This window comes from Brevibacillus sp. HB2.2, assembly GCF_013284275.1.
Classification (GTDB): domain Bacteria; phylum Bacillota; class Bacilli; order Brevibacillales; family Brevibacillaceae; genus Brevibacillus; species Brevibacillus brevis_D.
Genome location: NZ_JABSUV010000045.1, coordinates 1 through 48,552, shown reverse-complemented (window position 1 = coordinate 48,552; position 48,552 = coordinate 1). Strand labels below are relative to the sequence as shown.

The window sequence follows — 48,552 nt, the reverse complement described above, 5'->3', positions numbered from 1 at the left end:
GTGACGGTGATTCACAAAGGAAGGGTTTTGCCTTTACTTGCAACACTAGATTTTCAAAATACCACCCATGCTCGCATTCGTTACCAGCTTGGAGTAACGAGCCAGATAGCCTGTTTTTACTTTCGGCTCGAATTCTTTCCAGCCTTCTTTGCGGCGCGCCAGCTCGGCTTCATCCACGAGCAGTTGCATCGTGCGCTCCTCGAGGTCAATCGAGATGATATCTCCGTCCTGTACGAAGGCAATTGGACCGCCTTCTGCGGCTTCTGGAGACACGTGACCGATACTGATTCCGCGAGAAGCACCGGAGAAACGTCCGTCTGTAACGAGCGCGACTTCTTTACCGAGACCCATACCCACGATTTGCGAGGTAGGAGCCAGCATTTCTGGCATACCTGGTCCGCCTTTAGGACCCTCATAGCGGATGACGACAACATGACCAGATTTGATTTTGCCAGCAGCGATTCCTGCCAGAGCTTCCTCTTGGGAGTCGAAGCAGATGGCTGGACCTTCGTGTTTTTTAATAGAAGGATCGACACCGCCTGTTTTGATGATCGAGCCTTGTTCCGCCAGGTTACCGAACAGAACAGCGAGACCGCCAGAAGCGCTGTACGGGTTGTCGAGGCGACGAATGACTTGATCGTTTTTGATTTCAGCGTCAGCGATGTTTTCGCCAAGGGTTTTGCCCGTGACTGTGATACGGTCCGGATGGATCGCGCCTGCTTTTTTCGCGATTTCTTTTAGAACCGCAGATACGCCACCTGCCTCGTGGCAATCCTCGATATGATAGTCGGAGGAAGGAGCCAGCTTGCAAATATGTGGAATGCGCTTCGCTACTTCGTTGATGCGCTCGATTGGGTATTCGATACCTGCTTCTTGTGCGATAGCCAGTGTATGGAGAACGGTATTGGTTGACCCGCCCATCGCCATGTCGAGAGCGAATGCATCGTCGATTGCCTCGAGTGTCACGATGTCGCGTGGCTTAATGTCGCGCTCAATCAGATTTTTCAGTTTTTCAGCAGATGATTGTACCAGCTCGCGACGCTCTGGAGAGACAGCGAGTACGGTACCGTTGCCTGGCAGAGCCAATCCGATGGCTTCGAGCAGACAGTTCATCGAGTTCGCTGTAAACATACCGGAACAGGAACCGCAAGTCGGGCATCCATATTGCTCCAGCTCTTCGAGTTGCTGGTCGTTGATCAAGCCTGCTTGGTGAGCGCCGACACCCTCGAATACGGAGGAAAGCGAGATGGAGCGACCATCACTCGTTTTTCCGGCTTTCATAGGACCACCGGTTACAAATACGGTTGGAATGTTGACGCGAAGCGCACCCATGATCATCCCAGGCGTGATCTTGTCACAGTTTGGAATACAGATCATGCCATCAAACCAGTGAGCAGCGACAACGGTTTCCAAGCTGTCAGCGATGATCTCGCGGCTCGGGAGGGAGTAGCGCATCCCGATATGTCCCATAGCGATTCCGTCGTCAACACCAATCGTATTGAATTCGAATGGTACCATGCCAGCAGCGCGAACGGCTTCCTTGACCAGCTTTCCAAACTCCTGCAAGTGCACGTGACCTGGAATAATGTCGATGTACGAGTTGCAAATAGCGATAAACGGTTTATCGAAATCCTCATCCTTTACACCTGCTGCACGAAGCAAGCTGCGGTGTGGTGCGCGGTCGAATCCTTTTTTGATCATATCACTTCGTTGTCTGGCCAATTTGAAAAACTCCCTTCCAATACGGATCATGCCTGTCTTATGTTTTGAACTATCTTATCAATTTTTAATTACAGAAACAACCGTAAAAGTCTGAACATTCGCTCAGCCTCGGGTGGTTCGGACAGCTGCTCTCGGTTGGCATACGTTTAGGAATCATAGCGAAATCAGCTTGTTTGGGATAAAATAGAAGAATCGACTCTATTTCGTTTGGAGTGAACAAAATGTTAGATGAGTTAAAAAACATCTGGTCGGACGGGAATGAAGAGGAGCGCCGCATTCTCGAGCTGGCTGTTGCTGCCATTCATCAAAAGCGGGAACGGAATAGCGCGTTTATCTCTGGGTTTCTCGGATTAAAGGGAGAGTTCATAGACGAAGAAAGACAGTCATATCGCTTTGAATTGCCTCTGACCCCTTTTATGCACAATTCAGGGGGAGTTGTTCATGGAGGAATTCTTGCGATCTTGATCGATTCGGCGATGGGCTCCTTGATCAATCGGTCCTTGCCACCCGATCAGTATGCAGTGACAACAGAGCTAAAGCTTAATTATTTGCTTCCGGGAAAAGGGGAGCGGCTGCGCGCTGAAGCGAGCTTTTTGCATCGCGGACACACATTGGTCGTCATGGAGGGCAGTGTTTACGATGATCGGGATAGGCGGGTCGCCCACGGTACAGGAACGTTTATTGTTCTCACGAGAAATGGACGGAAATAAAAAGAACCTCGCTTCCCATCAAAAAGGTGGGAGCGAGGGGTGACGGCGTTATTTAATGACAACGAGACCGCTGTATTCCGAGATATAGGTGAGCATTTTGGTGGAAAGCGGCACGATAAACTCCATGTCTTCTTTTTCTGCGATACCGGATCGTGAAACTATCCGCGCCCACTTGGCGGTCAGCTTGTAGTAATCGGAACCAAACGAGGCGTGTACCGTCTCACTCCGATGCCGAAACGTGACTGGGCTTGTGTCCAGCTTCATCGGGACCATGCTGATGATATCCTGCAAAAACAAATGGTAGGTCGTGTGTGGCTTGAAAAAAACGAGCTCCTTTGTGGTGACAGAGAAGCCGTAGCTATTGTTCATTTGGGTGAATTTGAGTTCACCTTCCATATTTTTCAGCCGAATGAAGTCGGTGTTCATGTTTATCCCCCTCCTTCGGGTATCTCTCTATGATAGTAATCTTTCCTATACAAGTGCAAGTGGAAGGTTGTTCAAAAAAGTTGTTCCCAATGTAATAAAGGAGCGAAATGTCATGATCGAAATTGCAAAAGAAGCAGCAAGTGTCGCGGGTGCGTTTTTAAAGGAACGTTTTCTCGAACAGCTCGTGCCCGATGAGGAATTGCATAACGACGTGAAGCTGCCAGAGGATAAAGGCAGTGAACAGCGCATCATCGAAGTACTGCATCGCCACTTCCCGACACATACTATTTTTTCTGAAGAGGTCGGAATGGTTTCCCGTGAGGAAGAGTATCTGTGGATTATCGATCCTTTAGATGGAACGAATAACTATTTTATCGGCTATCCGTATTTCTCGATCTCGATTGCGTTGCAGCACAAGGGCGAGCTGGTGCTTGGCGTCGTCTACAATCCGGTAGCAGGTCAAATGTTTTGGGCGGAAAAAGGAAAAGGAGCCTATTTGAACGGAAAACGATTGAACGTCAATAACCGCCAAGACCTCACACGTGCAGTGGGGACATACATCCGTGGGCGCAACACGGTAACGAAGGAAGAAGAGATGGCTTTTACGGAACCGTTTGTATTCCAGACCAAGCGTCTCATGCGAAATATTGCGCCTGCACTGGACTGGTGCTTGCTGGCAAACGGATGGCTCGATTATATCGTGATGCAACGCTCCAATATTATGGATGTGGCCGCCGGAATTGTGATCGCCCAGGAGGCGGGTGCAATGATTACGGACTGGTCTGGAAAGCCGTATCAGCATGAACCATTCCAACAAGATCACACTCCTTCATTCGTGGCGAGCAACGGACATTTGCATGAAACCATTCGCGGTATGATTCGACAGTAACGGGAACAAAAGAAGCAGGACTTATGTCGTGCAACCAAATGTTTCGGCTTACGTATAAAATTGTTGCGAATGATTTGTGATTCTGGCATAGGTAAAAGAGGTGAGAAAAATGGCACGACTGGAATATCGGCTGCTGGATGAGGCGAGGGGATACCCTGTTCAGTTTTACTATGACAACGTGGACAAAGATGAGGTCTCCTTGCGTTTCGCTTGCGATTATTTGGTGAAAGGGCATGTCGTTTATGAAAAGACGTCCTGTGCAATCGAAAACGGTACGTATGTCATTTACGTCAAGCGCTCAACAGAAGAGCAAGCTGTCGATTATGCGGAGGCTGTATCTGCACGCTGGGGCAGCATCCAGATCGAAATGCGTGAATATCAAGAAAATGCAAGCGTTTATCCGCTCGTACACACGTTTTATTTCAAGGACGATGACGATGCTCTCTTGCATTTGCAAAGTGACTACTTGTATGTGAATGGACGCGAATGGGAGAAGACATCGGCCGAGGTGGATGAAGATCGGCAGGTTTATGTTTACTACGCGAAGCTAGTGTAGGAGGAAGAAAATGGCACAAACGAAATCGAAGAAGGTAGTCGGTCTGTTCGTCGCAGCTGCACTTGCGGTCAGCGGTTGTTCTTCCGGGGACGACTATGATGATGATTGCTACGATAACGACAATGACGGCTATTGTGACGATAACAGCAGTGGGGGTTCAAGCTCTACTTACAGGTCTTACAAGAGCAAATCCGGAGTATCGAGTGGGATAAGCACGAGCAGCTCCAAGGGCGGTATCGGCAGCTCGGGCTATTCCAGCTCCGGGTGAGGTGAGGGAAATGGAAGCCCATAACCAACGAGAACGTGAGGCGCTGTACGGCCCGATGCGGGAAGAGGGCGTATTTACCTGGGATTGGATGTATGGCGAGGAGTATGCGCTATATGATATCCACCTGATCTCTCCCGCTTTTCGAGAAGAAATCGCGATGGCAACCGAGCGGCTTGGGCAAATCTTTACCAAGGTCGTTCCCGTATTGCAGCGTGCAGAGGACTCCCTGTTGTTAGAACTAGGAGTGCCAATGCAGGCATTACAGGCAGTCAGGGTCGTCGCTTCCCAAACGGTGCCGACTGTGATTGGACGCTTTGATTTTGCCAAGACGACAGAAGGATTGAAGATGCTCGAGTGCAACAGCGATACCCCTACCGGAATCGTGGAGGCTTTTTATGTGAATGGCCGTGCTTGTCGCCATTTCCTGCGCGAGGACCCGAATGAAGGGATGGAGCGGCAGTTGCGTTCGGCATTCAGTAAGGTGTTCGACGCCTATCGGGCGCAAGGCTATGATACAGATTCTATCTGGTTTAGCTCGCTCGACTGGCATGAGGAAGACAAGGGAACGACGTTGTACTTACTGGACCAATCAGGTCTGCCTGCCCGGTTTGCTGCTTTGGAGCATTTGCGTGTTTGGCAAGATCGTCTCTATGTAAAGGAGAATGAGGAGCTATTGCCAGTCGATGTGCTGTACCGCCTGCATGCTTTGGAAAAACTGGCGGTAGAACAGGATGAAGATGGCTATCCGACAGGTGAGCATGTGCTCTCGCTGATTGCCCGCAAAAAGCTGGCCATTATTAATCCTCCTTCTGCGTTTCTCATTCAGACGAAGGCTTTGCAGGCGCTCATCTGGAACTTGCATGAGGTGAATGAGTTTTTCACCGAAGAAGAGCACGCGATCATCGAAGCTTACATGCTGCCGACTTATTTTGAAAATCGGTTTGCAGGCAGGGAGGACTACGTCACGAAGCCGATTTTTGGGCGGGAAGGTGGAGGTGTCATGCTGTTTGCAGCAGATGGTACGCTGCAAGAGAAGGATCAGGAAGAGTTTTACTGGGAGCAGCCGATGATTTATCAGAAACGGGTAGAGCTTCCAGAGATAACGGTTCAGACGATGAAGGGAGCATATGCTGGACGGCTGCTCTGGGGGTCCTTTTGGATCGGTACAGAGGCATCGGCCATTGTAGCTCGTGTCGGAGGACCGATAACAAACAACCTATCCTATTATTTGCCGGTCGGCATAGACAAGTAGCGAAAGGAGAGGACAACGTACATGTTGGGACAATTGGATTACGTAGTAAACTTTTTAGCGTATTTGGCAGTGACCATTCCCATATTGGCTGTAGGGATTTTTGTGTTTACGATTACGACTCCTTACAAAGAGTTTGATCTGATCAAGCAGGGAGCACAGACTGATGATCCGAAGAAAATGGCAGCGGCAAAAGCAGCTTCGCACGATTTGGGAGGGAAAATCATCGGTTTGGCAATCGTCCTCGCTTCGGCTGTATACCACTCGGTTAACTTGTGGGATTTGGTCATCTGGGGTATTGTAGGAATGGTATTTCAAGTCATCGTTTTTTATTTGTTCGAATGGATCACACCATTTAAAGTCGTGTCTGAAATTCCGAACGGAAACGTATCCGTCGGTATTTTCGCTTCGCGGTTGAGTATTGCCGCGGGCTTGTTGATGGCTGCGCTGATCAGTTACTAAGCATGGAAAGAGGCGTTCACCTTCGAAGTCTGGTGCTCATGTAGGTTCTCTACATTTGGCTCCTCCCGCTTCAGGTTTCCGCCTCTTTTTCGATGCGGAACGTGATCATATTTTGAATAGGCACTTATGAGCACAGGGAGGAGTCTTTTTGTTCTGGCGCGTCATGTATGAGATTTTTATCATTATGCTTGTGATTACGTATGCGATCCTGTTGTTCGCAGACTTCTCTAACCATCCTCTCTTGACGGATGAACTGATGGACAAGGTAGACACTTGGCTGATCATCATGCTGATTGTCGAGTATTTGGTCCGGCTATGGAGGGCGAAAGACAAGCGGAAATTCGTCTTGGCCAACTGGTTCGATCTGATTGCAATGATTCCATTGGACTCTTATTTGTATTTAGCCAGAATCATGCGCGTGCTCCGGCTGGTACGCATCGTGCGCGCTTCACCGTTTTTGTTGGGAATCATTCGTTCAGGTCCGATGCGTCAAGTATTTGGTGTCGTCACGATTATCATGTTGTGGAGCTCGACTGCGATTTATTTGCTGGAATACGGTGTAAATGAGAATATCAAAAGCTTTCCTGATGCGTTGTGGTGGTCGATTGTGACAACCACGACAGTCGGCTACGGTGATATTTCGCCTGTGACCTCAGGTGGAAGAATCATGGCCGCGATCTTGATGATAACAGGGATCGGAATGCTGGGAGCCTTGACGGCGAATTTTGCTACGCATTGGACAGAGACACATGAAAGCAAAAGCCCAGATGAGAAAGATCGCTTGACCGAGGAGATCAAAAAGCAGACGATCACAAATATCCGACAGATCGAAAACTTGACCGAGCGAGAGTATGAGACGCTCAAAGAAAGTATGGATTTGTTGTACCGTCGAACGAGGAAAAAGAGTGAGGAATAAGCGGAGAGCTGTCATGCATTAGGCCTGACAGCTTTTTTCTTCTCCATTTTGAATCACTTTCATAATGTTTAAAAAGCTGCGTAGGAAGAAGTTCATTTCCAGTCCAAGCGCCTCTGGAGCCCGACTAAGCGTAGGAATAAATGGCGGGGGTTTTCAGCTTCGCTTATGAAATCCTTCTTCGAAACTTCGACGTTCGAAGCGCTCCCGCCATTTATGTTCGAGAAAAATAAAGTCTTAGACTGTACTTGTTGATTTGAGGCGGTTTTCATCATCATAATTCAATTGCATTCGAAAAATAAGTTGTAGACTGGAACACTTTTCCGGAGAGTCTAAAAACATTATTTTTACTTTTATGAAATTAGTATTTTCGGCATTCAATCTACAGCATTATTTTACCGAGTCTAATACAACGGTTTGTGGAGTAAGGATTTCCCCTGTCTCGTGGTCAACATTCTGCTCTACATCTCACCCACCTCCAAGAAAAAAAGCACCAGAGCGGTGCTTTTTTTCTTAGTTTGATGTGTCGATCTCTAGTATTTCGAAGGTACCTGAATTACTTCCAACGAACACTTTGTTATCGGCTACTCTAACCGATCTTTTACCAAAACCACTCGTAGTGAACTTTAAACCCATTTTAGAAACAACTTTAATGTTGTTATTGTTTTCTATTTTGATTAATGATGTACTGCTACCGCCCTCATCCAGAACTACAGCATAGTTATCAGCAACAGCCTCAACGGTTGTCCAAATTTTTGAATTTGTACTATCAATTAAACCTTCTTTAATAAATTTCCCTTCTTTATCAAAAAGCAAGTATCGCCCACCTGTACCAACTGCTAAAATTTTATCATTAGAAAGTCTGGTTACATCTTTAATATTGTATAATTTATCACCACCACCAGAGGAAATTAATTTTCCATTTTCATTTATTACTGCGTACTCACCTTTACTACCTGCCATGAATATATTCCCGTTTTCAAGTTCTTCTACATCAAAGATTGAATTCAAACCATTACCATGTACCCACGTACCAGACCGAATAATACTTAACGAAGAATTCATTATGGTATAGTAACCAGTTTGCTGAACCATAACAATGTTCCCATTTTTAAGTTGCGTAACTCCCGTTATATATTCGGCTCTAGTTAACTGACCTCTAGTAATTTCATCGCCAGATGATGTTGCAAGTATCCACTTACCGACATTCCCTACTAATAAAATATTTCCATCTTCCAAAGTTTTCATATCATTTATTGACATGGCCGGTTGTGTATACATTGCAGTTGTATATGCTTGTCCAGTATTTGCGTCTAATATTACATATCTTCCATCTGTTCCTGCTGCGATAATGTTTCCATTTGCGGTTATTTCAGCACAATTGATGCTCTTATTGACATGCTCCCATTTTCCACCTGCTACCGAGGTTATTGTAGCCGCACTAGCTTCCAACGGAAAAGTTAATAAAAAAGCACTAACGAGGAATTTTGCTACATTTTTTTTAAAGTTCATCTCATTCTCCCCTTTATATTTCTTTTTTGATAATACCATTTTATGGATTATACCACCTAATTACATTTTTTGAATTTATTGGTAATGAATTAAGGTTCCACTTAACTCATTTACATACAAACCATTGACACAGTAGTTTATTACAGAAAGGTGTAGCCCATGAACACTTATAACAGTCATGTTTTTTGTCCAGTTTCGGTACTGATTCCTCGATCTTCCTCATGGTCTTCTCTCCATAGAAAAAGCCACCCGTTTAACTGGATGGCTCCCATTTCACAATGTTTACTTCCTAACTTTCACTACATAATCCTCTACTAACCTTAATAAAATCTTGACCATCTTCAAAATGTAAACCTTCTCATACTAGGTTCAAATGAATTGTTCTATTTCGCTCCATCTTTCTTGATTGTAGCTTTCTAGTAGCGCTTGTAACGATCATAAATCCCTTTGAAGTTAATCATCAAAATTATTATTTAAAAATATTTACATAATTTACTAAAAGAGGTAATCTGTCAATTATAAAAGAAATTTACTAGGAGGTTATCTAATGAAAAATGTAAAAAAAACATTATTGTCTTTAATTGCATTAGGTACGTTAGCAATACCGTCCATGGCGTATGCAGATGGATATCATGCAAGAAGTGTAACCTATGGGAATTACCAAGCTATTAATGGATTTTTAAAGATTCCTTCCTCATATGCTGGCAACGAAAAACCATCGATAGAAGCTTACCCAGAGATGTTTTTTGGAATGTATAACAAAGAGAATAAGGGATTTGATATAGGTCTAGCTTATGGTCTAAATGGAAAGAGAGAATGGAGATTAGTTTTTTGGAGTTCTCCGGAAGCTTATGCAGATCAATGGGCATCAAGTGATCATGCGGTGCCCAAAGTAAAACCAAATGATGAATTACAAGTGCAGGCAACTGTCTTGAAGAAGAATAATGCATATTACGCACAAGCAGATGTATACAAAAATGGCTCTTGGATTGATGGCTTTGAAGTACCGATTAACGCTGATTGGGCAGCAGATTTCTTAGCTAACGGTGGAAATTTTAACCGCGAATTAAATATAGCTGCTAATTCCTCGTTTGACATTTATACCAAAAGTGGAGCATACTTCAATAATGCACAATGGGGGAAAACATGGCTTATTAAAGATATAAACAACTCAGATAGTTGGACTGGATGGACTACCGATATATCCCAAAATTACGAGCAAGGTCCTGATGAGGGAGGAAGCGACCTAAAAGGTTCCAAAGTATTCACAACACAAACTGTTAAAGACGGGTTTATTATTGATATTGTTTCAATGAACTTTAGAAAGTAAGTATTCAATCTTTAGGAGTTAAAAGATTTGGCTACTTTATTTTCATTGAACACCTATCTGATTGATAGAAGCCGCAAGGGGTTTACGACAAGAGCATAGCAAAACAAAAAGTGACCCCTCTAGGCCACTTTTTGTTTGTTTCATTTTATCTGTTATGCGTATCGTATCCTTGCCATTCATAAGCATTGCCCAAAATTTCAAGAGGGACTTTATAGTCATTCATGTTGTGACCACGCAACTTAGATTTATGATAGACCGGATACCCATTATCTACTTCAAGCTTTTAAACCTCGGAAGGAAGAGACTCTGTAATTTCCTCGTTGGAGCCTGGCCAAACACCTCCCATTTTAAGTGTATCCACACCATCTTCACGACACCCCAGTTTGTGTACCTCTATACTCGGTCCATGCCATTCCATTCCACCTTTCACAAGGTTTAACGAATTATGTGGATTCGTGTTTTTCCCACTCTGCTCCTTTATCCAAGATGTTGCAGACAGACTGGCAGGATATTGGCTTGAGAACGGATTGGCGAGGAAAAATTCAACGAAGAATGAAAGGGCTATCGGATAGCCCCTTCAGCTTATTCGGGGCTCACTTTGATCGGCTTCCTTCAAATGCGTTTGTTACAAGATCATGCATATAGGATTCATTTAACTCATCCCCGGTTACAAGGAGGCGATAAAAAATCGGTCCATAAACAAGATCGATACATAATTCAAAATCCAGATTCTCTTTCAAATCTCCTCGCTTTATTCCTGTCTCAAAAAGATCTTTTGCCTGCATACGTCTGGGCTGGAAAAACCGCTCTCGATATTCCAGTGCCAAATTGGAATCCAGCTGCCCTTCTCCTATTAACTCTTTGATTATGTTTCCCTCTCTACTATATAGATCATCACCATATCTCTATATGCTTGAAACAGATTGTGGAGCTATCCAATCAAGGACTCGAAAGAATCGAAGGGAAGTCTTCGACACTACAATAATTGTGGTGTCTTTTTACTTTTTCTAGGAAATTTTCTACTGTTTCCACCATAAAATCCGAATACCCCGATTTAACGGTTCGTCACAGATAGTTATTTTACAAGGATAGATCCATTTAACAGTTCGTAAGAGAAGCCATGTTCAGTCTAACACTTTATTTTCTAGTCTAAATCTATATTTTTACAGAACAATTTATTCTGAAGCGGACAGTCAATCCCCCCTAGGAGGGCGTAGGCCGAAGCGTAGACTGGAAATGAACTTCTTCCCTCCACAACAGCATCGTCCCAAACCACTATGTTCAAGTGAAATATGATTTTGTTATTGACGAGGCAATCCATCCCAATTATAATTCCGAGTAAACATATATGAATTACAAAAATAAGTTTGGATAAAGGGGTTATCCGATGGCGAAAACAGCGGTTTTGGTAATTGCTCACGGTTCACCCGATCCTGACTGGTTGGCGTTGGTGGAATCAGCCGTATGGCAGTGCCGCACTGATTTGCCAATTCGGGTAGCTTACTTGGGAGGAGTGGAAGGACGAAGCATCAGCGATGAAGTGAATCGTCTGGAAGCATCAGGAGCCACAACAATTGTCGTCGTTCCCCTATTCGCCACGGCAGGAAGCAATCACGTAGGGGAAATCCGCGCGATGCTTGGACTAGACCCATGGCCTACAGGAGAGACAGACCTGATTCGCGTTCCGGTTCAGGCAAGAATTCTCTGGTGTCCGCCATTGGAGGATCACGGAAACGTCGAGCAGATCGTGGCAGAGCGAATCGCAAGTCTATCGCGCGTGCCTAGTCGGGAGGCTTTGTTGCTCGTCGGGCACGGCAGTGACTTGCCTGGATGTCATGAGCGCTGGGAAAAGCTGCTCTTGCGTCTGACATTCCGCTTGCAAAACCGCTATGCATTTGCTGCTGCCGGATATGCGACACTGAGGCCCGATACGCTGTACGAACAAGCCTGTTCACTGGCACAAAAAGGGGATGTCCTCGTGCTTCCTTTGTTCGTCAGCCAGGGCTACTTCACGCGACAAGCAATCCCGAAACGGCTCGCGGGCTTGGCTTATCGCTATGAGGGTAGTGCGTACTTGCCCCATCCACTGATTGCGGACTGGATGAGCCAATCGATTCGAATGGCATTGGTAACGGACATCTTTACACAAAGGAGCATGTACGAGCATGGCAGAGAGAAAGCAGTGGAAGTGGGCTGCTGATTGGAAAAGAAGCCGCTCGGACGCCAAGGAGTCGGGTTCGTAGTGGAAACCTCTACGTTTGCTTAAAACGGCCAAGACTCTTCCTGTGAAGGAACAATGCAGCAAGGAGGACGGATTCGCAATGAACACAGGCAGAGTCGTTTTTGTCGGAGCAGGGCCTGGTGACCCAAAGCTACTGACGATTCGCGGCATGGAGTCGCTTCGTCTTGCGGATGTGATTGTGTACGATCGTCTAGCAAACCCGCAGCTTCTCTCGTACGCAAAAAAGGGAGCCACCCTCATCTATTGCGGGAAAGAGGCCGATCATCATACATTGCCACAAGAAGAGATCAACCTTCTGCTCATCCGGGAAGCCCAAAAAGGGAAATACGTCGTTCGTCTGAAAGGCGGCGATCCGAGCATGTTCGGGCGGGTAGGAGAGGAAGCGCAGATGTGCCGCGACTATTCTATTCCGTTTGAGATCGTCCCAGGGATTACTTCCGGGATGGCGGCTCCGCTCTACGCAGGTATTCCGCTGACGCATCGTGACTACAACTCTTCCGTCGCTTTTGTCACCGGTCACCTGTGTGAAAAAAATGCAGGAAAGGAGCCGGACTGGGCAGCCCTCGCTTCGATGGAAACGTTGGTCATCTACATGGGTGTGAAAAATCTGCCTCGCATAAGGGAGCGCCTTCTTGCGCATGGAAAAGACGCCAATACGCCCGTTGCTCTCGTGCGCTGGGGGACGGTGCGTGAGCAGGAGACGTTGATCGGCAAGCTTGGGACGATAGATAAGGAAGTCGAGCAGGCTCGTTTTGCCGCCCCCGCGATCATTATCATAGGTGAGGTTGTCCGTCTGCGGGAATCACTGAACTGGTACGAATCACGCCCCTTGTTCGGTCAACGGGTAGCCGTTGCAAGAAGAGTGAACGATGAAGGAAATAGCGAGCTCGTGATTGCCTTGGAGCAGTTGGGCGCCGAAGTCATGCCGATTCGTTTGGTCGAGCACTGCACGCTTGACACACCATTGACGGAGCTTGCCACTTATCGTTGGCTCGTCTTCGAGAATGAGCAGCAAGTATCCTTTTTTACTTCTGTTTTGCGACAACAGCGTTATGATGTACGGCGCTTGACGAGCAAGCTGGCTGTTTGTGGACAACGGACTTCTGAGGCTTTCGAGAAACAGGGGATTTATCCGGACTTGATGCTGGATGAAAATACATCTCTGCTGGCACTCCCTGACCTGCTTGCCTTGGAAAAAGAAGAGCAAGTGCTTTACGCAGGGGAGCGGAAGCCGCAAAAAATCACGCTGGACCACGGCAAGGCGATTCACGTGATCCAAGCCGGCACGCTCGTATGGGATGGGAAGGATCTTCGTGCGAAAAAGGATGGATGCTCATTTGACTCGCTAGCGACGGATGATGTCTATACGCTGTCAGCGCTGGCGCAATTCGCTGGCGATGCCTGGTCAAAGACACCGATTGTATGTGTCGGAAAGGAAACAGCAGTTGCAGCGAGAGAAATGGGCTGGCAATCCGTGAGCAGTCATGAAGATCACGCGATCCATATAAACGAGCTGAAGGAGATCGTACGCTGAATGATCAAGGAGGGGGCATATGAGCCAACTGAATTATGCGTCAGCGACAGAGGAACAACTCGCTTCTATCAATAATCATCTCACAAAGGGCGACACCATAGACGTCATCAAATGGGCATACAAGACGTTTTCAGATGATTTGATTTATTCGTGTAGCTTTGGGGCCGAAGCCATGGTGCTGCTCGATATGATCAGCGATGTGAAAAAGGATGCCAAGGTCACCTTTTTGGATACCAATCTCCACTTTTTCGAGACGTACAGCTTGATTGAGCGGGTTAGAGCGAGGTATCCCGCGCTGAGGATAACGGTCAAGCAGCCGGACATCACGCTGGCCCAGCAGGCACACCTCCATGGCGAAGAATTGTGGAGTAGGCAGCCGGATATGTGCTGCCATATCCGCAAGGTACAGCCGATGGAAGATGTGCTGACCGGAGCGGTTGCATGGATGTCAGGACTACGCAGAGAGCAGTCTGCCACGAGAGCGAATGTCGGGTTTATCAACCGCGATGAAAAATTCCAGTCACTAAAAATTTGCCCGCTCATCCATTGGAAGTCGGAAGAAGTGTGGCAATACATCCGAGCATTTGAATTGCCGTACAATCCGCTTCACGACCAGAGCTATCCGAGCATCGGCTGCGCTCCTTGTACACGTCCTGTAAAAGAGGGCGAGGATTCGAGGGCAGGACGCTGGGCGCAAGCAGGGAAAACGGAATGCGGCCTGCATCTCGCAAGGTAGCGAAAGAGAAGAACAAACCAAGGATAGGAGGGGCTTTTGTATGAGTGGGAAACCTCACGGGGGAGAGCTGGTAAACCGTTTTGATCCACAGGCAGACCTGTCGGTGACTACGCATGAGGTGGAGATAGATGCATTTGCACTCGCAGATCTGGAGTTAATCGGGATTGGGGGCTATAGTCCGCTTACCGGATTTTTGAATCGGGAGGATTATATATCCGTCGTTGAGCAGATGCGGCTGGCAGATGGTACCGTTTGGAGCATTCCAATTACACTTCCGGTCTCGACCACTGTCGCAGGAGCCTTGCAGATCAAAGACAAGGTGCGATTGAGCCATCGAGGCTTAGTCTACGGCATTCTTGAAATCACTGATATTTATTCACCTGACAAGGAGCGAGAAGCCCGCCTCGTCTATGGCACCGACGATACGAATCATCCTGGGGTGAAAAAGCTGCTGGAGCGTCCCTCTGTTTATTTGGCTGGCCCGATTACGCTGGTAAAGCGCACTGAAAAAGGGCGTTTTGCCAGCTATCACTTCGATCCGGCACAAACGAGAGAAAGATTTGCCGAGAAGGGCTGGAAAACGATTGTCGGCTTTCAGACACGCAACCCAGTCCACCGTGCGCATGAATACATCCAGAAGTCAGCTCTCGAAATCGTCGATGGTCTGTTTTTGAATCCTCTTGTGGGCGAAACGAAGGCAGATGACATCCCTGCTGATGTGCGGATGAACAGCTATCAGGTATTGCTGGAAAAATACTATCCGGCTACCCGGGTAGAGTTGGCTGTTTTCCCGGCTGCCATGCGTTATGCGGGACCACGGGAAGCGATTTTTCATGCTTTGGTGAGGAAAAATTACGGCTGCACACATTTTATTGTAGGTCGGGACCACGCTGGTGTTGGCAACTACTACGGGACGTACGATGCCCAGCATATTTTCCGCCAATTCCAGCCGGAGGAGCTAGGGATTACGCCGTTATTTTTCGAGAACAGCTTTTATTGCAAGAGCTGCGGAAACATGGCCTCTACCAAAACGTGTCCGCATGATAGCGAGCATCATGTCGCGCTGTCCGGGACGAAGGTGAGGGAAATGCTGTCGCGCGGAGAGGCTCCACCACCTGAATTTAGCCGTCCTGAGGTTGCGCGGGTATTGATCGAAGGGCTGCGACCTGTGTCCGTTTAATCGGCGAGAAGAAAGCGGTTGATAGAGAGGAGAGAGACGATGAGTAGAGAGGGCACCGCGAATATCGTATGGCATCCGACGACGATAACCAAACAAGACCGTCAGAAGCGTGCAGGCCACAAAAGCTGTGTCTTATGGTTTACGGGGCTGTCTGGTGCTGGCAAATCGTCGTTGGCCAATGCAGTCGATCACGAACTGCATCAAAGAGGGCTAGCCAGTTACGTGCTGGATGGTGACAATATACGTCACGGCTTAAACCGCGGATTGGGGTTTGGGGCAGAGGATAGACAAGAAAATATTCGCCGAATTGGCGAGGTCGCGAAGCTGTTCGTAGATGCAGGTGTGATTACGTTGACCGCGTTTATCTCTCCCTATAGGGAAGATCGGGAGCTTGCGCGTAATCTGGTAGAGGCGGGAGAATTCATCGAGGTATATGTAAAGTGTTCATTGGATGAGTGTGAGCGCCGGGATGTGAAGGGACTGTATCGAAAAGCGAGAAGTGGAGAGATTGGTCAGTTTACGGGGATTTCAGCACCGTATGAAGAGCCTCTTCGAGCGGAGTTGGTCATTGAGAGCGACAAGCAGACGATGGAAGAATCTGTCCAGATGGTCCTTACATACCTGGAAGATCTCAAGATTCTCTAGTTCTATGGATAGGTAAAAAAAGCACGACGCGAGAGGCGCCGTGCTTTTCTTCGTGAGGAAAAATATTACTTCGTAGTGGTCGCTGGTTCAACAGCTTCCAGATCCTCAGTCATTTCTAGCATCCATTTTTGTTGATCAACCATGCTTTCAGCGATTGGACGAACAAAGCCCTTGTCGCTAAAGCTGTTGATTGCTTTTTCGTCTTTCACCAGCTGTTCTACAGTCAGACCAGCATCTTTTGCTGGTGCATTGAACTTGGTTGCTTTTCCGAAGTTGTATGCATATTGATCAGCAGACAGACCAATTGTTACAGGTTGCTTCATTTCTGGCGCTTGGAAAGTTACGCTCAGATCGCTTGTTTGTTTTACAGGCATCTTGTTGCTGTCGATGTAGAAGTCGAGGTTCCAAGCGAGCTTGTGGAAGCCTTCTTTTTTCATTTCTTCTACGATTTTTTCAGGTGTGTATGCTTTACCTGTTTCTTCCAGCCATTTTTTCGCTTCAGCCATGCCTTCGTTTACCATTGCTTCTGCATTTGCACGCTTCTCAGCTCCTGTGGTTTTCTTGCCCATTTCCGGATACAGATCTTCTGTCATGGAAGTGGTCAGTACCATCATATCGATCGCAAAATCTTTAACTTCTTTGCTAGCTACTGCATCGTTAGCTGTGAAGAAGAACATTTTTACCAATTCTTTTGCGTCGATTTTTACAGTTACATGAGTTGCTTCTACCTTATCACCGTTTGGCAATGTAACGGATTGTTTGCCATGGTTTTTCGCGTCAGCCAATGTATAGCCATATTTACTTACATACTTTTTCACAAAGTTGAAAGTAAGATCGTTCATTTTGTCTTGGTATTCTTTCAGCTTCGCAGCGTTAGCAGCATCGGAGCCGCCAAGCTCAGCCATGAAAGGATTGGATGCGTTCGAATCGAGTACCAAGTACTTGCTGTCCAGTGGAGACTTCACGTAGACTTTATCTTCGTCAACGATTGTTTCTACGGATGCTTTTTTGTCACCTGTCCAGAGCTTGTTGTCGCGCAGGAGCTTGTCGTCTTTTACTTCTACTTCAAACTTCACAGTGTCCAGATCCAGCTGGGAGCCTTTTACTGTTACGCCTGCTTTCAAAGCTGACAACAACGCTTTCCCTTCTTTGTCAGCCGGTTCTCCGAATGCTTCAGGCAATTTCTCAACGTCGCCTGTTAGCTTCAAGGAGCCTTCAAAATCATAGTTTGGCTTGTCAATTGTCGCTACGATAGAATCACGCACCAGGGATGCCTCGCCTGCACAACCGGTGAGCAGTACCGTACCTGCTACCAGAAGAGCGCTACCTTTTTTCCACATGATGTGTTCCTCCCCTATGTATATTATTTTTTATTCCCCCTTTGTTCTACGCACAAATAGAGAAAAGGTTTCGCAAAAACGGAAAAAAATCACAATCCAGCTAATTCTGTCCCACTTTCATGGTAAAATGAAGGGGAAAAGATGGTTAGTGAAGAAAGGGCGTTGCAACATGTGGTCGTGGCTTCAAAAGCTGATGAACTTTTTTCAGGGAGAAAGAGAAGAAGAGATAGAGGAAGAAGGCCGTCCAGCAGGTAGCGGTAACCAAGCAGATAATCCTGTTCCCCGTCAGCCTCAGCCTCAAGCGAGAACAAAAAGCATATACCCAAAAGAACGGGTAGACACTCGAGATATAGAAGACAATGTGCGTCAAAGAAGAGAGCGTCAATTTCGTTTTCCAGTTGTCCCGGATGACTATTTGGAGAAGAAGCGCAATCGCAGCGAGAATCCTGCCGAATCGAATGATCGCAGTCGCCAGCAGGCACCTCGTGAGCGATTCGAACCCAAGCGTGAAACGATGCGACCAGTAAATGATCGCGGGTTGGAAGCAAAGACAGAGCCCGTTTTCGAGAAAAAGAAGCCTGAGCTTGTTAAAAACAACATCGAGATACCGCAGCGTCCAAACCGTGCGCCGCAAAAAGAAGCGGAAAAAGTAACGAGACCCGTTTTTTCTACAGAAGAAAAGCGTGCCTACCAGCCGTCTGAAATCGTTTCTCCTGTTTATGGGAAAATAACCCCGGCGACGCGTGAGGCAGAGCATCGGATTCATACGACTGCGGGAATCATTTATCCGCGTCAGGAGCAAGAAGAGCATTTGCAGCAGATGAAGCAGTGGGAACAAGAGATAAGCGAGCGATATTTTCCGGAGGAGCAAGAGTCTGCTTTTTTTGAGCAAAACGAACCGCAGCATGTTGTTGTTGCGAATGAATCTGTACATATCGAAGGAGAAAATACTGTTGCAAAGACTGTCGTGGCAGAAGCTCTTGATTCAGAACAAGAGGTTGCAGCCTCCGTACAAGTGGAAGAGACGGTAGTAGAAGAAATAGAAGAAATAGAAGAAATAGAAGAAACAACGCTGGTGGATACGGAGTTGCTAGCTACGGATCTGCAAGATTTTGATGCTGATTCTGATGCATTCGAGCCAAAAGCCGACGAGACGGTGGCTGAAGTGCATGAGAATGAAGAGCCACAAATAGAAGTGAGCGAACTCGCAGAACCAATGGCGAGCGTGGATGCGGAAGAAGAGGTATCGGAGTCTCAAACGATGGAAGAGCGACTAGCCGATGAGGAAGCCGAGCATGGAATGATTCCTACACCTAGTGAGGTTGTGCAGGTGGAGAGCGAGAATGATGGCGATGACGTCGAAGAGCCTGCCTATGCATCATCTATCAGCCGTTTGCTAGAGAGAGCAGAAATAGATTCACCACAGGAGCTCAGTTCAGCAGAAGTTGATTCAGGTTCCGAAGATACGCCACAGCACGCAGCACCAGCAGAACCAAGTGAGCCTGAATCGATTGCTCAACCAATTGTGGAATCCGTTGTGGAACCGATTGAAGAACCGATTGAAGAACCGATTGAAGAACCAGTTGTAGAAACCGAACCTGAAACCGAACCTGAAACCATACCTGAAACCATACCTGAAACCATACCTGAAACCATACCTGAAACCATACCAGTCCCTGCTTCATCCGCTACACAGTCCGTGAACCTGTCTCAGGCGTCCAAGTCGATGCAGCCTGCGTCAGCTCCGGTAAAAGACTCGTCCAATGAAGCGGACCAAGGAGCAGAGTCTGCACAGCCGCCATACGCCTTGCCGGATTTGGGACTGCTGAATCCAAGCCCACCCGTCAGTGATGACGACGATGAGCATACGCAAATTCAGAAGCTATTATTGGAAGAGACGCTCGTGAATTTCAATGTCAGCGCTCAAGTAGTAGGGATTGTCAAAGGCCCATCCGTGACACGCTTTGAGTTGCAACCGGCTCCGGGCGTAAAAGTGAACAAGATTACGGGATTAGTCGACGATATCAAGCTGAATTTGGCTGCCAAAGATATTCGTATCGAGGCACCGATTCCAGGACGCAATGCCATCGGAATCGAAGTCCCGAATATGTCCAGCCAACCTGTATTAATCGAGAAGATTATCAGTTCAGACAAGTTTCAGGAGCATTCCTCTCCGCTGGCAGTCGCACTTGGTATGGACATCGGTGGCGAGCCGATTATTGCGGATATTAAAAAGATGCCGCACGGTTTGATTGCCGGCTCGACAGGCTCGGGGAAAAGTGTCTGCATCAACTCGATCATCGTCAGTCTGCTGTACAAAGCGACTCCTGAGCAGGTGCGATTGCTCTTGATCGACCCGAAAATGGTAGAGCTCGCCCCTTATAATCATTTGCCGCATCTGGTTACGCCTGTCGTGACAGAGGCCAAGCAGGCAACGGCATCTCTCAAGTGGGCTGTGGAAGAAATGGAGAAGCGCTATGCGTTATTCGTAGATGCGGGTGTTCGCGATATTGACCGCTACAATCAGACGACAGATGATCAGCTTCCTTATATCGTGATCGTCATCGATGAGTTGGCTGACCTAATGATGGTTTCGCCGCAGGATGTGGAGGATTGCATTATCCGGATCGCTCAAAAGGCACGTGCTTGCGGCATTCATTTGCTTTTGGCGACACAGCGCCCATCCGTGGATGTCATTACTGGAAACATCAAGGCAAACGTACCGACTCGTCTTGCTTTCGCCGTGTTCTCCCAAGTTGATTCGCGTACGATTCTCGATCAATCTGGGGCAGAACGACTGTTGGGTAGAGGGGACATGCTGTTTCTTGAGAGCGGTACGACTCCGGTTCGTCTGCAAGGGAACTTCGTCTCGGATGACGAGATCGAGCGAATCACGCACATGATCAAAAAGCAAAGAAAGCCTGCGTACATTTTCAGCAAAGAAGATTTGGAGCAGCAGGTTGCATCATTTGACAGCGGAGATGATCCGTTGTATCTGGAAGCCCTTGTGTTCGTAGCCGACCAGGGTCAAGCTTCTGCATCTGGATTGCAACGCCGTTTCCGCGTCGGATATAACCGTGCTGCCCGTCTCATCGAAATGATGGAGGCAGATGGGTACGTCGCAGGACAAAGCGGCGGTAAGGCTCGCGCCGTCCTTATTTCCAAGGAGGACGCCCAAGCCGTAGTGGAGGGATCGACTCTCCTGTAAAATACGAGGGTCTTGCATGGAGCAAGGCCCTTTCTACAGGGACGAGTTGCCTAAATATTCAGTAAGGTAGTATGCTATAAAATAGATGTGAAATGGAAAGGAACGATGACGATGAATCCGCTGGCGAAAAAGTATCAGGAAATTGACGACAAAGTTGTCTTGTTCAATGAAGAGTATTATTTGAGCGTGGAGAAAATCGACATTACCGCATTGACGCTGGAAAAAAGGGAGTCGCTCTTTAACCAGCTGTACGATTTCGACAGTCCGGACATGGAACTGGAGATCGATGTCTCCGAGGAAGACAAGGGCGTTTGGTACCTGCAATTGCTCGTGCCGCATGTACTGACACTGCCTGAGGCTGCCAAAAGACGCATCGAAAATGGAACCAATCAACTCACCCAGCATTTGAGTGAGCAGGCAGATGGGCTAGTAAGGACGCAATTGCTTGGGGAAGAAATTTATACTTATGTGAAACGGTACAATCCAGATTTGGAAAGTATTGCCTAATAAAAAACATCCATCTATCCCACAACGAGGGGCCAGATGGATGTTTTTCATTCCCCTTAGCTTTTGGCCGTTTTGGTCACTAACCAGGTGCAGGCAGTCTTATTTGTCGTAGTCGCAATCCATTCACAGGGTTGATTGTTTACAGGAGTGATCAAGCGCAGAGTATCGCCTTTGATACCGCCATATTTGACGGAGGCGCTGGGGGCTGTTGCGACATACACAACACGTTCGTTGATGGAAACAATTGGGGTGAAGGAAGAGTTTTCGGATTTGTAGCCGCTTGTGAGGGAAACAGGAACAGGGAGGTTTTTCATGGAGAGGGTTATTTTATCCGAAGACTTGTGATAAAACATTTTTCCAGTAACCTGGCTGAAGTCGCCACCATCCACGGTGACTACTAATGGGTACGTTCCGGTGCCGTAGAGCATGATGGCGTGATCGGACCCGGAGTAACGGTTGTTTATGAGGGAGACATTTCCGCAGCGGTTCAACGAAATGTTTTGGGTCAGCCGAGGGTCAAACGAACAGTTTCTGACAGTAACTTGTCTCTCGGCGAGCACTTCCCATGGCTCCAAGCTCAAGGCGTAGCCGCCGATGGAAGTCGCTGTATCATTGGCCTCGAAGCTACAGCCATCAAATACAAGTCCTACATCTGAATAATCCACGGTGAGACCAGTACCAACTGTCTTGGTGCTTCCTTGTGCGGTCGTATGCAATACCCAGCGACAATTGCTGAACGTCATGTTTTTCATAAAGTTCACCCGATTTTTCTGTTCAGGTGCCGTATAAAATACCGAGGAGCTGATACAGCCTGTCATGCCAGTAAGACTGAAGCTAGCGAGCGAAACAAGATGACTACCTTGCACGACCATTGGGGAGGACAAATCTCCTTCCAAGTCGAGCTGTTGACGGCAAGAGATATTGGTCAGGTTTACGAACATGGGTGTGGCTCCATCGTACCCTTGATTGAGCTCGACCTCAAAACGATCACACGCTACATTCGCTGCATTCAGCCGTTCTAGGCCACCCGTCACGGTAATGTCTGAGCGTGTACGCTTGCGGTTGTCGCTGTAAAAATCGGTAATTTGCACAGTGCGGACATAGCAGTTTTTTTCTCCAGCAAAGTAAAAATGGTCGGCGACTCCATCCGTGCACCATACTTGTTGTAGTGCTACGTAATTGATATAGCTGCTAGGACCGCCACCACGAATGTAGAAATCGGTGCTATGCTCGTAATCGTAAGGGTCGGGTGGCAGCGGGTTTGCTCTCGCATTGGAATCGATCTTCAGGTTGGCGACCACAAAAGAATCAGCATCCCCACCCGCGGACGTAATCGAGAACAGCCAGCGCCAATCTGCGGCAGTTGAATTCGCTTTCCTTTTTATTACGGAAAAAGGACCGATTCCCTGCATCACTAGGCTTTTTCCTGCTCCTAGGATGACCTCCAATCTGTTTGGCTCAATGATATAGGTGCCAGCAGGGAAAAATAATGGAATTTGCAGGTTCAGAGCAGCAGTTAATGCAGTCTGGATTGCTTGGGTATCGTCGGTCACTCCATCCCCCTTTGCTCCGTACGTTTTTACATCAATCCACATAAAAGCATTCCCCTCCAAAAAATGGGTAGACAAGATTGTCTTCTTTTCATTTCATTCAACCATTTCTCAAATGTTGACAACCATTTAGTAAAAAGGGCATGGACTCCCTAAAAATGTGTTCCATAAACTTTGGGCAACGACTGGCATATTTGTCCTAGAACCTCCGTATGAATAAGCAAAGAGGTGGATAGTATGTCGATTTTGGTGACAGGTGCAGCTGGATTTATCGGTTTTCATGTAGCACGACGGCTTTTGGAACAAGGACAGACGGTGTGGGGGGTAGATAATTGCAATGAGTATTACGACCCGGTCTTGAAGAGTAACCGACTGGAAATCCTCCAAGCGTATCCATTATTTCGTTTTGTCAAAGCGGATATTGCAGATCAGAGCAAGATGGACGAGTTGTTCCGAGAAATGAATCCGGAGACTGTCATTCACTTGGCCGCTCAGGCGGGTGTCAGGTACAGTCTGGAAAATCCTCATGCCTATACGACTTCCAATATCACCGGGTTTCTAAACATTTTGGAAGGATGCCGACGGTCGAGGGTCAAGCATTTGCTCTACGCATCCTCAAGCTCCGTCTACGGAGGGAACACAAAGCTACCATTTGCGGAGTACGATCCCGTAGATGAGCCGGTCAGCTTGTACGCAGCAACGAAAAAAGCCAATGAACTGATGGCCTATACCTATAGTCATTTATACGGCTTGCCTGCGACGGGACTGCGCTTCTTTACGGTATATGGGCCGTGGGGCCGACCCGATATGGCGCTCTATACGTTTACCAAGGCGATTTTGTCGGGAGAGCCTGTCCGCATTTTCAACTACGGCAACATGACAAGGGACTTTACGTATGTGGACGATATCGTCGAAGGGATGCTGCGACTGATGAATCGAATCCCCCAAAGGGAAGGGGATAAGGTGCCGCATGAGGTCTTCAACATCGGGAATCACCAGCCGATCGATTTACTTACGTTTCTCTCGATCTTGGAAGAGAAGCTGGGGAAAAAGGCTGTTCGCGACTATTTGCCCATCCAGCCGGGGGATGTTCCTGCTACCTATGCATCAGTAGAAGCTCTGTATGAGGCGACAGGCTTTCGCCCAAAAACACCAGTCGATGTGGGGATATCCCGCTTTGTAGACTGGTACGTCAGCTATTATGGTGTCGCTCATGCGTAAAAAAGTGGGAGTAGTAGGTCTTGGATATGTAGGACTGCCTGTTGCGATTGCTTTTGGCCAAGTGCTTCCAGTAGTGGGTTTTGACATTGACGAAAGACGCATACGCAGTCTGGAGAGCGGAATGGATGAAACCGGAGAGATGTCTACAGATGAGCTGATGCGAGCCAACATCACGTATACAGATGACCCCGCAAGTCTCGCAACGTGTGATTTTATCATCATAACGGTACCCACACCTGTCGATTCTGCGAAACGGCCCGATATGCGCGCACTCACTCTCGCGTCTGAAAGCGTTGGGCAATATCTGACTTCAGGGACCATCGTTGTCTATGAATCGACCGTGTATCCAGGGGCAACAGAAGAAATTTGTATTCCTGTATTGGAAAAAGCGTCTGGAAAGCTGGCGGGAATTGATTTTTTCGTCGGCTACTCACCTGAACGAATTAATCCGGGGGATCGGGAACGGAGATTGTCTCAGATCGTCAAGGTCGTTTCAGGGCAAGATCGCCAGACGTGTGAAACGATTGCCGAGATGTACGGGTTGATTGTAGAGGCGGGTATTCACAAAGCGCCCTCGATTCAGGTGGCTGAGGCAGCCAAAGTGATTGAGAACACGCAACGCGACATCAACATCGCCTTGATCAATGAGCTCTCGATTATTTTTGACCGCTTGAGCATTTCTACGGCAGATGTACTCCAAGCCGCTCGGACCAAATGGAATTTCCTTCCGTTCTCTCCAGGACTCGTCGGTGGTCATTGTATTGGCGTTGATCCGTACTATTTGACATACAAAGCGGAGAGTGTTGGTTATCATCCACAGGTCATACTGGCTGGACGACGGATTAATGATGGAATGGGCAAGTTCGTCGCGACCTCACTCGTGAAACAAATGATCTGGCAAAATATTGCGATTCAAGGCTCGCGGATTACGATTATGGGCATCACCTTTAAAGAAAACGTGTCGGACATTCGCAATAGTCGGGTCATCGACATTATTCAGGAACTAAAGGAGTTCGGAGTAGAGGTCCAAGTGACAGATGAATTGGCTTGTCCAGAGCGGACGAGAGAGGAATACGGCATTCAATTGCGAGAGTGGGAAGACCTGCAGCCTGCCCACGGAATCGTATTGGCTGTACCTCATGAGCGATATCTGCACCTGGGATGGGAGGAGCTTGCAGGGCTCTTGTATCAGGGGCAAGGTGTTATCGCAGATGTGAAAAGCGTGCTCAATCGCGAAACATGCCCGGCAGAAATTAGCCTGTGGCGTTTATGATGACCATTTTTTGAATAACGATCACCTGGAGCGGATGAATATGAGCTACCGGAAGAGAAGATTCTGGTTAAGCTTATCGGACGCAGGAATTATCAGCTTGGCTGTCTGGTTGGCCTGCCTGGTTCGATTTGATTTTTCTTTCACGGAGATAAGCGACTATCAACCTATGTATTTGATGATTGGCCACGTACTTTTCGTTGTGACAGGCATGCACTTTGCTCAGCTCTATCGACCTGTTTTTCGCTATGTCAGTGTTCGCGAACTGGTCTCGATCATTTTTGCGACGAGCTTTTCTGTTTTGGCTCTCTATCTGGTACTAAAAATGACGTACCTGCTTGGTTGGTCCGTCCGATTTCCCACCTCACTCTTTCTCATGACACTAGCCTTTGTTTTGCTCGGGATCACAGGCTCTCGGTTTGTATGGAAGTGGTGGTATGAAGAGCGGGAGAAAAGAACGCAGGATCGCAGGCGCACATTAATTATCGGGGCAGGTAGCGCAGGGGTGCTCGTAGCCAGAGAGATGAAAACCTCGCCTTTGTCGGAGCTGCGTCCAGTGGCTTTTATCGATGATGAGCCCAGTAAACAAAATCTGCGTGTGTACGGCTTGCCCGTTGTAGGGAATCGGGCTGACGTTGCCCGTGTCGTTCAACGACTTTCCATCTCGGACATCGTGATTGCCATGCCATCTGCTTCCCGACAGACGATTAAGGAGATTTTCGATATTTGCAAAACGACGAGAGCCAGCGTCAAAATTTTGCCGCATGTAGCAGACATCATCAGCGGAAAAATCACGATGAACATGATACGGGATGTAGCGTTGGAAGATTTATTGGGAAGAGAGCCTGTTCAAGTCAATCTGGAAGAGATTACGGGGTACTTGCGGCAGCAAGTCGTACTTGTGACAGGAGCGGGCGGCTCGATTGGGTCTGAACTTTGCAGACAAATAGCTAGATTTGGCCCAAGGAAACTGCTTCTCTTGGGGAACGAAGAGAACGGTATTTTTGAAATGGGCCTGGAGCTCTCGCGTTTGTTTCCTGAGCAGGAGACCGTCAGCTTAATTGCAGATATTCGTGACAGACAAAGAATTGCTTCCATTATGCATGAATATCGTCCCGCCGTTGTTTTTCATGCGGCAGCCCACAAGCATGTGCCGTTAATGGAGAACAACCCATGTGAGGCATTAAAAAATAACATTCTGGGTACGAAAAACGTTGCGGAATGCGCGCTGGAAACCAGCGTCTCTCATTTCATCCTGATCTCGACGGATAAGGCAGTGAATCCAACCAGTGTGATGGGAGCCACGAAAAGGATCGCTGAGCTATTGATCCAGGGTTATAACCATTTCGGACTTACCCGGTTTGCGGCTGTTCGCTTTGGAAATGTCCTGGGGAGCAGGGGGAGTGTCGTTCCCGTTTTTCTCAATCAAATACGGGCAGGTGGACCGATTACCATTACGCATCCAGATATGGAGAGATTCTTTATGACCATTCCTGAGGCTGCCCAGCTTGTTATCCAGGCGGGAGCACTCGCTCAGGGAGGGGAAATATTCATTCTCGATATGGGGAAACCGGTCAAGATTGTCGATATGGCCCTCGACCTTATTCGCTTGGCAGGCTTGGAGCCCGGGAAGGATATTCCGATCGTATTCACGGGAATTCGTTCGGGTGAGAAGCTGTACGAAGAAATTTTGACGGCGGAAGAAGGCTTGTCATCTACTTGCCATAATCGCATCTTCATTGGGAAGCCGCTCGATTTTTCCTGGAATGAGCTCTTGGCAGGGATCGCCCGGTTGGAGCAAATTGCAGACAAGGGAGCGACGATGGAGGATAAACAATCTATCATCGAGATTTTGCAAGGGATTGTGCCAGGCTATCAATCCACTTCTTACGTGAAGGAAGAGTCTACGCCAGTCCCTTATCCAGTGGCGATCGGATGAGCGTCAGCAAATGGAAGGAAAAGATCGCCACGATCAAGTGGAAGCGGCTGCTAGCATGGGGAGGATTGATTTGTCTCATCAGCCTGAGTGGTTATGGTGTGTACGTCTATCTGTCGTTAAAAGAAACAGCCAGCAAAATGTACCTCCCTGTCCGCACGCAGAAATCTGTCGAGATACCTGTAGCGACTGAGCCAGCATCTGTAAGACAAACACCGACCATGAATTCCCCAGAAGGAGCTACACCGCCTGCGGCTGAAGTGGAGAACTCCGCTATCTTGCCCAAAGAACCGATCACTCTACTGCTTCTTGGCGTTGATGAACGAGAGAATGACAAGGGGCGCTCAGATGTCATCCTCGTACTCTCCGTCAACCCGAAAACGAAATCTGCGCTGCTCATCAGTATACCGCGTGATACACGAACCGTTATCGCTCACAAAGGTACCCAGGATAAGATCAATCACGCCTATGCATTCGGCGGCGTGCAGCAGGCAGTAGATACCGTCGAACAGTTTCTTCAATTACCCGTTGATTACGTGGTGACCGCGAATATGGAAGGGTTCGCAGGTGTGATCGATGCGCTGGGCGGAGTGGAAGTCAACAACAAGCTTGCCTTTACTTATGCCGATTACACCTTTCCGGTCGGTCCCATCCAGCTAGACGGGAAGCAAGCCTTGGTCTACGCTCGCATGCGCTACGAAGATCCGAGAGGCGACCTCGGGCGCAACGAAAGACAGCAGGAAATCATCAAGGCATTGCTGGACAAAGGCGTAACCCTTGCATCGCCTACTCGATTGAATGATGTCCTTACGACGATGGGGAAATACGTGAAAACGAACATGACCTTTGATGTGATGAAACAGCTTGCCCTAAGCTACAGTACGGTAGTTACCTCCGTCGAGACGATTCGTTTGGAAGGAAAGGGTCAAATGATCAATGGAATCTACTACTATGTTGTCAGCCCGCAAGAGCGCGAGAGGTTGACCGAGAGTCTTTCAACTTTTCAAAAACAAATCGAACCTCCCGTACAACTGCCAAAAGAAGGAAGTGACAGCATAGCGGGGCAAAGGGGGAAGCAGGATGAATGAGGAGCTTAATCTTCGTGAAATACTCCTGATGTTGTTGAAGCGATGGAAGCTGATCCTTATGATTACCTCTTTATGCACCATCGGAACAGCGCTCGTGAGCTTCTATTTGCTGACACCGATTTATCAGGCGAAGACGGAAATATTAGTGAATCGCTCGCTGGATTCAACCGTAGAGAGCATGCTATCCGTCGCAGAAATTGATTCCAATCTGAAATTGATTGAGACCTATCGCGTCATTATTGAAAGTCCGAGGGTGATGGAGCGAGTGCTCGAAGTGATCGGGGCGGGTTCTACGATGGAGGAGCTGCTGCTTCAAACAAAGGTAGAGCCAGTCAAGGACTCGCAGGTCATTTCCATTACGGTAGAAGACCCGGATCAGGGCAGAGCTGTGCTCATCGCCAATACAATCGCGAAGACCTTTCAGGAAGAAGTCGTCAAAATGCTCAGCATGAACAACGTGCATATTTTGGCGGAAGCCCGAAATAATCCGGCGGCCATTCCTGTGAGTCCAAAGCCGATCCTCAATTCGGTAATCGCTTTTGTCCTCGGGTTGGCAACATCTATGGTCGTCGTCTTCTTACTCGTGCAGATGGATACCCGACTTCAATCGGAAAAAGAAGTGGAGGAGTATTTAGGCTTACCTGTACTGGCAACCATTGCGGTGATTGATAAAAAAACGCGGAAGGCATTTCGCCAGCCCAAGGTGGAGGAAGTGAGGAATGAGTATGAGAAGGCAGAAGCCTGATGATCGTTACCAAAAGCTGATCGCCCATTGGGAGCCGCTGTCTCCGCTGGTAGAGGGCTACCGTACCCTTCGCTTAAACATTCAGTTTTCCATGGGCGACAAGCTGATGCAAACGATTTTAGTCACCAGTCCAGGGGCTTCTGAGGGAAAAACGATCACGGCTGCCAACCTGTCCTTGATGATGGCAAAGGATCACAAGAAAACGGTGCTGCTTGATTTTGACTTGCGCAATCCGCGGGTACATTTCACTTTTGATATGCCCAATCTGTACGGGATCAGTTCTTACTTTTCGGATATGTGCCAGATTCCCGATATCATCCAACCGTCTGGGGTGTCAGAGCTGTCGATCATTACGGCAGGGCCAATCCCGCATAATCCAGCGGAAATGCTCGGGACGCCACGGCTCTTGGAATTGATGGACTATCTGCGCCACAGCTATGATTTTGTCATTGTCGACAGCCCGCCATTAATCGTAAGCGACGCAATGGTGCTGGCGAGGGAAATGGACGGCTGTGTCATGGTGGTGGATGCTAGCAAGACGAAGCGGGATTCTGCTGTCAAGGCGGTAGAGCAGTTAAAAGCAGCAGGAGCCAATCTGCTCGGTGTTGTTCTCAACAACAAAAAGGTAGGGAAGAGAGAAGGCTACTACGGATATGGGTACAATGCATAGCAGAAAGCGGGGCGTTTGTAGGCATGCATGCCCTCAAATTAGCTTGGCAACGACAATGGGGCCGTCTCAATAAAGATCGCGATGTTCACGAAGTGATTCGCGGCTCGGCCTTCACGTTTTTGTTTCGGCTCCTTGGCTTCGTACTGCTCTATCTCTTGCAGTTCTACATTGCCAGAGAGTATGGAGCCGAGAGCTTGGGCATCTATTCGCTGACGCTCACCCTGATGAACATCGGAATGGTGCTGGCCGTTTTGGGGACGGATACAGCCATCATCCGCTTTCTCTCGGAGTTTCGTGCGAAAGGCTCGCTTTATCAGATTTCCGAAGTATTCAACAAAGTAGTGCTGTGGGCGACGTTGATTTCGATTGTGCTTGGGGTACTTTTGTATGTGTTCTCAGAGCAGATGTCTGCCTACGTGTTTGCAGGGGAGCTGCCAGCAGAGACACTGCGAGTCGTCGCGTGGATGCTTCCGTTTGTGTCGCTCGCAAGGCTGTATGCATCTGCATTTCGGGCGCTGCATCGGGTTGTCATCTCGATCACTGTCGATATCGTCGGTATGCGTTTTCTGCACTTGGCGTTTCTCTTTATCGCCATTCCTTTTTTCCAACCCAGTACAATGCTCTTGATTCAGCTGCTCGCAGCTGCTGTTTTCTTGAATGCTGTCTATGGGATGGGGCAGTGGTATGCGACAAGCCGAGGATTCCGTAACAGTGTACAGCCGACTGCGGGAGAGCCTGGTGTTGGGTTGAGGGAAATTATTGCAGTCGCACTCCCGATGTATCTGAGTGCGTCGATGGAATTGATCATGACGTGGACAGATATGATCATGCTGGGTATTTTTACGGATGCCAAAACTGTCGGAGTATACAGTGTGGTCATTCGTCTGGCAATGGTGACGGGCTTTGCGCTGATTTCCATCAATACGATCCTCTCACCCAAGTTTTCTGAGCTGTACGCACGTAATGATATGGACGGCTTGAAAAAGATGATTGCGTTTGCCAATCGGCTTATTTTCTTCACCTCTGCTCCTCTCAATCTGCTGGTGGCGATATTCGCCGTTCCGTTGCTCACTTTCTTTGGCGAAGAGTTTGCGAGCGAGAGTCTCGTCCTTGTGATTTTGTGCATGGGGCAGTTTGTCAATTTTTGCACAGGCAGTGTTATCCCTTTATTGACAATGACCGGGCATCAAAAAACGGCCCGCAATATTCTAGTTTGTTCAGCTGCACTAAACATAATCGGAAACGCTTGTCTCATTCCGCTGTATGGAATTATCGGGGCGGCCATTGCAACTTCAATCAGCCTGATCTGTCGAGATCTTTGTGCTTCGTATTGGGCATCCAAATATTTTGGCTTTCGCACATGGTACATCCCGTTTTTGTCCGAAAAATATTCCGTCTCGCTCCAGGAGACGAGGTCATGAAGAAGGTGGCTTACCGTGAAGGATGAGCTGTATCCGTCTATGTTTTGGGATAGTGAAGAGACACGTCATTGCCGTGTGCAGGTGCAGAAGCCGTGGAGCAGGGAAGAATTTTGGTCGTACTACTTCATTCGTCGCATCTCCATCTATGTGAGCTTATTGCTGACCCGAAAAACACGCATATCTCCCAACGCGATTACAATGGGAGGGATTGTCGCCGGACTCCTTAGCGCTGCGGCATTTATGTACGGAACGGCGGCATCCTTTCTGCTCGGCTGCTTCTTCTGTCAGTTGTGCTATTTGGCGGATTGCGTCGACGGGGAAGTAGCCCGCATGCGCAACCAGAAGAGCAAGGGAGGAGAATGGCTGGACATCGGGCTCAACTATGCACTCTACCTAGTGTCATTCGGTGTGATTTACGGAATCACGGATCATCACGCGATGTTGGATCCGTGGCTACTCTATTTGATTTTGCTCTCGATTTTTGCCGAGATTTTGGCGACCAATGGTTCCGATCTCGTCTTTAGCCAAGGGAAAATCTCTCACGAAACAGTCTCTATGAGAAAGCGCAGCAAATGGATCGATGCTTTTGTCTTCCTTTTTCTTACCCAAACAGGCTATCAGTTGGGCGTGTTCGTTACCGCGTTTCTGTGGGCAATCAGCGGTCAGATGCTATTTTTGCTCTTATGGACCTTCTACCACCTGTTCGTCGGACTGGCCAGATCGATGTACAAGCTGAAGCTGAACATCAAATACGTCATGCCATCTCTGAAAGAAGGAGGGGAGTCGGATGAAGGCACTGCTCATGGCGGCAGGTCTCGGGTCACGAATCAACGAGCAAATTGACGGTATTCCCAAGTGTACAGTGGATATCGGGAACCAAACGCTCATTGAAAATACGATAACGGAGCTAAGGCGCAACGGAATTGAAGAGATCGCGATGGTGGTGGGCTATCAAGCCAACGTGATTTTCAAACTGCTCAAAGATGAACCTATTCGTTTTTACCACAATCCTTTTTATGATCGGACGAATAGTATCGTGTCCCTCTGGTTCGCCCGCGATTTTTTGCAAGGGAGCGATTGCTTGCTGTTGAACGCCGACGTTTACTTTGAATCAAAGGTGCTGGAAGTCGTGTTGCAAGAGACCACATGTCCCGTCATGTTTGCTGATCCAGTCCGTCGCTATGAGGGAGATTATAAATTTGGTTATGAAAACGGACTGCTGCTTCGCCACGGAAAGGGACTCTCTCTGGAAGAGACAACTGGCGAATACGTTGGAATTGCCAAACTTCAAGAGAGCTTTCTGCCGATATTTTTGCGTCGATTACAAAGGTTGATTCAGGAGAAGCAGTATGATTTATGGTGGGAAAATGTCCTCTATTCTTTTTTGGGCGAAAAGAATGTGTATGTCGCTCAAATACCACCGGGATTGTTTTGGGCAGAGGTTGATACGTGGGAGGACTATCGGCGAATCCTGCAATTCACTAACCATCTGGCACACAGGTAAATGATGATCAAGGAAAAGCTCTCCCCGGACAAGATCCTTCTTTTGCTATATGTGGTGCTTAAGCCCTTCTACTTCTTCCCAAGTGGCAATCCGCAAATCGCCGATTTTCTTATGCTGATTTTGATCGCCTACAGCATCTTGTTTCGCCTGGGGCGGGTCAATCGCAGACTCGGATTGTTTCTCTTCCTTACCCTTCTGTTTTTGTACGACATCATGATGGTGAATGGCATATGGGCGATTGCATTAGGCGGGGAAATGGATGTATTCAGCTCGACCAAGTGGTACATGTACAACGGAGCCGTGATGCTTGCCCTGATTATTTTGTTCAGGCGCAACCCGCAAGAGTACGTCAAATGGATCTTCCTGGCTACATCCACTTCCTTGCTCGTTCAGGCATTCCTTCTCGTGTCAGGTTTGTCACCGGATAGCGGAGAGTTCAGGCAATCGTTGTTCTTTAACAATCCGAACCAGCTCGGCTATTTTGGGCTCTTGTGCATGGGAATATGCCTACTGTGTGCTCGCTTCGTGTCTGTAAAGACCATTCCTCTCTTTATTTCGATAGGCACGGCGTTTAGCATCATTGCAGCGTCCCTGTCGAAAGCAGCGATCATTAGTGCCGTAGGGATGTACCTCGTTTTTTTGCTCCTCTCCATCAAAGAACGAACGGGCTTGTTTTGGATAAATCTGCTTTGCGTGCTCGTCTCGTCCTTCACTGTCTTCTTCATCTATTTGTACACCAACGAAAACGTGCTGAGCGACGCATCTATTTACACACAAATCGAAGAACGAATGGTAACACTCGGCGAAGATTCGGATGACAATTTGGCAGCGAGGGGCTATGACCGGATTGCCAACCATCCGCAGTACATTTTGTTCGGAGCAGGGGAAGGGATGTACGAGCGATTTAACAGCAGCATTTCGTTGGAGCTGCATTCTACCTTAGCCAATCTGTTCTTTTCCTACGGCGTAATAGGTACGGTGTTGTTTATTCTCATGATTTATGGGGCGGTCCGTGGGCATCGATTGGTTGCTTGGTATCCGCTTGTCTTCCAAGTTTTGTATGGACTCACGCATAACGGAATTCGCGAAACGTTTTTCTGGATCATGCTCGCGCTGTATTTCGTGACAGCCGAAATCAATACGCGTCAGATCAAAAATGGCGGTGATCTGCTTGAAAAAAATCTTGCAAGTATGCGCAATTGACCGCTCTGTAGAAAGCTTGCTGTTTCCCCTGATTGAAAAGCTAATGGATGAAGGCTATGAGGTGCATACTGCGTGTTCGGATACAGGACGCTTTGATGTGCTAACAGCAAAGGGATTGACGCTTCGAAGTATCCCCATTAAGCGAAAGATCGACCCGATTTCCAATTTGGGCACAATTGGAGCCTTGTATCGGCTGATGAAACGGGAGAAATATGATGTCGTGCATGTCCATACGCCAATTGCCGCTGTTCTCGGGCGCGTGGCAGCAAGGCTGGCAGGAGTACCGCATGTCATTTACACAGCGCATGGCTACTTCTTTCATGAGGGAATGAGCAAAAGTACGTATCAGATGTACTACACGCTGGAAAAATGGTTTGCCAGGCATATGACCGACTATCTTTTGCTTCAGAGTCGAGAGGATTACGAGTTGAGCGTGCAGGATGGCTTCTCCTCCCAGACGGAGCGGATTCTGCACATTGGCAACGGTGTTGATCTCACAGATCGCTTTCACCCGCGCCTCGTTACGAGAGAAAAGGTCCAGTCTATCAAGTCCTCACTGGGGTTGCAGGATGATCATGTGGTGATTACCTATGTGGGACGTATGGTCTCGGAAAAAGGGATTTTTGAGCTGTTGGAAGCCTTTCGCAAGCTGGCGGGCGAGTTTCCGCGTCTGCGCCTCTTGTTGGTGGGGGACGTGTCTTCCAGTGAACGCGATCAGCGGGGGCAAAACTTCGTGGAGCTTTGCCGACAGCATCCGCAAATCATTTTGGCTGGGTTCAGCACAGACATCCCGGAGCTGATGGCCATAAGCGATATTTTTGTTCTTCCCTCTCATCGCGAAGGGCTGCCTCGATCCATCATTGAGGCGATGGCGATGGCGAAACCGATCGTCGCCACGAATATCCGTGGATGTCGGGAAGAAGTCAGGGACGGTGTGAACGGATTTTTAGTAGAACCAAAACAAGTAAGTCCCTTGTATGCAGCCTTAAAAAAGCTCGTAGTGGATTCGAGACTCAGAGAAGCATTCGGACAGAATAGCCGCAGCATCGCGCTTGAGCACTTCGATGAGCGGACAGTTCTTGCGAAGCAGGCGGCTTTATTTGCCCAACTGACTGGTCAGCTACGAGAAGAAAGAGAGCAGGAGAAAGGAGGCAGCGGAGAAGATTGGACAAGGCGGGAGCATTCGTCATTTCCCTAGACTTTGAACTTTACTGGGGCGTCCGAGACAAGAGAACCATTCCATCCTATGAGCAAAATTTGTTAGGCGTTCGTCGAGTGATCCCCGCACTTTTGGAGCTGTTTGCCAAGTATGAAATGCACGTCACCTGGGCTACTGTCGGTTTTTTGTTTTGCGAGTCGCGCAAGGAGTTGGTAAGTGTCGTCCCACGGCATCTCCCGGCGTATTCCGATGAAAAGCTGTCACCCTATCCCTATATAGAGACAGATGCGATAGGAGAGCATGAGCAAGTCGATCCGTATCATTTTGCTCCTTCCTTAATCAAGCTGATATCCACTTACCCGCATCAATTCATCGGAAGCCACACCCTTTCCCACTACTATTGTCTAGAGCCAGGACAGACTCCCGAAGCTTTTGCTGCTGACCTTGATTCTTTTCATAGATTAACTCGCAAAAAAGGATACGCCCCATCCAGCATTGTTTTTCCGCGAAATCAGGTGCAGTCCGCTTATTTATCTTTGTGCAAGAAAAAGGGATTCTGTTCCTATCGCGGCAACGAGCAGTCTTGGATGTACCACACAAGAGGGGCTGCCGAAGAGACATTGTTCAAAAGAGCCATGCGGCTGATGGATGCGTATGTGAATCTCTCCGGCCATAACAACTATGTTTCATTGCAACGTAGTCCAGATGGAATGATCGATGTTCCATCCAGCCGGTTTTTGCGTCCTTATCATCCTCGACTACAGAGGTTGGAAAAATGGCGCATGAAAAGAATCAAATGCGACCTGACTCATACGGCCGAGCACAATCGTTTGTACCATCTATGGTGGCATCCGGAGAACTTCGGGAACCACATGGAAGAGAATCTCTCCTTTTTGGAGGAAATACTCCAGCATTATTCCATGCTACGCGAGAGGTACGGCATGCAGAGCCTCAGTATGGAGGAAGCGGCAGCGAAATGGATTCATCAGGAGGTGCGACATGAAGTCCTTGTTTGATCGTTGCGTATCCTTCCTGATGCTCGTCATACTGTCCCCGCTGATCTTGCTGGTGAGTCTGCTCATCCGCTGGAAGCTGGGGTCTCCGGTTTTGTTTGTACAAGAGCGACCAGGTTTGCACGGAAAATCGTTTTTCATTTACAAATTTCGCACGATGACCAATGAGCGTGATGAGAGTGGAGTGCTTCTCTCTGATGAGCAGAGATTAGGTTCATTCGGAACGCTTTTGCGCAAGTATAGCTTGGATGAACTGCCGCAATTATGGAATGTGCTCCGTGGTGAAATGAGTCTCGTAGGGCCGAGACCGCTGCTGATGGAGTACCTGCCGCTGTACACGCCGCGGCAGTTGAAGCGACACGATGTAAAGCCGGGGATTACAGGCTGGGCGCAGGTCAATGGGAGAAATGCAATTGACTGGGAGCAAAAGTTCGAGCTGGACGTCTGGTATGTAGAAAATAGCAGCTTTTTTCTGGATATGCGGATTATCGGTCTGACGATCAAGCGTGTTTTTCAATCGACAGGCATAAATCAGCAGGGCAGCGTCACGGTAGAAGACTTCAGAGGGAGTGAAAACACAGAGCGCGCTGGGAGGGGAGCATGTGAGCCTGATCGTACTGTCGGAACAGGATGATTGGACCGAATATTTGCGACGATTTTTAAAGTTAGACGTGTCCTACACGAAAGAATTTGTGCAGCTATACGCCAAAATGGAGCAGGGCACGCCAGAAGCTGTTTTTTTCAAGAGTGGGGAGAACGAGGTTTTCTATCCATATTTGGTCAGACGTCTGGATGGGTGGATTCCCGGCTATGCTGATTTGGTTTCGATTGGATACGGAGGGCCATTTGTCGTGGGAGGACAGACGGCTGCCCGATTGTTCCAGGAGCAATTCCACGTCTACTGTCGGTACAAAAACTATCTGACAGAAACGGTTCGCTTTCATCCGTTGCTGGGGAATGCGGAGCTGTTCGCGGATCAAATGCAACTGGATCTGGTGAGGATGGTAACGGCGGTCGATTTACGCCCCACCCTTGCCTTCATCCGCGCCCACTATACACAAAACGTAGGAAGAAATATGAGGAAGGCCGCGGCAAACGACGTCCGGGTTACATTGGGCGGAATCGATCGGTTGCATTCTTTTATCCAGCTGCATCGGGAGACGATGGACCGTAACCATGCCGCGGCGCACTATTACTATGCTCCTGAGTTTTTTGGGGGACTCATGAAAAAAACGGCGCTGTGCAAGCCGCGGCTTCTGCTCGCCATGCATGAGGATCGCCCGGTGGCGGGAGTGCTTTTGCTCAGTGGAAAACAATTCGCCCATTATCAGCTAGGGGCATCCCATACGGAAGACATGGCGCTTGGGGTCAACCACCTCCTCTTCGACGCCATGATCCAGCAGGCAAAGCAGGATGGAGCACAGCTACTTCTCCTTGGAGGAGGAAATCTGGATGGAGATGGCTTGTTCCGTTTCAAGTCCTCGTTTGCAAACGGCAATCATTTTCCTTACTGGATGGGCAAGAAAGTTCACGATGAGGAAGTGTATCTGGCTTTGTGCCAAAAACTACAGGTCGATCAGGCTGGCGAGCAAGATTTTTTTCCTGCCTATCGCAATGGGGGGACGTCGTAATGATTGCGAAGCAGCGGATTTTTTTATCACCGCCACATATGGGGGAGGATGAGCGGGAGTTGGTGGCAGACGCCTTTGCCTCCAATTGGATTGCACCATTGGGGGAACACGTTGATGCCTTTGAGCGAGAAATTGCCCAGTATGTGGGCGTAAAAGCTGCGCTGGCTGTGTCCTCTGGTACGGCTGCTATCCATCTGGGGCTTCGGCTAGCGGATGTGGTTCCGGGTGACACGGTGTTTTGCTCCAGTCTCACCTTCGTCGCCAGTGCCAATCCGATTTTGTACCAGGGAGCGACTCCTGTATTCATTGATTCCGAGGCAGGGTCTTGGAATATGTCTCCGCTGGCATTAGAGCGTGCCCTGCGGGAAGCGGCAGCAGCGGACAAGTTGCCCAAGGCGGTCGTCATCGTCAATTTATATGGACAGAGCGCCGATATGGGACCGTTGATGGCGCTTTGTGAGCAGTATGGGGTTCGCGTGGTGGAAGATGCAGCCGAATCGTTAGGGGCTGTATACAAAGGGAGAATGAGCGGCGCCTTTGGTCATGTTGGGACCTTTTCATTTAATGGCAATAAAATCATGACGACTTCAGGTGGGGGAATGCTCGTCTCCGATGATGTTGAGGCAATCGAAAAGGCGCGCTTCTGGTCGACGCAGGCGAAGGAGCCAGCCAAGCATTACCAGCATGAAGAGATGGGCTACAACTATCGGTTGAGCAACGTGCTGGCTGCAATTGGCCGGGGGCAACTGCGTGTTTTGGAGGAGCGAATCGAGGAAAGGCGAGGGATTTTCAAGCGCTATGAACAAGCTCTCGGACAATTGCCTGGTATTTCGTTCATGCCCGAGCCGGCGACAGGGCGAGCCACACGATGGCTGACGGTGATGACACTGAATCCAGCGGACACAACCCTCTCAGCTGCACGACTGATCGATGAACTGGGCAAAGAAAATATCGAAGCCCGTCCCGTGTGGAAGCCGATGCATCTTCAACCGTTGTTCGCACAGTGCCAATACTATCCACACCAACCAGATGAGAGTATTTCAGATCGGCTATTTGCCCAAGGTGTTTGCTTGCCGTCTGGTTCCAGCTTAACCGCCGAACAGCAGGAGCGAGTCATCGGTGTGATCACGAGCTGCCTCCTGAATCAGGAACAGGGGGTGCGCCATGTATAGTTATGAGCAGCTGGAAAAATGGCGTAGTCTTTGCTCGTCTTCTTTTTACGTATTGGACACAGAGAAGCTCTCTGACAACTATCGTCGTTTCCAACGAGCGTTTACTCGGCGCTATGAGCATGTAGTCGTCGCGTATTCGTATAAGACCAATTACTTGCCGTTTTTATGCCAAAAGCTGCATCAGTTAGGGGCGCATGCGGAAGTCGTCTCTCGATTGGAGTACGAATTGGCACGGAAGCTCGGCGTCGATCCTGCCTCCATCATATTTAACGGCCCGCTCAAAACGGAAGACGACATTCACTTTGCCTTAGAGCAGGGGAGTCTGATCAATCTGGATTCTTTTTCGGAAATCCCGTGGGTGGTGGCCTACGCCATGCAGTATCCCGAGCAGACGTTTCGGATTGGGCTACGGATCAATGTGGATTTGGCCAGGGGTGGAGTGAGTCCTCTGCAAAATGGGTACGAGGTCAGCCGATTTGGTTTTTGCGTCGAAAACGGCAATTTGGAAAAAGCCCTGAGTCAGTTGGCTGTCGCCCCGAATGTGCATGTAGTCGGATTGCATGGACACTTTTCCACCAATCGCAGTGTCGGTGTTTATCGCCAAATTACGCGCCATCTATGCCGTTTGGGGAAGCAGCATTTGGGAGAGCGGCTTGCTTTTATCGATATAGGAGGCGGATTTTTTGGTGAGCTCCCGACCTCATTTGGGATGACGGCTGCTCCAACCTTTGAGGAGTACGCCGAAGCGATTACGTCAGTAGTGAAGGAGGAGCTGGCAGAGCTGGATCATGCGCCATTGCTGATTCTCGAGCCGGGTATTTCCCTTGTGGCAGATGCCGTTGATTTTGTTTGCCGAGTCATCGATGTAAAAGAAAACAGAGGCGAGCGATTTGTTCTCGTGGATGGAAGTATTCACAATGTCAAGCCGACGATGCATTCGCACCTCTTGCCAGCCCGACTTGTGTGCAATCGCAAGCCAGTTCCCGAAGCGACCTATCATGTTGTCGGGTATACGTGCATGGAAAAGGATTATTTGCTTCAAGGCTACACGGGGCCACTGCCTGATATCGGGGATCATTTTGTCTTCGGGCACGTAGGAGCTTATACGCTCGTCTTTAATCCACCATTTATTCGGGAGAGGCCGCCGGTTCTTGCCATCGATGGAAATGAAGCGTTCATTGTTAGGGGAAAAGAGACTCTTCAACAATTCATTCCCGAATCGGTTTATCGTTTTCACGTTGACAAGCAGGAGGTAGTGAACTGAATGAACGTACTTGTGACCAGTGTAGGCAGACGAGTTAAGCTGCTCCACTATTTTGTACGCGAATGGGGGGACACTGGCAAAATCATAGCAGTGGACTGCGATCCGACGGCCCCGGCCTTGTACGCTGCCCATCATCACGAGCAGGTGCCGCGCATCTATGATCCTGGTTATCTCGATGCCCTGCTGCATATTTGCCAACGATACGAAATCAAGGCAATCCTCTCTTTGATAGACCCTGAGCTGACGTTGTTGGCAGCGCATGCAGATCGTTTCTACATGCAGGGCATCGAGGTGATCGTGTCCAGCCGGGATGTAATCCAGATATGCTTGGATAAGAGGGCAACGTATGATTTTTTGTCCGCGCATCAGATTCCCGTCATTCCCACCTTTACCAAAAGGGATGAGGTACAAGCAGCGCTTTTTGCAGGGCAGATTACGTATCCATTGATCGTCAAGCCGCGGTATGGAAGTGCCAGCTTGGGCATCACACGTGTGGAGAATGACCAAGAATGGTCCGTGCTCATGGAAAAAATGGAGGATGTCGTCATTCAACCGTTCCTACAGGCAGAGGAGTACGGAGTGGATGGCTATGTGGACCTGATCTCGGGGGAGCTGGTGACACTTTTCACCCGCAAAAAGCTGCGAATGCGGGCAGGGGAGACGGATCGCTCCCTCGCGGTAAAAGATCCGCGTCTGTTATCACTTGCGAAAGAACTCATCCGTGTCCTAGAGCCGCGTGGGCCCATTGACATCGATTGTTTTTTTGTCGGAGATCAGTACGTTGTGTCGGAGATTAATCCCCGTTTTGGCGGCGGGTATCCGCATGCTCACGAAAGCGGAGTGAACATCGTTCGTGCGCTTCTCCAAAACATAAAGGGTCTGGTAAATGTGCCAAAAGTGGGGGAGTACAAGGAAGGAAGCATTCTGATGAAATACGATGAGGTCATGCTGTTGGAGTGAGCGCAAAAATATTTTTCAGGAGCAGGGCATGGGCAGGAAGCAAAAACAAGACATAGACGGCGTACCTGCCCCCCTGAGACTCCCGTTCCCGTAATGGAGTGCCTGTATATTCCTGAAATGTGCTACAATCGTACTTGGGCGTCTATCGCGATGCCTACTTTATCAGAAAACAGGAGTGTTACACACCATGATCATCCAGTTCATTCGTCTACGGTAATGTGAGGTACAGATCAACGTAATCCCGCATTTTTGTGAAAATGCTTGGGGTTTATTTGACTGTGCCTTTTTTCATTCACCGAAATACGAATGAATGGGGTGCTTTTTGATGTCTACAGCTATCTCCCAGCATGTGGGGATTTTTCGTTGTCCAATTTGCCAAGCAGCTATGCGCAACGTACCTGCGACCAGCTTGGTATGCAACAATCATCATTGCTTTGATTTATCCAAGCACGGCTACGTTCACTTGGCTACGCGAACCTACAAAACAAAGTATGACAAGCAATTGTTTTGCGCAAGAAGGGCGATCATGGAGCAAGGTTTTTTTGATCCATTGTATGACGTGTTGAGCGAAGTCATCCTGCAAACGACAGAACCTGAGGAAAACCGGATGTACGTGCTGGATGCAGGATGCGGCGAAGGCTATCATTTGACGCAGGTTCGGCAGAGAGTGATGCAAGCAAGCCAAGTCCCAATGATCGGAGTGGGTGTCGATCTCGCTAAAGAGGGAGTTATGCTTGCGGCGAAGAACGATTCAGAAGTAGTTTGGTGCGTCGGTGATTTGACGAATGCACCGTTTGTGGATAGACAGTTTTCTTATATTCTCAATCTGTTATCTCCATCCAATTCGGATGAGTTTCATAGACTTCTGGCCGATGAAGGACGGATGATCAAAGTCATACCAGAGGCGAACTACTTGCGAGAGCTACGGGAAGTCTTGTATCAAGAGACGCCCAAAACACAATATGAAAATCATCGTACGATCGACCACTTCAAAACCAGCTTCCAACTAATCGGTAAGGAACGGGTTCAGTATCCGTTCCGACTGGATCAAGAGGGTCTAGCTTCCCTGCTCCAGATGACGCCGTTGGCATGGGGGGCGACACCTGAGCAGTTGGAACGGGTGTCAAACTTGGCAGGAATGGACATGACGATAGACTTGGTTGTGTTGATTGGCAGGAAATAAAACAGCGACTGTCCTGGGCGGGAATATCCGTTCTGGACAGTGGCTTTCCTATTTTTACAAGGTCTTTATTGACAGCGTTCTTTCTTTTTTTGAAAATAAGTATGAATACTCGGAAAAGTCTCGGAGGGATCGTATGGGGGCTGATCAGGATAAGGATAAGGCTTCCTTTTTGCGCGTAAAACCTTTTCTAGCGGATATCCAAAAGCATTGCTTGTCCCTCACGAAAAACGACTGGGATGCGGAGGATCTCCTGCAAGAAACATTGACGAAGGTATATCGTTCCTTGCAGAAGGCCCCAGACAGAGAACTAACCAAGGCATTTTTGAGGCAAATTGCTACGAATGCTTGGATCGATCATTGCAGGAAGGGAAAGGCGAATGAGCATCCCGCCCTGTTTGATGAAGCGATCTATCTGCACCAGTCCAGTGTATCCGATGCGTTTGTGCAAAGAGAGGTGTTCGAGCAACTGGCTGATCGTCTAAATGCCAGACAGATGGTGCTGATTCTCATGATGGACATTTTTTCGTTTACGGCGCAGGAAACAGCCACATTGCTGCACACGACCATAGGGGCAGTGAAGGAAGGAGTGAAGAGGGCACGTCAGCGTTTGTTCGTGTTGGCAGAGCAATCCAGACAGGATGAAAGCCCGTCCAACAAAAAGAAAATCGACAAAGCTGGACATCGTCTTTCATCCGGATTTGTATCAAAAGAAGGGTTTGAGCAATTTTTGGCTGCCTTTCGTGCGGGAGATGCCTATGCGATTTGTCAAACGTACCTGCGTCTCGCCGAACAGGGCATGAGCGTGGAAAAGGTTTCGGTAGCAGGCGATCGCCTTTTCTTTGCTGTTCGTGACCCGGATGGCCATTTGCTGCATTTTTTTCAGAAGTGGTAGAAGCACCCGTTTCTTTTTGTTCTTTTCTTTCGTTTAAGAGGGTGAAAGTACATATTTGAAATAAAGGAGCGAACACAAATGAGTATCCATGTGCGTAATTTTGCGGTTGTACAGCTGCCCGTCAAAAACTTGGAGGTGTCCATAAAGTGGTATCGCGATGTGCTCGGCATTCCGTTTACCTTCGAATTTTCACCTGGAGACAATGAAGCGTGGTTGAACGTAGGCGGAGTAGGTCTCGGGCTTATTCGTTGTCCGGAAGTTCCTCGTTTGGACTTCACCGATATGGCAGGACAAGCCCAGCCGATCATCTCCTTGCAGGTAGACCAAATCCATGAGGTCTATGAGGAGCTGAAAAGTAAAGGAATCGAAGTAAGTGAAATGACGTACAAGCGAGGCGGAGGCTACAGTTTTCGATTTCGTGATCCAGATGGGCACTTGAACCACCTATGGGGTGGCTGGCCTTCTGCTGAGGATGAAGAGAGAAACGCATAGAGATACCCGATTCTATAAACCCACCTGTGAAAGTTATGCAGGTGGTTATTCTTATCAACGGGGCAGCGGTGGAGAGAAGAATATTTCCAGTCTACGCTCCGGGCTACGTCCTGCTAGGGTGTGGGAACTGTCTACTCCGCAGCGATTTGCGGGGAAATGCAAAAGTGGAAGCCGCTCCGCCGTTTGGGCATGTTGCATTTCTTTTGCCCGCAAATCACTGCGAAGCTGGGTTGGACTTCGAAAGTCGCTAGGACTGGAAATATTCTTCTCTGACGCGGCTATGACCAGTCACCGAGGCTCCTTGGTAAAAGCGAAACACGCTCTTAAGCGTGCAAAAAAACGCGGAAGGGGCTGCTCATTGCTAGCTCCTTTCGCGTTTTTGATTGACCCGTTTTACTACTTCAAGTTCTGAAAGTCTACCGCTTTTTGGCTCATCAGGTAGGAAACAATCTCTTCCTCATTGGACACTCCGTCCGTAAACGTGACTTTGAAACAAACGTCATTTTCTCTCCAGAAATAGGAGATGAGAGTTGGATCCGCTGCGGTGCTCGCCTCTCCGTAACGCTTGTATTTCTCCGTTTTGAACACTTCATTTCCAGCGATTTTCAGCATGTTTACCTTAACTTTGTACGCTTCGTCCATAGATTGGTAAAAGGCTACATTCCCATTCTTTTTCATATCTTCGTATATTTTCGTGTCTTTAATTTGATCAAATGAGATTCTATTTTCCCCGCTCAATCTTTTGTTTTTCTCAGCAACATCATAGTAAATCCCAAGGTACATGGTCTTATAATCTTTCTCATTTGCCGGCATGCTGAAATTTACCTTTGAGCTTATATCTGCTGCTGTACCTTTAAACTGTCCCGGCAGTTCCAAAGGAAATTTGGGAGTAAACCCTATTGCTTTTGAGCCATGCTGTACATCTTCCGTATCATATAAGCCCATGACGTAAACGGAATAGCCTACATAGCGTTCTTTCATCGCTTGATCCGGGTATTTCACATTCGAGATCATTTTCACAATGTCTTCTTGAAGATCGCTTGCGAAACTATTAAGGCTATACTGTATGCCGTTATCTTGCCATAGATAGTAAACGGAGTTAATGTTGTTATCTGCGCCAATAAAAGTCACTTTCATTACATCTAGCGCTTGGACCTTCAAATTTTGCTTCTCTATTTTTTGTTCCCCATATCCCTTTTTTTGTTCATCCACGATTTTTTTGTAAGCCGCCTCCAATCCCTGTAGTCCGCTACTTGCAGAAAAACGCACAACTTTAGATGAGGGATCTTTTTTGCTAAATTCAATATAAACGTGAGTTTCTTTATTGGTACGCAACTTTTTCTGATCGATATACATCCCTTTAAACTCATAGTCCATAGCGAGCACATCAGGAACTTTAAAGGAAAAACCAGTTGTCTGTATTCCTTTTGACAAACGGTCGTATGTTCGCTCATCCGAGTCAAACAAAAATCTAGCCTCTTGCTCTGTAGTAGCCTGATCGGAAGCGACTGGCTTGACGGTACTCTCTACCTTCACTGCGGCATTCGTAAGGGTCACCGAACTCATCAAAGCTACGCACAAAACGGCAGCAACCGAGAGTTTGTAAGATCCTGCTTTAAAGCTTTTTATCATTTGAATTCTCCTTATCATTTGATTCTTGTTATTTGCTTCGGTAAAGGGAAGCAAGTGAAGCTGCTGGTGGTTGGTAGAAAAACGCTGCAAAAATTGAATAATCGTCATCCCGTAGGGCACAGACTCAGCTTCACCCAGAACGTTCAACACATAAGCGTCACACGCAAGCTCCCGGTCGGCCTTCATCTGTTTTACACACATCCAAATAAAAGGGTTCATCCAGTGAATGGCCAGAGCAAGTAGACCCAGTAGGTTCCACGCGATGTCTTTTCTTTTGTAGTGGGCAAGCTCGTGGGAGAAGACGTGGGTAAGCGCAGAGGCGTTCGATTCCTTGCATATCTCTTCGGGACAGTAAATCCATGGATGGATCAACCCGGAGATATGTGGGCTTTTTCTATAGCTTCCTGAATAGATAGGGATTGGTTTGGTGATGCCAAATCTTTTACGGCAATCATCCATGATGGAAATGACTTGCGGGTCTGTCACGATTTTGAGGCTGCTCATTCTGCGTCTGGTCCGCAACAGGTAGGCACACATAAATCCAAGCAGGGAAATACATCCGATTAGCCAGACGATGGCTGCTATTTTTACGCCAAGGGTGTGAGTGTCCTCGACAGGGTCTGGATCGATCTTGATTGGGTGGGATATGGAGGGATCCAGAAGTTTTTGATTTTCTGGTTGTTTTGTCTTATCATTTTGAGGTGAGTTTATTTGTTTGCTGTTTTGCTCTCTCTCTTTTTGTGACGCGTCATTCGCAACAGGGGAGTAGGGGGAAACAGCATTTTTTATGCTGTCTACGCCTAGTTGCCAGATATTGAAGATGCTTACCGAACTGTTAGGGAGAAAAGGGAACAGGAGCCGTATTAACACAATCAGCCAAAGCGCGTGGTGAAGCCGAGCGCTTATCCGGTGATGAAAGATTTTCTTGATGGCTATCACCATGAAAGCGACGAGGCTAGCTCCAATGGTGGCATCAAAAACCCATAAAAAAATATCACATAGCATGTTCATGCCTTCTACCTCTTTACAGTAAGATCTGCTGCTTTGTCATTCTTCTCATCTGTCATCGCCTCTGTTGCCCATGTCTCTCTGTTTTTCATTCAGAATCTTTTGAAGATTCTCGATGTCCTTCTGGGACAATTTGACGTCTTCTAAAAAATTGGTCATCATCATGTCTGCCGCCCCGCTAAAGACTCTTTTCAAAAACGACTGGCTCTCTGCCCGGATGCATTCTTTTTCGGAAATCAATGGAAAATACTTATAGCCCCTTCCCGATTTTTCAAAACCGATCACCTTTTTCTTTAAAAGTCTGTTGATGAAGGTACGAACGGTTTGATCGGTCCACTCGATTTCATCAGGCAAGAGGAGTGCGATATTTTCAGCGTTTATAGGGTTGTTTTTCCAAATGATCTTCATGATTTCCCACTCTGCTTCCGAAATTTTTGGGATATTGGGCATGTACTCACCTCCTCATTCATCTTTTGATTTACAGATGTAAATATAATCTGTTGGGTTAATATTACAAATGTAAATGGAGTGTGTCAAGGGAAAGTTTCCATTTTTAACCATGATGTCTGCCGGATGCAGACCAGATAGAATAACTACAGTTATCTGGTGATCGCATGAGAGCAGCGAACGCAAAAAAGGCCATTCCGCAAAGGATGGCCTTTAGTAATCGCGTGCTGCGTCGAACCAGCTTTGAGCCATTTCCTCCGTAATAGGCAGGCCAATTTGGTGGTCAGACTGGCTTAGTTGCCATACAGCTTCACCCAGGTCTTCTCGTTCAGTGGTTTCGATACCTTTAAGGGTGTTGAAGCGCACGGTGAAGGCGGTAATGGCTGCCTCGGCATCAGCGAGGCTGCGGGCTTGGGCCAGTGCCGCTTGTGCAACGTCATAGGCTTCATTAGCCAGCTTTGCCAGACGTTTCGGCCAGGACGAAAATGGGCGGCCAAACTCGGTTGTCCACCATTCGGGCTTCCGTAATTGGCTCACGGAAGCGTAGCCAGTCCACGGACGGGTCTTAGCTCGCGCTTTCATTTGCTGCTTCAGTCGCTTACCCGTAATCTCCTCCACGTTATAGGCGATAAATCTGTCAAGCAACGGCCACACATTTAATGGCGGCAAATCACCCAGATCAGGCATAAAGCGCAGCTCCAAATTCGTTAACTGGGCCTGACGAGCTAGCAGCTCCAAATCGCAGAAATTCCCCCACAAGCTCAGTGATGTAAGATTTTGAAATCTCTCTAGACACGAAAGCGAGATAGGCTGCGCAAGCGGTTCGTTTCGAAGCGTCAGGCTCGTGACCTGGTGTAGTGCGCCCAGATCGGGAAGCAAGAAGGGCTCATGATTCTTGCGGCGGCTGGTGCGCGGCTTCAATGTCAGAGAGTAGGGCATGTCGCCAGCGACAGAAAAACGCGATAGATCACCAGCTACACTCAGACGGAAATATTCAGAGACCTGGCGTTTCGGGAGCTTCAGATGCAAACGGCTTTCAAACTGGTCCAGTTCAATATGCAAGCCGTGCAATTTGGATTGGCTGGCGTCCACGACTTTGTCTTTAGGCAGGATCGGAACCCATGTCATTTCTTCAATGGGGCGTTCTATGGCCCAGTCGAAGAAGCTCGTGTCACTCCCAGCGTAGTACAGAACTCGCGGCCAAGGCGAGCCAGCTGGTGTGGCGAAGGAATCGAATACATTCCAATTAATGGGTGTATAGGGATCGACGTGTAGGTCTGTTTTATTGCCCGCTTGTGACGGTCCAATGGAGAGGCTGCCTACGCCGGGCTTGAGAACAAGTGTGTGGCTGTGAGGGCCAGTCAGGTCGATAGGATAACGACCATCCTCTCTAATAGAACCAGCAGGAGAACCAACTTGCTTATGAATTGGCATTTAACTCATCCTTCCGCTATGTACTCACTATATCAATACCTTTGGGCTTACTAAAAATATAGCATAGAAAGTTGCAGTTGCTGCAGTGGAGAGAAGAATATTTCCAGTCTACGCTCCGGGCTACGTCCTGCTAGGAAGTGTAGACTGTCCGCTCCGCAGCGATTTGCGGGGAAATGCAAAAGTGGTAGTCGCTACGTCGTTTGTGCACGTTGCATTTCTTTTGCCCGT

44 protein-coding genes and 1 pseudogene are annotated in these 48,552 nt (G+C 48.2%); 35 read left to right on the top strand and 10 right to left on the bottom strand.

Annotated elements, in window-relative coordinates:
- Window positions 1-45: 45 nt before the first annotated feature.
- Entirely contained in the window at window positions 46-1,722 is a 1,677-nt protein-coding gene (gene ilvD / locus HP401_RS25085; RefSeq protein WP_142497819.1) for a dihydroxy-acid dehydratase, read from the bottom strand.
- Between the two features lie 221 nt (window positions 1,723-1,943).
- Between ilvD and HP401_RS25080 the strand changes: the two genes are divergently transcribed.
- Complete coding sequence (locus HP401_RS25080; RefSeq protein WP_015892519.1) at window positions 1,944-2,432, top strand: PaaI family thioesterase; 489 nt, start codon at window positions 1,944-1,946, stop codon at window positions 2,430-2,432.
- 48 nt (window positions 2,433-2,480) lie between these two features.
- Here HP401_RS25080 and HP401_RS25075 read toward each other — a convergent pair whose 3' ends face one another.
- On the bottom strand, window positions 2,481-2,858 hold the full coding sequence (locus HP401_RS25075; RefSeq protein WP_016743021.1) for a hypothetical protein: 378 nt from the start codon (window positions 2,856-2,858) through the stop codon (window positions 2,481-2,483).
- A 112-nt stretch (window positions 2,859-2,970) separates the two neighbouring features.
- Between HP401_RS25075 and HP401_RS25070 the strand changes: the two genes are divergently transcribed.
- From HP401_RS25070 to HP401_RS25045, 6 genes are all read left to right on the top strand, one after another.
- Window positions 2,971-3,747 carry an inositol monophosphatase family protein gene (locus HP401_RS25070; protein ID WP_173606984.1) on the top strand — a complete coding sequence of 259 codons (777 nt, stop codon included), beginning with the start codon at window positions 2,971-2,973 and terminating at the stop codon, window positions 3,745-3,747.
- Window positions 3,748-3,856: 109 nt separating this feature from the next.
- Window positions 3,857-4,303, top strand: coding sequence for a hypothetical protein (locus tag HP401_RS25065; RefSeq protein ID WP_173606983.1), 447 nt, complete (start codon window positions 3,857-3,859; stop codon window positions 4,301-4,303).
- A 10-nt stretch (window positions 4,304-4,313) separates the two neighbouring features.
- Window positions 4,314-4,571: a hypothetical protein gene (locus tag HP401_RS25060; RefSeq protein ID WP_087346303.1), complete on the top strand. Its 258-nt coding sequence runs from the start codon at window positions 4,314-4,316 to the stop codon at window positions 4,569-4,571.
- A 10-nt stretch (window positions 4,572-4,581) separates the two neighbouring features.
- A complete protein-coding gene (locus HP401_RS25055; protein WP_173606982.1) occupies window positions 4,582-5,823 on the top strand; it encodes a glutathionylspermidine synthase family protein in 1,242 nt (413 codons plus the stop codon).
- A 21-nt stretch (window positions 5,824-5,844) separates the two neighbouring features.
- Complete coding sequence (locus HP401_RS25050) at window positions 5,845-6,282, top strand: DUF350 domain-containing protein (RefSeq protein ID WP_015892514.1); 438 nt, start codon at window positions 5,845-5,847, stop codon at window positions 6,280-6,282.
- Window positions 6,283-6,430: 148 nt separating this feature from the next.
- Window positions 6,431-7,198: a potassium channel family protein gene (locus HP401_RS25045; RefSeq protein ID WP_064201131.1), complete on the top strand. Its 768-nt coding sequence runs from the start codon at window positions 6,431-6,433 to the stop codon at window positions 7,196-7,198.
- 510 nt (window positions 7,199-7,708) lie between these two features.
- On the opposite strand, the gene HP401_RS25040 is transcribed toward HP401_RS25045, so the two are convergent.
- Window positions 7,709-8,707: an SMP-30/gluconolactonase/LRE family protein gene (locus tag HP401_RS25040; protein ID WP_173606981.1), complete on the bottom strand. Its 999-nt coding sequence runs from the start codon at window positions 8,705-8,707 to the stop codon at window positions 7,709-7,711.
- Window positions 8,708-9,254: 547 nt separating this feature from the next.
- On the opposite strand from HP401_RS25040, the gene HP401_RS25035 reads away from it, so the two are divergent.
- Entirely contained in the window at window positions 9,255-10,037 is a 783-nt protein-coding gene (locus HP401_RS25035) for a hypothetical protein (RefSeq protein WP_173606980.1), read from the top strand.
- A 593-nt stretch (window positions 10,038-10,630) separates the two neighbouring features.
- Here HP401_RS25035 and HP401_RS25030 read toward each other — a convergent pair.
- A pseudogene (locus HP401_RS25030) lies at window positions 10,631-10,927 on the bottom strand (TetR-like C-terminal domain-containing protein); the annotation flags it as partial.
- Between the two features lie 497 nt (window positions 10,928-11,424).
- On the opposite strand from HP401_RS25030, the gene HP401_RS25025 reads away from it, so the two are divergent.
- The 5 genes from HP401_RS25025 to cysC all read left to right on the top strand — a co-directional run bounded on the left by HP401_RS25025 (window position 11,425) and on the right by cysC (window position 16,374).
- On the top strand, window positions 11,425-12,237 hold the full coding sequence (locus HP401_RS25025) for a sirohydrochlorin chelatase (protein ID WP_173606979.1): 813 nt from the start codon (window positions 11,425-11,427) through the stop codon (window positions 12,235-12,237).
- Window positions 12,238-12,358: 121 nt separating this feature from the next.
- Entirely contained in the window at window positions 12,359-13,813 is a 1,455-nt protein-coding gene (gene cobA / locus HP401_RS25020) for a uroporphyrinogen-III C-methyltransferase (RefSeq protein ID WP_254457181.1), read from the top strand.
- A 19-nt stretch (window positions 13,814-13,832) separates the two neighbouring features.
- On the top strand, window positions 13,833-14,549 hold the full coding sequence (locus HP401_RS25015) for a phosphoadenylyl-sulfate reductase (protein WP_254457180.1): 717 nt from the start codon (window positions 13,833-13,835) through the stop codon (window positions 14,547-14,549).
- A gap of 40 nt (window positions 14,550-14,589) precedes the next feature.
- Window positions 14,590-15,729 (top strand): sulfate adenylyltransferase, encoded by a 1,140-nt coding sequence (sat, locus tag HP401_RS25010; protein WP_173606978.1) that lies wholly within the window; start codon window positions 14,590-14,592, stop codon window positions 15,727-15,729.
- 39 nt (window positions 15,730-15,768) lie between these two features.
- Window positions 15,769-16,374: an adenylyl-sulfate kinase gene (cysC, locus tag HP401_RS25005; protein WP_173606977.1), complete on the top strand. Its 606-nt coding sequence runs from the start codon at window positions 15,769-15,771 to the stop codon at window positions 16,372-16,374.
- A 65-nt stretch (window positions 16,375-16,439) separates the two neighbouring features.
- On the opposite strand, the gene HP401_RS25000 is transcribed toward cysC, so the two are convergent.
- Window positions 16,440-17,714 (bottom strand): hypothetical protein, encoded by a 1,275-nt coding sequence (locus HP401_RS25000; RefSeq protein WP_173606976.1) that lies wholly within the window; start codon window positions 17,712-17,714, stop codon window positions 16,440-16,442.
- 169 nt (window positions 17,715-17,883) lie between these two features.
- Here HP401_RS25000 and HP401_RS24995 point away from each other — a divergent pair, with 169 nt between their 5' ends.
- Both HP401_RS24995 and HP401_RS24990 read left to right on the top strand, forming a co-directional pair.
- Window positions 17,884-20,922, top strand: a complete 3,039-nt coding sequence (locus HP401_RS24995; RefSeq protein WP_254457179.1) for a DNA translocase FtsK — start codon at window positions 17,884-17,886, stop codon at window positions 20,920-20,922.
- Between the two features lie 111 nt (window positions 20,923-21,033).
- Complete coding sequence (locus HP401_RS24990; RefSeq protein ID WP_173606985.1) at window positions 21,034-21,429, top strand: hypothetical protein; 396 nt, start codon at window positions 21,034-21,036, stop codon at window positions 21,427-21,429.
- A gap of 56 nt (window positions 21,430-21,485) precedes the next feature.
- Here HP401_RS24990 and HP401_RS24985 read toward each other — a convergent pair whose 3' ends face one another.
- A complete protein-coding gene (locus tag HP401_RS24985) occupies window positions 21,486-23,024 on the bottom strand; it encodes a glycosyl hydrolase family 28-related protein (protein ID WP_064201139.1) in 1,539 nt (512 codons plus the stop codon).
- Between the two features lie 192 nt (window positions 23,025-23,216).
- Between HP401_RS24985 and HP401_RS24980 the strand changes: the two genes are divergently transcribed.
- From HP401_RS24980 to HP401_RS24885, 20 genes are all read left to right on the top strand, one after another.
- Complete coding sequence (locus HP401_RS24980; RefSeq protein ID WP_173606974.1) at window positions 23,217-24,200, top strand: NAD-dependent epimerase; 984 nt, start codon at window positions 23,217-23,219, stop codon at window positions 24,198-24,200.
- On the top strand, window positions 24,193-25,473 hold the full coding sequence (locus tag HP401_RS24975; RefSeq protein WP_254457177.1) for a nucleotide sugar dehydrogenase: 1,281 nt from the start codon (window positions 24,193-24,195) through the stop codon (window positions 25,471-25,473). Before HP401_RS24980 ends, HP401_RS24975 begins: the two co-directional genes overlap by 8 nt.
- A 40-nt stretch (window positions 25,474-25,513) precedes the next feature.
- Complete coding sequence (locus tag HP401_RS24970; protein ID WP_173606972.1) at window positions 25,514-27,409, top strand: polysaccharide biosynthesis protein; 1,896 nt, start codon at window positions 25,514-25,516, stop codon at window positions 27,407-27,409.
- Window positions 27,406-28,494 carry an LCP family glycopolymer transferase gene (locus HP401_RS24965; RefSeq protein ID WP_173606971.1) on the top strand — a complete coding sequence of 363 codons (1,089 nt, stop codon included), beginning with the start codon at window positions 27,406-27,408 and terminating at the stop codon, window positions 28,492-28,494. Before HP401_RS24970 ends, HP401_RS24965 begins: the two co-directional genes overlap by 4 nt.
- On the top strand, window positions 28,487-29,239 hold the full coding sequence (locus HP401_RS24960; RefSeq protein WP_173606970.1) for a YveK family protein: 753 nt from the start codon (window positions 28,487-28,489) through the stop codon (window positions 29,237-29,239). Before HP401_RS24965 ends, HP401_RS24960 begins: the two co-directional genes overlap by 8 nt.
- Window positions 29,214-29,909 carry a CpsD/CapB family tyrosine-protein kinase gene (locus tag HP401_RS24955; protein WP_015892498.1) on the top strand — a complete coding sequence of 232 codons (696 nt, stop codon included), beginning with the start codon at window positions 29,214-29,216 and terminating at the stop codon, window positions 29,907-29,909. The genes HP401_RS24960 and HP401_RS24955 overlap by 26 nt, the downstream gene beginning before the upstream one ends.
- 23 nt (window positions 29,910-29,932) lie before the next feature.
- Entirely contained in the window at window positions 29,933-31,330 is a 1,398-nt protein-coding gene (locus HP401_RS24950) for a flippase (protein ID WP_173606969.1), read from the top strand.
- Between the two features lie 15 nt (window positions 31,331-31,345).
- Window positions 31,346-32,173, top strand: coding sequence for a CDP-alcohol phosphatidyltransferase family protein (locus HP401_RS24945; protein ID WP_173606968.1), 828 nt, complete (start codon window positions 31,346-31,348; stop codon window positions 32,171-32,173).
- A complete protein-coding gene (locus HP401_RS24940) occupies window positions 32,118-32,834 on the top strand; it encodes a phosphocholine cytidylyltransferase family protein (RefSeq protein WP_173606967.1) in 717 nt (238 codons plus the stop codon). Before HP401_RS24945 ends, HP401_RS24940 begins: the two co-directional genes overlap by 56 nt.
- The gene (locus HP401_RS24935) at window positions 32,835-34,037 is read left to right on the top strand and encodes an O-antigen ligase family protein (protein ID WP_173606966.1); all 1,203 of its coding nucleotides are present in this window, start codon (window positions 32,835-32,837) and stop codon (window positions 34,035-34,037) included.
- The gene (locus tag HP401_RS24930; RefSeq protein ID WP_309145161.1) at window positions 33,997-35,235 is read left to right on the top strand and encodes a glycosyltransferase family 4 protein; all 1,239 of its coding nucleotides are present in this window, start codon (window positions 33,997-33,999) and stop codon (window positions 35,233-35,235) included. The genes HP401_RS24935 and HP401_RS24930 overlap by 41 nt, the downstream gene beginning before the upstream one ends.
- Window positions 35,202-36,212 carry a polysaccharide deacetylase family protein gene (locus HP401_RS24925; RefSeq protein WP_173606964.1) on the top strand — a complete coding sequence of 337 codons (1,011 nt, stop codon included), beginning with the start codon at window positions 35,202-35,204 and terminating at the stop codon, window positions 36,210-36,212. Before HP401_RS24930 ends, HP401_RS24925 begins: the two co-directional genes overlap by 34 nt.
- Entirely contained in the window at window positions 36,196-36,843 is a 648-nt protein-coding gene (locus HP401_RS24920) for a sugar transferase (RefSeq protein ID WP_064201151.1), read from the top strand. The genes HP401_RS24925 and HP401_RS24920 overlap by 17 nt, the downstream gene beginning before the upstream one ends.
- Window positions 36,812-37,840, top strand: coding sequence for a GNAT family N-acetyltransferase (locus tag HP401_RS24915; RefSeq protein WP_015892490.1), 1,029 nt, complete (start codon window positions 36,812-36,814; stop codon window positions 37,838-37,840). Before HP401_RS24920 ends, HP401_RS24915 begins: the two co-directional genes overlap by 32 nt.
- On the top strand, window positions 37,840-39,012 hold the full coding sequence (locus tag HP401_RS24910) for a DegT/DnrJ/EryC1/StrS family aminotransferase (RefSeq protein ID WP_173606963.1): 1,173 nt from the start codon (window positions 37,840-37,842) through the stop codon (window positions 39,010-39,012). The genes HP401_RS24915 and HP401_RS24910 overlap by 1 nt, the downstream gene beginning before the upstream one ends.
- A complete protein-coding gene (locus tag HP401_RS24905) occupies window positions 39,005-40,276 on the top strand; it encodes a type III PLP-dependent enzyme domain-containing protein (RefSeq protein WP_173606962.1) in 1,272 nt (423 codons plus the stop codon). Before HP401_RS24910 ends, HP401_RS24905 begins: the two co-directional genes overlap by 8 nt.
- On the top strand, window positions 40,277-41,236 hold the full coding sequence (locus HP401_RS24900) for an ATP-grasp domain-containing protein (RefSeq protein WP_173606961.1): 960 nt from the start codon (window positions 40,277-40,279) through the stop codon (window positions 41,234-41,236).
- A 325-nt stretch (window positions 41,237-41,561) separates the two neighbouring features.
- Entirely contained in the window at window positions 41,562-42,419 is an 858-nt protein-coding gene (locus tag HP401_RS24895) for a putative RNA methyltransferase (protein WP_254457176.1), read from the top strand.
- A 133-nt stretch (window positions 42,420-42,552) separates the two neighbouring features.
- Window positions 42,553-43,311, top strand: a complete 759-nt coding sequence (locus HP401_RS24890; protein ID WP_173606959.1) for an RNA polymerase sigma factor — start codon at window positions 42,553-42,555, stop codon at window positions 43,309-43,311.
- Window positions 43,312-43,389: 78 nt separating this feature from the next.
- Window positions 43,390-43,803: a VOC family protein gene (locus HP401_RS24885; RefSeq protein ID WP_087346386.1), complete on the top strand. Its 414-nt coding sequence runs from the start codon at window positions 43,390-43,392 to the stop codon at window positions 43,801-43,803.
- Window positions 43,804-44,199: 396 nt separating this feature from the next.
- On the opposite strand, the gene HP401_RS24880 is transcribed toward HP401_RS24885, so the two are convergent.
- From HP401_RS24880 to HP401_RS24870, 4 genes are all read right to left on the bottom strand, one after another.
- Window positions 44,200-46,446, bottom strand: a complete 2,247-nt coding sequence (locus tag HP401_RS24880) for a M56 family metallopeptidase (protein WP_173606958.1) — start codon at window positions 46,444-46,446, stop codon at window positions 44,200-44,202.
- 45 nt (window positions 46,447-46,491) lie between these two features.
- The gene (locus HP401_RS24875) at window positions 46,492-46,875 is read right to left on the bottom strand and encodes a BlaI/MecI/CopY family transcriptional regulator (RefSeq protein ID WP_483862074.1); all 384 of its coding nucleotides are present in this window, start codon (window positions 46,873-46,875) and stop codon (window positions 46,492-46,494) included.
- Window positions 46,848-46,913 (bottom strand): hypothetical protein, encoded by a 66-nt coding sequence (locus HP401_RS35800; RefSeq protein ID WP_474199203.1) that lies wholly within the window; start codon window positions 46,911-46,913, stop codon window positions 46,848-46,850. The genes HP401_RS24875 and HP401_RS35800 overlap by 28 nt, the downstream gene beginning before the upstream one ends.
- A 190-nt stretch (window positions 46,914-47,103) precedes the next feature.
- Entirely contained in the window at window positions 47,104-48,324 is a 1,221-nt protein-coding gene (locus tag HP401_RS24870) for a hypothetical protein (protein WP_173606956.1), read from the bottom strand.
- Between the last annotated feature and the right edge of the window lie 228 nt (window positions 48,325-48,552).

What these genes read in the sequence shown, in the direction of transcription:
- HP401_RS25080 (WP_015892519.1), top strand. Translation starts at nt 1,944, where the DNA reads ATGTTAGATGAGTTAAAAAACATCTGGTCGGACGGGAATGAAGAGGAG.
- HP401_RS25075 (WP_016743021.1), bottom strand. Translation starts at nt 2,858, where the DNA reads ATGAACACCGACTTCATTCGGCTGAAAAATATGGAAGGTGAACTCAAA.
- HP401_RS25070 (WP_173606984.1), top strand. Translation starts at nt 2,971, where the DNA reads ATGATCGAAATTGCAAAAGAAGCAGCAAGTGTCGCGGGTGCGTTTTTA.
- HP401_RS25065 (WP_173606983.1), top strand. Translation starts at nt 3,857, where the DNA reads ATGGCACGACTGGAATATCGGCTGCTGGATGAGGCGAGGGGATACCCT.
- HP401_RS25060 (WP_087346303.1), top strand. Translation starts at nt 4,314, where the DNA reads ATGGCACAAACGAAATCGAAGAAGGTAGTCGGTCTGTTCGTCGCAGCT.
- HP401_RS25055 (WP_173606982.1), top strand. Translation starts at nt 4,582, where the DNA reads ATGGAAGCCCATAACCAACGAGAACGTGAGGCGCTGTACGGCCCGATG.
- HP401_RS25050 (WP_015892514.1), top strand. Translation starts at nt 5,845, where the DNA reads ATGTTGGGACAATTGGATTACGTAGTAAACTTTTTAGCGTATTTGGCA.
- HP401_RS25040 (WP_173606981.1), bottom strand. Translation starts at nt 8,707, where the DNA reads ATGAACTTTAAAAAAAATGTAGCAAAATTCCTCGTTAGTGCTTTTTTA.
- HP401_RS25035 (WP_173606980.1), top strand. Translation starts at nt 9,255, where the DNA reads ATGAAAAATGTAAAAAAAACATTATTGTCTTTAATTGCATTAGGTACG.
- HP401_RS25025 (WP_173606979.1), top strand. Translation starts at nt 11,425, where the DNA reads ATGGCGAAAACAGCGGTTTTGGTAATTGCTCACGGTTCACCCGATCCT.
- cobA (WP_254457181.1), top strand. Translation starts at nt 12,359, where the DNA reads ATGAACACAGGCAGAGTCGTTTTTGTCGGAGCAGGGCCTGGTGACCCA.
- HP401_RS25015 (WP_254457180.1), top strand. Translation starts at nt 13,833, where the DNA reads ATGAGCCAACTGAATTATGCGTCAGCGACAGAGGAACAACTCGCTTCT.
- sat (WP_173606978.1), top strand. Translation starts at nt 14,590, where the DNA reads ATGAGTGGGAAACCTCACGGGGGAGAGCTGGTAAACCGTTTTGATCCA.
- cysC (WP_173606977.1), top strand. Translation starts at nt 15,769, where the DNA reads ATGAGTAGAGAGGGCACCGCGAATATCGTATGGCATCCGACGACGATA.
- HP401_RS25000 (WP_173606976.1), bottom strand. Translation starts at nt 17,714, where the DNA reads ATGTGGAAAAAAGGTAGCGCTCTTCTGGTAGCAGGTACGGTACTGCTC.
- HP401_RS24995 (WP_254457179.1), top strand. Translation starts at nt 17,884, where the DNA reads ATGTGGTCGTGGCTTCAAAAGCTGATGAACTTTTTTCAGGGAGAAAGA.
- HP401_RS24990 (WP_173606985.1), top strand. Translation starts at nt 21,034, where the DNA reads ATGAATCCGCTGGCGAAAAAGTATCAGGAAATTGACGACAAAGTTGTC.
- HP401_RS24985 (WP_064201139.1), bottom strand. Translation starts at nt 23,024, where the DNA reads ATGTGGATTGATGTAAAAACGTACGGAGCAAAGGGGGATGGAGTGACC.
- HP401_RS24980 (WP_173606974.1), top strand. Translation starts at nt 23,217, where the DNA reads ATGTCGATTTTGGTGACAGGTGCAGCTGGATTTATCGGTTTTCATGTA.
- HP401_RS24975 (WP_254457177.1), top strand. Translation starts at nt 24,193, where the DNA reads ATGCGTAAAAAAGTGGGAGTAGTAGGTCTTGGATATGTAGGACTGCCT.
- HP401_RS24970 (WP_173606972.1), top strand. Translation starts at nt 25,514, where the DNA reads ATGAGCTACCGGAAGAGAAGATTCTGGTTAAGCTTATCGGACGCAGGA.
- HP401_RS24965 (WP_173606971.1), top strand. Translation starts at nt 27,406, where the DNA reads ATGAGCGTCAGCAAATGGAAGGAAAAGATCGCCACGATCAAGTGGAAG.
- HP401_RS24960 (WP_173606970.1), top strand. Translation starts at nt 28,487, where the DNA reads ATGAATGAGGAGCTTAATCTTCGTGAAATACTCCTGATGTTGTTGAAG.
- HP401_RS24955 (WP_015892498.1), top strand. Translation starts at nt 29,214, where the DNA reads ATGAGTATGAGAAGGCAGAAGCCTGATGATCGTTACCAAAAGCTGATC.
- HP401_RS24950 (WP_173606969.1), top strand. Translation starts at nt 29,933, where the DNA reads ATGCATGCCCTCAAATTAGCTTGGCAACGACAATGGGGCCGTCTCAAT.
- HP401_RS24940 (WP_173606967.1), top strand. Translation starts at nt 32,118, where the DNA reads ATGAAGGCACTGCTCATGGCGGCAGGTCTCGGGTCACGAATCAACGAG.
- HP401_RS24935 (WP_173606966.1), top strand. Translation starts at nt 32,835, where the DNA reads ATGATGATCAAGGAAAAGCTCTCCCCGGACAAGATCCTTCTTTTGCTA.
- HP401_RS24920 (WP_064201151.1), top strand. Translation starts at nt 36,196, where the DNA reads ATGAAGTCCTTGTTTGATCGTTGCGTATCCTTCCTGATGCTCGTCATA.
- HP401_RS24910 (WP_173606963.1), top strand. Translation starts at nt 37,840, where the DNA reads ATGATTGCGAAGCAGCGGATTTTTTTATCACCGCCACATATGGGGGAG.
- HP401_RS24905 (WP_173606962.1), top strand. Translation starts at nt 39,005, where the DNA reads ATGTATAGTTATGAGCAGCTGGAAAAATGGCGTAGTCTTTGCTCGTCT.
- HP401_RS24900 (WP_173606961.1), top strand. Translation starts at nt 40,277, where the DNA reads ATGAACGTACTTGTGACCAGTGTAGGCAGACGAGTTAAGCTGCTCCAC.
- HP401_RS24895 (WP_254457176.1), top strand. Translation starts at nt 41,562, where the DNA reads ATGTCTACAGCTATCTCCCAGCATGTGGGGATTTTTCGTTGTCCAATT.
- HP401_RS24890 (WP_173606959.1), top strand. Translation starts at nt 42,553, where the DNA reads ATGGGGGCTGATCAGGATAAGGATAAGGCTTCCTTTTTGCGCGTAAAA.
- HP401_RS24885 (WP_087346386.1), top strand. Translation starts at nt 43,390, where the DNA reads ATGAGTATCCATGTGCGTAATTTTGCGGTTGTACAGCTGCCCGTCAAA.
- HP401_RS24880 (WP_173606958.1), bottom strand. Translation starts at nt 46,446, where the DNA reads ATGAACATGCTATGTGATATTTTTTTATGGGTTTTTGATGCCACCATT.
- HP401_RS24870 (WP_173606956.1), bottom strand. Translation starts at nt 48,324, where the DNA reads ATGCCAATTCATAAGCAAGTTGGTTCTCCTGCTGGTTCTATTAGAGAG.